The 56,925-nt window shown below is 73.3% G+C and carries 46 protein-coding genes, 2 pseudogenes and 1 riboswitch (1 of these 49 only partly in view); of the genes and pseudogenes, 23 read left to right on the top strand and 25 right to left on the bottom strand.

Annotated features, from left to right (window positions below; all coding sequences use genetic code 11):
* The 4 genes from ACZ7L0_RS25755 to ACZ7L0_RS25740 form a co-directional block, all read right to left on the bottom strand.
* On the bottom strand, window positions 1-657 hold the 5' portion of the coding sequence (locus tag ACZ7L0_RS25755) for a MurR/RpiR family transcriptional regulator (RefSeq protein ID WP_471244913.1). Its footprint begins 267 nt before the window's first position; the window shows 657 of its 924 coding nt (coding positions 1-657); it begins with the start codon at window positions 655-657; its stop codon lies off the left edge, out of view.
* A gap of 92 nt (window positions 658-749) precedes the next feature.
* Window positions 750-2,450, bottom strand: coding sequence for a phospholipid carrier-dependent glycosyltransferase (locus tag ACZ7L0_RS25750; protein ID WP_471244912.1), 1,701 nt, complete (start codon window positions 2,448-2,450; stop codon window positions 750-752).
* 94 nt (window positions 2,451-2,544) lie between these two features.
* Window positions 2,545-4,479 (bottom strand): phosphatase PAP2 family protein, encoded by a 1,935-nt coding sequence (locus tag ACZ7L0_RS25745; protein ID WP_471244911.1) that lies wholly within the window; start codon window positions 4,477-4,479, stop codon window positions 2,545-2,547.
* Between the two features lie 133 nt (window positions 4,480-4,612).
* Window positions 4,613-5,521, bottom strand: a complete 909-nt coding sequence (locus ACZ7L0_RS25740; protein ID WP_471244910.1) for an N-acetylglucosamine kinase — start codon at window positions 5,519-5,521, stop codon at window positions 4,613-4,615.
* 234 nt (window positions 5,522-5,755) lie between these two features.
* On the opposite strand from ACZ7L0_RS25740, the gene ACZ7L0_RS25735 reads away from it, so the two are divergent.
* The 5 genes from ACZ7L0_RS25735 to ACZ7L0_RS25715 all read left to right on the top strand — a co-directional run bounded on the left by ACZ7L0_RS25735 (window position 5,756) and on the right by ACZ7L0_RS25715 (window position 12,131).
* The gene (locus tag ACZ7L0_RS25735; protein WP_471245104.1) at window positions 5,756-6,877 is read left to right on the top strand and encodes an ROK family protein; all 1,122 of its coding nucleotides are present in this window, start codon (window positions 5,756-5,758) and stop codon (window positions 6,875-6,877) included.
* Between the two features lie 272 nt (window positions 6,878-7,149).
* On the top strand, window positions 7,150-8,475 hold the full coding sequence (locus ACZ7L0_RS25730; protein ID WP_471244909.1) for an extracellular solute-binding protein: 1,326 nt from the start codon (window positions 7,150-7,152) through the stop codon (window positions 8,473-8,475).
* A 118-nt stretch (window positions 8,476-8,593) separates the two neighbouring features.
* Window positions 8,594-9,505 (top strand): carbohydrate ABC transporter permease, encoded by a 912-nt coding sequence (locus ACZ7L0_RS25725; RefSeq protein WP_471244908.1) that lies wholly within the window; start codon window positions 8,594-8,596, stop codon window positions 9,503-9,505.
* Complete coding sequence (locus ACZ7L0_RS25720; RefSeq protein WP_471244907.1) at window positions 9,502-10,404, top strand: carbohydrate ABC transporter permease; 903 nt, start codon at window positions 9,502-9,504, stop codon at window positions 10,402-10,404. The genes ACZ7L0_RS25725 and ACZ7L0_RS25720 overlap by 4 nt, the downstream gene beginning before the upstream one ends.
* Window positions 10,405-10,406: 2 nt before the next feature.
* Window positions 10,407-12,131, top strand: a complete 1,725-nt coding sequence (locus ACZ7L0_RS25715) for a hypothetical protein (protein ID WP_471244906.1) — start codon at window positions 10,407-10,409, stop codon at window positions 12,129-12,131.
* 79 nt (window positions 12,132-12,210) lie between these two features.
* Here ACZ7L0_RS25715 and ACZ7L0_RS25710 read toward each other — a convergent pair whose 3' ends face one another.
* Entirely contained in the window at window positions 12,211-12,870 is a 660-nt protein-coding gene (locus ACZ7L0_RS25710; RefSeq protein ID WP_471244905.1) for a nucleoside/nucleotide kinase family protein, read from the bottom strand.
* 85 nt (window positions 12,871-12,955) lie between these two features.
* Here ACZ7L0_RS25710 and ACZ7L0_RS25705 point away from each other — a divergent pair, with 85 nt between their 5' ends.
* The gene (locus tag ACZ7L0_RS25705) at window positions 12,956-13,696 is read left to right on the top strand and encodes an HAD family hydrolase (RefSeq protein WP_471244904.1); all 741 of its coding nucleotides are present in this window, start codon (window positions 12,956-12,958) and stop codon (window positions 13,694-13,696) included.
* A complete protein-coding gene (locus ACZ7L0_RS25700; protein WP_471244903.1) occupies window positions 13,693-16,035 on the top strand; it encodes a glycoside hydrolase family 65 protein in 2,343 nt (780 codons plus the stop codon). Before ACZ7L0_RS25705 ends, ACZ7L0_RS25700 begins: the two co-directional genes overlap by 4 nt.
* 26 nt (window positions 16,036-16,061) lie before the next feature.
* On the opposite strand, the gene ACZ7L0_RS25695 is transcribed toward ACZ7L0_RS25700, so the two are convergent.
* Window positions 16,062-16,955, bottom strand: a complete 894-nt coding sequence (locus ACZ7L0_RS25695; RefSeq protein ID WP_471244902.1) for a M48 family metalloprotease — start codon at window positions 16,953-16,955, stop codon at window positions 16,062-16,064.
* Window positions 16,952-17,335: a BlaI/MecI/CopY family transcriptional regulator gene (locus tag ACZ7L0_RS25690; protein ID WP_471244901.1), complete on the bottom strand. Its 384-nt coding sequence runs from the start codon at window positions 17,333-17,335 to the stop codon at window positions 16,952-16,954. The genes ACZ7L0_RS25695 and ACZ7L0_RS25690 overlap by 4 nt, the downstream gene beginning before the upstream one ends.
* Before the next feature lie 143 nt (window positions 17,336-17,478).
* Here ACZ7L0_RS25690 and ACZ7L0_RS25685 point away from each other — a divergent pair, with 143 nt between their 5' ends.
* The 4 genes and pseudogenes from ACZ7L0_RS25685 (at window position 17,479) to ACZ7L0_RS25670 (ending at window position 21,486) form a co-directional block, all read left to right on the top strand.
* On the top strand, window positions 17,479-18,966 hold the full coding sequence (locus ACZ7L0_RS25685; protein ID WP_471244900.1) for a hypothetical protein: 1,488 nt from the start codon (window positions 17,479-17,481) through the stop codon (window positions 18,964-18,966).
* Window positions 18,963-19,910, top strand: coding sequence for a lysylphosphatidylglycerol synthase domain-containing protein (locus ACZ7L0_RS25680; protein WP_471244899.1), 948 nt, complete (start codon window positions 18,963-18,965; stop codon window positions 19,908-19,910). The genes ACZ7L0_RS25685 and ACZ7L0_RS25680 overlap by 4 nt, the downstream gene beginning before the upstream one ends.
* A 28-nt stretch (window positions 19,911-19,938) precedes the next feature.
* Window positions 19,939-20,598, top strand: a pseudogene (locus ACZ7L0_RS25675) (Dyp-type peroxidase); the annotation flags it as partial.
* A 378-nt stretch (window positions 20,599-20,976) separates the two neighbouring features.
* Window positions 20,977-21,486, top strand: coding sequence for a DUF5709 domain-containing protein (locus ACZ7L0_RS25670; RefSeq protein ID WP_471244898.1), 510 nt, complete (start codon window positions 20,977-20,979; stop codon window positions 21,484-21,486).
* Window positions 21,487-21,647: 161 nt separating this feature from the next.
* On the opposite strand, the gene ACZ7L0_RS25665 is transcribed toward ACZ7L0_RS25670, so the two are convergent.
* Window positions 21,648-21,854 (bottom strand): hypothetical protein, encoded by a 207-nt coding sequence (locus ACZ7L0_RS25665; RefSeq protein ID WP_471244897.1) that lies wholly within the window; start codon window positions 21,852-21,854, stop codon window positions 21,648-21,650.
* Window positions 21,855-22,044: 190 nt separating this feature from the next.
* On the opposite strand from ACZ7L0_RS25665, the gene ACZ7L0_RS25660 reads away from it, so the two are divergent.
* From ACZ7L0_RS25660 to ACZ7L0_RS25650, 3 genes are all read left to right on the top strand, one after another.
* Window positions 22,045-23,889 carry a glycoside hydrolase family 15 protein gene (locus tag ACZ7L0_RS25660; RefSeq protein WP_471244896.1) on the top strand — a complete coding sequence of 615 codons (1,845 nt, stop codon included), beginning with the start codon at window positions 22,045-22,047 and terminating at the stop codon, window positions 23,887-23,889.
* 149 nt (window positions 23,890-24,038) lie between these two features.
* Window positions 24,039-25,553 carry an FG-GAP repeat protein gene (locus tag ACZ7L0_RS25655; RefSeq protein ID WP_471244895.1) on the top strand — a complete coding sequence of 505 codons (1,515 nt, stop codon included), beginning with the start codon at window positions 24,039-24,041 and terminating at the stop codon, window positions 25,551-25,553.
* A gap of 94 nt (window positions 25,554-25,647) precedes the next feature.
* Window positions 25,648-25,884 (top strand): hypothetical protein, encoded by a 237-nt coding sequence (locus ACZ7L0_RS25650; protein WP_471244894.1) that lies wholly within the window; start codon window positions 25,648-25,650, stop codon window positions 25,882-25,884.
* A 15-nt stretch (window positions 25,885-25,899) separates the two neighbouring features.
* Here the strand turns inward: ACZ7L0_RS25650 and ACZ7L0_RS25645 are convergent, their stop codons facing one another.
* The 6 genes from ACZ7L0_RS25645 to ACZ7L0_RS25620 form a co-directional block, all read right to left on the bottom strand.
* Window positions 25,900-27,219 (bottom strand): hypothetical protein, encoded by a 1,320-nt coding sequence (locus tag ACZ7L0_RS25645; protein WP_471244893.1) that lies wholly within the window; start codon window positions 27,217-27,219, stop codon window positions 25,900-25,902.
* Window positions 27,220-27,230: 11 nt separating this feature from the next.
* A complete protein-coding gene (locus ACZ7L0_RS25640) occupies window positions 27,231-30,014 on the bottom strand; it encodes a SpoIIE family protein phosphatase (protein WP_471244892.1) in 2,784 nt (927 codons plus the stop codon).
* A 121-nt stretch (window positions 30,015-30,135) separates the two neighbouring features.
* Complete coding sequence (locus ACZ7L0_RS25635) at window positions 30,136-32,646, bottom strand: SpoIIE family protein phosphatase (RefSeq protein ID WP_471244891.1); 2,511 nt, start codon at window positions 32,644-32,646, stop codon at window positions 30,136-30,138.
* Between the two features lie 147 nt (window positions 32,647-32,793).
* The gene (locus ACZ7L0_RS25630) at window positions 32,794-33,489 is read right to left on the bottom strand and encodes a 2-phosphosulfolactate phosphatase (protein WP_471244890.1); all 696 of its coding nucleotides are present in this window, start codon (window positions 33,487-33,489) and stop codon (window positions 32,794-32,796) included.
* A 45-nt stretch (window positions 33,490-33,534) separates the two neighbouring features.
* Window positions 33,535-33,822: a YkvA family protein gene (locus ACZ7L0_RS25625; protein ID WP_471244889.1), complete on the bottom strand. Its 288-nt coding sequence runs from the start codon at window positions 33,820-33,822 to the stop codon at window positions 33,535-33,537.
* Between the two features lie 63 nt (window positions 33,823-33,885).
* Complete coding sequence (locus ACZ7L0_RS25620; protein WP_471244888.1) at window positions 33,886-35,052, bottom strand: hypothetical protein; 1,167 nt, start codon at window positions 35,050-35,052, stop codon at window positions 33,886-33,888.
* Between the two features lie 283 nt (window positions 35,053-35,335).
* On the opposite strand from ACZ7L0_RS25620, the gene ACZ7L0_RS25615 reads away from it, so the two are divergent.
* Window positions 35,336-36,091, top strand: coding sequence for a DUF4097 family beta strand repeat-containing protein (locus ACZ7L0_RS25615; protein WP_471244887.1), 756 nt, complete (start codon window positions 35,336-35,338; stop codon window positions 36,089-36,091).
* 6 nt (window positions 36,092-36,097) lie between these two features.
* Here ACZ7L0_RS25615 and ACZ7L0_RS25610 read toward each other — a convergent pair whose 3' ends face one another.
* Window positions 36,098-37,063, bottom strand: coding sequence for a DUF1152 domain-containing protein (locus tag ACZ7L0_RS25610; RefSeq protein ID WP_471244886.1), 966 nt, complete (start codon window positions 37,061-37,063; stop codon window positions 36,098-36,100).
* A gap of 198 nt (window positions 37,064-37,261) precedes the next feature.
* The gene (locus ACZ7L0_RS25605; RefSeq protein ID WP_471244885.1) at window positions 37,262-38,626 is read right to left on the bottom strand and encodes an FAD-dependent oxidoreductase; all 1,365 of its coding nucleotides are present in this window, start codon (window positions 38,624-38,626) and stop codon (window positions 37,262-37,264) included.
* A 216-nt stretch (window positions 38,627-38,842) separates the two neighbouring features.
* On the opposite strand from ACZ7L0_RS25605, the gene ACZ7L0_RS25600 reads away from it, so the two are divergent.
* On the top strand, window positions 38,843-39,913 hold the full coding sequence (locus ACZ7L0_RS25600; protein ID WP_471244884.1) for an NAD-dependent epimerase/dehydratase family protein: 1,071 nt from the start codon (window positions 38,843-38,845) through the stop codon (window positions 39,911-39,913).
* On the opposite strand, the gene ACZ7L0_RS25595 is transcribed toward ACZ7L0_RS25600, so the two are convergent.
* The gene (locus ACZ7L0_RS25595; RefSeq protein WP_471244883.1) at window positions 39,889-41,487 is read right to left on the bottom strand and encodes a C40 family peptidase; all 1,599 of its coding nucleotides are present in this window, start codon (window positions 41,485-41,487) and stop codon (window positions 39,889-39,891) included. The two genes, ACZ7L0_RS25600 and ACZ7L0_RS25595, sit on opposite strands and share 25 nt — an antisense overlap.
* Before the next feature lie 8 nt (window positions 41,488-41,495).
* Window positions 41,496-41,670: riboswitch (cyclic di-AMP (ydaO/yuaA leader) on the bottom strand.
* 182 nt (window positions 41,671-41,852) lie between these two features.
* A complete protein-coding gene (locus ACZ7L0_RS25590; protein WP_471244882.1) occupies window positions 41,853-43,082 on the bottom strand; it encodes a PP2C family protein-serine/threonine phosphatase in 1,230 nt (409 codons plus the stop codon).
* 247 nt (window positions 43,083-43,329) lie between these two features.
* Between ACZ7L0_RS25590 and ACZ7L0_RS25585 the strand changes: the two genes are divergently transcribed.
* Window positions 43,330-45,408 carry a DUF1996 domain-containing protein gene (locus ACZ7L0_RS25585; RefSeq protein WP_471244881.1) on the top strand — a complete coding sequence of 693 codons (2,079 nt, stop codon included), beginning with the start codon at window positions 43,330-43,332 and terminating at the stop codon, window positions 45,406-45,408.
* Between the two features lie 43 nt (window positions 45,409-45,451).
* On the opposite strand, the gene ACZ7L0_RS25580 is transcribed toward ACZ7L0_RS25585, so the two are convergent.
* Window positions 45,452-46,120, bottom strand: coding sequence for a lipoprotein (locus ACZ7L0_RS25580; RefSeq protein ID WP_471244880.1), 669 nt, complete (start codon window positions 46,118-46,120; stop codon window positions 45,452-45,454).
* A 128-nt stretch (window positions 46,121-46,248) separates the two neighbouring features.
* On the opposite strand from ACZ7L0_RS25580, the gene ACZ7L0_RS25575 reads away from it, so the two are divergent.
* The gene (locus ACZ7L0_RS25575; RefSeq protein ID WP_471244879.1) at window positions 46,249-46,707 is read left to right on the top strand and encodes a flavodoxin family protein; all 459 of its coding nucleotides are present in this window, start codon (window positions 46,249-46,251) and stop codon (window positions 46,705-46,707) included.
* Between the two features lie 19 nt (window positions 46,708-46,726).
* Here the strand turns inward: ACZ7L0_RS25575 and ACZ7L0_RS25570 are convergent, their stop codons facing one another.
* The 3 genes from ACZ7L0_RS25570 to ACZ7L0_RS25560 all read right to left on the bottom strand — a co-directional run bounded on the left by ACZ7L0_RS25570 (window position 46,727) and on the right by ACZ7L0_RS25560 (window position 50,705).
* Window positions 46,727-49,195 carry a helicase associated domain-containing protein gene (locus ACZ7L0_RS25570; RefSeq protein ID WP_471244878.1) on the bottom strand — a complete coding sequence of 823 codons (2,469 nt, stop codon included), beginning with the start codon at window positions 49,193-49,195 and terminating at the stop codon, window positions 46,727-46,729.
* A gap of 25 nt (window positions 49,196-49,220) precedes the next feature.
* A complete protein-coding gene (locus ACZ7L0_RS25565; RefSeq protein ID WP_471244877.1) occupies window positions 49,221-49,841 on the bottom strand; it encodes a DedA family protein in 621 nt (206 codons plus the stop codon).
* 276 nt (window positions 49,842-50,117) lie between these two features.
* On the bottom strand, window positions 50,118-50,705 hold the full coding sequence (locus ACZ7L0_RS25560; protein WP_471244876.1) for an ATP-binding protein: 588 nt from the start codon (window positions 50,703-50,705) through the stop codon (window positions 50,118-50,120).
* Between the two features lie 323 nt (window positions 50,706-51,028).
* On the opposite strand from ACZ7L0_RS25560, the gene ACZ7L0_RS25555 reads away from it, so the two are divergent.
* From ACZ7L0_RS25555 to ACZ7L0_RS25545, 3 genes are all read left to right on the top strand, one after another.
* Entirely contained in the window at window positions 51,029-51,904 is an 876-nt protein-coding gene (locus ACZ7L0_RS25555) for a helix-turn-helix domain-containing protein (RefSeq protein WP_471244875.1), read from the top strand.
* 25 nt (window positions 51,905-51,929) lie between these two features.
* A complete protein-coding gene (locus tag ACZ7L0_RS25550) occupies window positions 51,930-52,142 on the top strand; it encodes a DUF397 domain-containing protein (RefSeq protein ID WP_471245103.1) in 213 nt (70 codons plus the stop codon).
* A gap of 97 nt (window positions 52,143-52,239) precedes the next feature.
* Window positions 52,240-53,055: an SAM-dependent methyltransferase gene (locus ACZ7L0_RS25545; protein WP_471244874.1), complete on the top strand. Its 816-nt coding sequence runs from the start codon at window positions 52,240-52,242 to the stop codon at window positions 53,053-53,055.
* Window positions 53,056-53,081: 26 nt separating this feature from the next.
* Here ACZ7L0_RS25545 and ACZ7L0_RS25540 read toward each other — a convergent pair whose 3' ends face one another.
* A complete protein-coding gene (locus ACZ7L0_RS25540) occupies window positions 53,082-53,723 on the bottom strand; it encodes a GNAT family N-acetyltransferase (protein ID WP_471244873.1) in 642 nt (213 codons plus the stop codon).
* Window positions 53,720-54,187 (bottom strand): pyridoxamine 5'-phosphate oxidase family protein, encoded by a 468-nt coding sequence (locus tag ACZ7L0_RS25535; protein ID WP_471244872.1) that lies wholly within the window; start codon window positions 54,185-54,187, stop codon window positions 53,720-53,722. The genes ACZ7L0_RS25540 and ACZ7L0_RS25535 overlap by 4 nt, the downstream gene beginning before the upstream one ends.
* A 200-nt stretch (window positions 54,188-54,387) precedes the next feature.
* Between ACZ7L0_RS25535 and ACZ7L0_RS25530 the strand changes: the two genes are divergently transcribed.
* Complete coding sequence (locus ACZ7L0_RS25530; RefSeq protein WP_471244871.1) at window positions 54,388-55,758, top strand: cytochrome P450; 1,371 nt, start codon at window positions 54,388-54,390, stop codon at window positions 55,756-55,758.
* Window positions 55,759-55,800: 42 nt separating this feature from the next.
* Here ACZ7L0_RS25530 and ACZ7L0_RS25525 read toward each other — a convergent pair whose 3' ends face one another.
* Complete coding sequence (locus tag ACZ7L0_RS25525; protein WP_471244870.1) at window positions 55,801-56,118, bottom strand: DUF3040 domain-containing protein; 318 nt, start codon at window positions 56,116-56,118, stop codon at window positions 55,801-55,803.
* A gap of 231 nt (window positions 56,119-56,349) precedes the next feature.
* Here ACZ7L0_RS25525 and ACZ7L0_RS25520 point away from each other — a divergent pair.
* Window positions 56,350-56,925: pseudogene (locus ACZ7L0_RS25520) on the top strand (alpha/beta hydrolase); the annotation flags it as partial.

Here is a 56,925-nt window from a genome sequence, read left to right as displayed (position 1 = left end):
CGTCTCCTGCGCGTGCCGGGGCATGCCGAACGCCAGCACCCAGGTGCCGCCGGCCTCGCGGGACTGCAGCAGCGCGTCGTAGGCCACGCTGCCGCCCCGGGTCACCAGCCTGACATCGGGGTGGATACGGCGGGCGGCGTAGGCGAAGTACTCGGCCAGGGAGACGGAGATGCGCAGGCCCAGCACGGTGAGGGGGGCGGACCGGGACAGCTCGCGGCCGACCCGGATCACGCGGGCGGGGTCGGCGAGGTCCCGCCGCAGGTTCTCCAGGTTCTGGATCTCGGCGTCGACGGCCGCCTGGAGTTCGTTGCTGCGGTTCTCCTCGGCCGCGGCGGGGCCGCCGGCGAAGGTGCTCAGCGCGATCGACTGGAGCTTCTCCCGCAGCGCGGGGTAGCCGCTGAAGCCGACCGCGGCGGCGAACCGCGTCACGGAGGGCTGGCTCACGCCGACCCGCTCGGCGAGGTCGGTGATCGACAGGAACGCGGCTTCGGTGATGTTCTCGATGAGGTACTGGGCCACGCGGCGCTGTCCGGGGGACAGCCGGGGTCCGTCGAAGAGCTCGCGGAGCCGGGAGGTCGGTGACGCTTCGGCCTCCGGGACGGCCTTGCCCGAGGTGATCGCGGATGCCTGTGCGCGTGCCTGCTGCGGCGATGGCACCGGTGCGCCTCCTTTGTCTCCCACGAAGACTCAACATAGCCCACGGAGCGTGCTGGCCAGGGGTGTGCTTACCGCCGGGAACCCCGCCGTGCTCAGCGCCGATAGACGGTGATCGAATGACCGACGTCGTCGACCGGGCGACTGCTGTCGATCAGTTCCGCCAGCTTCCCGCGCGCCTTGGCCGCCGCCGAGTCCGACACGACGAGCACACCGTGCACTTCGCTCAGGGCCGCCCGGCGCGGATCGGCCGCGTGGATGCCGTAGTACGAGGGCACACCGCTCCCCTTGTACACGAGCCAGATCCGCTCGCCCCGGTACCGGTCCCGCAGCCGGTCGGCGAGCCGGCCCAGGTCCTGGCCCCAGTCCACGTTGGAGTCGTGCAGCCGCAGCCGGGTCTTCGCCGGCCCGCCGAACGCCTCGTTGGAGTACGGCAGGTAGTACGGGTACGTCCGCAGCGAACTGACCGCGACGAACAGCACCAGCGCCCCTGTCGCCACCGGCGCCCACCGCCGGCCCGCCGCGAGCACGCAGGCCGACGCGACCGCCAGGAACATCGGCACGAACACGGCGTAGCGGGTGCCGAAGTCGCGCGAGCCGGTCATCGCGGCGGCCAGCAGCACGGCGGGCGGCAGCAGCACGTAGGGCGCGGCGGGCCGCAGCCGCCGTACCGCCACGACCGCGACGGCCCCGGCCGCCCACAGCGCGAGCATGCCGAGCGGGGTCTTCACCAGCAGGGCGGCCGGGAGGTAGTACCAGAGCGAGCCGGTGTAGAGCCGCCCGAAGAGATAGCCCTGCCACGCGTAGTTCTCCAGCCCGAACTGCACCCGTATCCCCGCCCCGTACGCGGACGGGAACGGCAGCAGGCCGGCCAGGCGCCCGCGCAGCCCGTGGACGGCGGGTACGGGCTCGGCGGGCGTGAAGCGCAGCAGCGGGTCGACCGCGAGGTAGGCCGCCCAGACGACGGCGACGGCGGCCAGCGCCACCACGGCCGCTCCCACGAGCCCCCGCCGCAGTGCCTCGCGGCGGGCCGACCCGCGCCGGTACACGGACACGGCGGCGAGCAGCATCAGCACCGGTACGGCGGGCAGGGCGCTCATCCTGGTCGCCAGGGCCGCCCCGAGCGCCGCCCCCGCCAGGGGCAGGTACAGCCGGGGCCGGTGCCGGGCCCGCCACACCAGCCACGCCGAGGTCAGCACGAACCCGGCGGCCGGCACGTCGAGGGTGGCCAGCGAGCCGTGCGCGATCAGGTCGGGGGAGAAGGTGTACAGCGCCAGCGCCGCGAGGCCGCCCGCCGTGCCGACGGCCTCGCGCGCGAAGGCGTACGCGACCAGCCCGAAGAGCAGCGTCAGCACGATCACCGGCAGCCGGGCCCACAGCATCAGCCGCCAGGGGTCGTTGCCGGACTCGTAGAGCAGGTGGCGGCCGACCTCTCCCTGGTTGCCGTGGTACGAGGCGTCGTAGTGCGGGTCGGCGACCGCGATCCCCGCCATGATCACGAGCTTGCCGAGCGGCGGGTGCTCGGGGTTGTAGCGCAGGCGGTGCTCGCGCAGGTAGTCGGTGGCGGTGGCGACGTACACGGGCTCGTCGATCGTGGGCGTCTGCCGCACGGCCGTCGTCACCATGGCGAACGCCATCTGCGCGAGCAGCAGCACCACCAGCGGCGGCACCAGCCACCGGCGGTGGCGGCGCAGCCCGGCGTACAGGCGCTGCCGGGCGGGCAGCGCCGCCCGGGGTGCCGGGCCGCCGCCGGCGGGGGCCTCGGGTGCGAGGACCGAGTGCTGTTCGCGCGTCATCGTCCGCCCTGCGGTGCCCCGCGCCGGGCGGTGGCGGGAGCGATCGGGGACCGGTTCATGGCCCCACTGTCGCATCGCTCCGCCACCGGGCGCGTCACCGCTTCACGAGTCGTACCGACAGGCCGTCTGCCGTATACACCGGTACGGCGCGCAGCCGGTCGGAGTTCACCTCTACCCGGTCGAACCGACCGCTCAGCCGCGAAACGCCGAGGACCGGCACCGTGGTGCCCGCGGCCGGCGGCCGTTCGTCGTCCAGCCGCAGGGAGAGCACGCTGCCCCTGCCGAGCACCGCCTGCCGCTTCACCGCCAGCGGCGCCTTGCGGCCGGCTCGCAGGGTGACCTCCAGCGTGCCCGCGTCCTGCCTGTAGAGCCCGCGCACCCGTACCCGCTCGTCCACCCGCAGCACACCGTCCGCGATCCGCACGTCACCGTGGCCGAGGGCGTCCTCGGAACCGGCGACCAGCGTGCCCTGCGCGAGCACGGTGGTGCCGGTGTACCGGTTGCGGCCGGTCAGCGTGAGGGTGCCGGTGCCCCGCTTGGTCAGGCCGCCGCGCCCGTCGATGTCGTTGCGCCAGCTGTCGGCGGCCGAGAAGCCTCCGGCGCCCGCGTCGAGGCTCACGGTCACATCGGAGTCGAAGGCCCCGTAGCCGTCCGCCGCCGCGAACAGGTTCAGCCGGCCCCACTGCTCGAAGCCGTCGAGCAGGACGTACCCGGCGGGCAGCCCGGTGGTGCGCAGCACCTCCCGCCGCTGCCCGGCGTCGAGGTACGGCAGCCGCGTCTCCAGCAGCACCTCCGCGCCCTTGGGCACGGTCAGCGGCGCGCCGTGGCCCTGCCGGGTCAGCACGTACGTCAGCCGGGGCGTGACCGCGCGGGCGTTGGCGGCCCGGTCGGCGTAGGGGTCGGTGCCGGGGCCGGCCGTGTGCGCGTAGGCGTACAGGGTGTCGGCGTCTGTCCCTGTCCGCTGCTCGAAGTAGGCCAGCGCCTGGGCCCGCGCGGCCTGCTTGAGGGCGGCGTTGGCCGGGTCCGCGAGGGTCGCCGCGGCCAGCGCGGTGGCCATGATCCGGCCGCCGATGACGTCGACGGCGGAGTGCATGCCGGCCACGATCCGGGTGTGGCTGAGCTCGAAGGCCCGCGTCACCAGCTCCTGGAAGCGCTCCGGCACCGCGTAGGCCAGCGCGAGGCCCGCCAGGTGGAAGGCGTTGGTGTGGCCGCTGGGGAAGCCGCCGTCGTCGGTGGGGGAGGTGCCGCGCTGGCGCAGCAGCTGCGGGGCGACGACCACCTGTGAGTCGTAGACGGGGTAGCCGAGTGCGTCGGTCTTCCCGGTGTCGACGACCTCGCTGTCCTCGTTCATGCGCCACGGGCGCGGGTACTGGAACGCGTACTTGGCGGGGTTGCCGGAGGCGTAGGGACCGCGCACGGTGTCGACCAGTTCGGCCACCTTGCCCAGCGCGGAGTCGTGCGAGCCCGCGCCGAGCGCGGAGCCCGCCGGGGCGTTCGCGGGCACGGCGTCGCTGACGGTGGTCGCGGGGGTGCCGTCGGGGGCGGCGGTGATCGAGGTGACCGCCTTGGCGCCCGCCTTGTACAGGTCGGCCAGCGGGCCGAGGCCGGCGATCATCGCGTAGCTCTGGTGCTGCCGGTCGTAGACGAACGCCTCCTTCGCCTCGGCGTCCGTGCGGGCCCCGGTGATCCGGGCGCAGTAGCGCATGTTGGCGCGCAGCACCTCGGGCCGGAGCGCGGTGCCGCCGTTCCAGGCCGAGCCGGTCTTCCAGATCTGGGCGAAGCCGCCGAGGATCCGGACCACCGCGTTGGTGTCGGCGGTGAGATTCCCCAGGACATTGGTCTTGTAGTCGTCGACGAACGCGGCGGGAGCGGTCGCCGCCTTCGCGTCGGCGGCGGCGAGCCAGGTCGCGAAGGTGGGGGCGGCCAGCACGCCCGCCGACGCGCCGAGCGAGGTCTTGAGGAACCCGCGCCGTCCGACGGCGCGTTCACGGACCGAGGTGGGGGAGCGGTGCCCGGCTGGTGACGGCATGCGTGTGCCTCTCTTGAGTTCTTCGGTCGCGTGCGGAAAGTTGAACGAGCGAATATCTATGAGGGGGTCGTGTCCCGCCGGCGAGGGCCCGGCGACCGGGACGTGTCACCCGGGTGAACGGGGGCCGCGCGTTTCACAGGATCGAGCGCGCCAGCGCCACCGCGCCCTCCACCGGCGGTACGCGCAGCGGTCGCGGCCGGGAGCCCGGCAGGGTCTCGGCGAGCGCGGCGGCGAAGGCGTCGTACAGGAGCGGCTGGGAGAGGACGGTGCCGCCCGCGACCACCACGTCGTCGGCGGCGACCCCGCGTTCGGTGAGCCGGACGACGAGCCCGGCCAGCGAGCGGCCACCGGCGGCGATCACGTCCCGGGCGAGGAGCGATCCCGCGTCGGCGGCGGCGAAGAGGGCCGGGGCGTGCCGGCCCCACTCCGCGGAGACGTCGGTGGCGGCCTCCAGCGCCGCGCCGAGCGCCGGTACCTCGGCCACGCCGAACGCGGCGAGCAGCGCCGACGCCAGCGCGTCCGGGGCCGCACCACGGTCGTGGGCGGCCCAGACCGCCCGCGCGGCCTCGCGCACCAGACCTGCCGCGCCGCCCTCGTCGCCGAGCACCGCGCCCCAGCCGCCGACCTGGACGGCCGAGCCGTCCGCGCGCCGGCCCACCGCCACCGAACCGGTGCCGGCGACCAGACCGACGCCCTTGTCCAGCCCGGCGGCGGGCAGGAGGAGCTCGGCATCGCCGACGACCAGCGCCGGCGCGTCGAAGTGGAGTCGCAGCGCGGTGCCTATCGGGGCGCACTGGCGAGGCGTCTCGCAGGCGTGCCCGCCCACGGCCACGGCGGACGGGCGCAGGCCCGCCGGCAGGGCGTCCGCGACCAGCGCGGCCAGCCATCCGGCGGCGGCCACCGGGTCGTGCGGCCGCCAGCCGCGGCTGGCGCGGACGTGGTCGGCGACCAGGTCCTCGCCCGCGACGGCGCGCAGCCGGGTCTTGGTGCCGCCCACGTCGACGCCGACCACGAGCGGGCACGAGAGGGGGGTGTCCTGCACGGAACCTCTTTCGTCGTTGCGCTGTGCTGCGACGGTGGGCGAACCGTGCCTGTAGGAAGGGGAGTTGACGACCGTAGGGAAGCCCCGGGACGGGCTTCTGACGGAGCGCGGCGGACGTGTACCGCGAGTTCGTTAGGAAGTTTACTAACCAAGTAGCATGCGTCAAGAGGCATGAAATCCCGATGCCACCCGACCTTTGTGAGCAGACCGCTGCGGCACGACCTGGGGGAGAGCATGAAGCTGAGCGAGAGTGCCCGCGCCGTGTTCGCCGTACTGGCTGCGACGGGCACCGCCACCCGCCCGCAGCTGGCGGCCGGTGCGGGCCTGTCCAAGCCGACCGTCTCCTCGGCCGTGGCCGAGCTGGAGGCCGCCGCGCTCGCCGCTCACTCCGGGACCGCCTCCAGCGGCACCGGCCGCACCGCCGCCGTCTACCGTCTCGGGCCGGCCGCCGGAGCCGTGCTCGCCGTCGACCTCGGCCCCGCGCTGACCCGGGTCCGCGGCTGCGCCCTGGACGGCACCCTGCTCGCCGAGGGCACCAGTTCCCGAGCGGACGCCGCCGACGCCGTACGCGAAGCCCTCGCCAAGCTGCCCGCGGATGCCCCGTTGCGCACCGTCGTCGTCGCCGTCGGCGACGTCACCACGCAGGACCGGGAGGGCGCGCGTATGCGCCCGGCGACGGCCAAGGCCGGTCCCGTCTTCGACGCCATGGCCGTCGCGCTGCCGCCCGGCGTTCCCGTCCACCTGGAGAACAACGTCAACTGCGCCGCACTCGCGGAGTTGCACGAGGGCGCCGCCCGCGGCCGCGACACCTTCGGGTATCTGCGGATCGGCGTGGGCGTGGGTCTCGGCATCGTCGTCGCGGGCGGGGTCCTGCGCGGGGCGAACGGTGCCGCCGGAGAGGTGGCCCGGCTGCCCTACCCCTGGGACGAGGGCCGCGAACCGCGCCGCGAGGCCCTGGAGGACCACATCGGCGCGCGTTCCCTCCTGCGCCGCTGCAGGCAGGCCTGGCGGGACACCGACGGCCCCTGTCCCCGCACCGCCGAGCGGCTCTTCGTCCTCGCCGGGGAAGGTCACGCCACGGCCCGTGCCGTGGTCGCCCGCCATGCCGCCGACGTGGGCCGGCTGGCCGCCGCCGTGACCGCCGTACTGGACCCGGGACTGATCGTGCTGGGCGGCAGCACCGGTGCGGACCCGCAGCTCCTGCACGGTGTCCGAACCGAGCTCGCCCGGCTGAGCTGGCCCACCGAAGTCGTCAGCAGCACGGTCGGCGAGCTCGGCACCGTCGTGGGCGCCGCCCGGCTCGCGGTCTCCCGAGGAGTCCAAACCGTGACCGAGGCCGCGGGGGCGAAGGATTGACGGCTTCCACTCGATCTGCCAATGTCCGGACAAGCGCTTTCTAAGTCGGCCGGGACGCCGACTCAGGGTAGCCTCCCGCCCGTACGCGAAGTACGGCAGCCGCACGAGGGCGTGCTTGTGCGACGTCGGCCGTCATGGCCGGGGACCCCACCCTTCAAGGCGATGCGGCCGGGCGAGGCCGTGCCCCCGGAAAGCGAAATTTCCTGCAAAAGGCACCCGTGCCGCCTCGGCCGGCGCCGTGCTCCGTCCAGTACGACGAAAAGGGATCGAAAATGACCAGTGTGGGTGTGCGGCGCTCCCGCCGACTCGACGGCGGCATACGCCGTATGGTGCCCCTCGCTGCCGTGGCCACGGCAGGTGCCCTTCTGCTCTCCGCCTGCGGGTCGGGGTCCGACTCGGGCGGGACCTCCAAGTCGCTGACGTTCTGGATCTCCACGGTTCCGGGGCAGGACGCGGGCTGGAAGAAGCTGGTGGCGCAGTACAAGAAGGAAACCGGCGTCAAGGTCAAGCTCGTCAACATCCCCTACGACGGCTACGCGACGAAGCTGCACAACGCCGCGCAGGCGAACTCCCTGCCCGACGTGGCCGCCGTGCCGGCGCTGGACCCGATCTGGTCGAGCAAGCTGATCGACCTCAGCTCCATCGCCAACAAGAAGAGCAACAACATCAACGCCAACTTCCTCGCCAAGGACTCGTCCGGCAAGGTGCTGTCCATCCCCTCGGACGTCACCGCGTCCGGCCTGTTCATCAACAAGACGCTGTTCAAGAAGGCCAAGGTCTCCTTCCCGACCTCGCCCCAGAAGACCTGGACCTGGACCGACTTCATCAAGGCGGCGAACAAGGTCCGGGAGAAGACCGGCGCCAAGTACTCCCTGACCTTCGACCAGTCGCCGTCCCGGCTCCGCGCCATGGTGTACGAGATGGGCGGGAAGTACGTCCACGCGGACTCCTCCGGCAAGTTCTCGGTGGACAGCGCGACCAAGAAGGCCGTGAACACCTTCGTCGGATGGAACGACGACAAGACCATGCCGAAGTCGGTGTGGACGAGCGGCGCCGACCCGTCGGCCATGTTCCAGAGCGGTGACGTGGTCGCCTACTGGTCCGGTGTATGGCAGGTTCCCGCCTTCGCGGAGAGCATCAAGAAGTTCGACTGGGCGAGTGTCCCGACCCCCGCCCAGCCGGTGCAGGCCAGCGACGTCAACAGCGGCGGCATGACGGTGGGCTTCAACAACAACGGCGACGCGGCCACCGCCGCGACGAAGTTCCTGTCCTGGCTGTACGAGCCGGCCCACTACCAGGCGCTGTGTGAGGCGTCCGGGTTCCTGCCGGTCGAGAGCGGTCTGAACCCGAAGTACCCCTTCACCTCCGAGGCGGCGCAGGCGGCGTTCAAGCTGTACAACGAGGAGATCCCGCTCTACGCACCGATCTCCGGTTACTTCAACACCGCGCAGACGAACTGGGTGCTGAAGGGCAAGAGCCTCACCGAGGACCCGACCAAGACGGAGCTCGGCAAGGCGATCAACGGCCAGCAGTCGGCCGACAAGGCCCTGGAGAACATCGTGTCCGGCTACAACCAGCAGGTCGGCGGCGGATCGTAGGCCGACGGGCCCGGGCGGCGGGGTCGACACGCCGCCGCCCGGCCTCGGGCGCCCCCGTGATGCCGGGCTCCTGGCGTGAGCCCACCGCAATCCCTTCCACCAGCACGGAGTCAGGAAGATGACAAAACGCGCCTCGGACGTGTCCGCGAGCCCGCCCAGGAGACGCAGTAAGTACACCCTTGCGCCGCTCGCCCTCATCGCGGCCAACGTCGTGCTCTTCGCGCTGTTCTTCGTCTGGCCTGCGGTGATCGGGCTCCTCTACTCCTTCACGAACTACACGGGCGTCGGGGTGTTCCAGTGGGTCGGACTGGACAACTACCACAACCTGTTCGGGGACTCCACGTTCTACGACGCGCTGACCCGGACGCTGCTGTACACCGTCCTCTTCGTCCCGCTGAACTTCGCGCTCTCGCTGCTCGCCGCCAACCTGGTGGTGAACAAGCACGCCAAGGGATCGTCGGTCGCCCGCGTCATCTTCTTCATACCGTGGCTGCTGTCGCCCATCGTCGTGGGTGTCCTGTGGCGGTGGCTGTTCGGTGAGAACTTCGGACTGGTCAACTACGTCATCGAGAAGCTCGGCGGAGGCGCCGTTCCGTGGCAGTCGAACGCGGACCTGTCGCTGCTGGTGGTGGTGATGGCGGCAGCCTGGGCGTGGACGGGTTTCACGATGCTGCTCTTCATCGCGGCGATCAAGAACGTCCCGGTGTCGTACTACGAGGCGGCCGAGCTCGACGGCGCCGGTTCGTGGCGCAAGTTCATCAGCATCACGCTGCCGAGCATCGCGCCCACCTCGTTCATCGTCATCCTGCTCAACACGATCAACGCGATGAAGGAATACCCGGTGTTCGTCGCCCTCAACAACGGCGGACCCGGAACCTCGAACAACCTGCTCGTCCAGTACATCTATGAGACCGGCTTCAAACGGGGCCAGATCGGCTACGCGAGCGCCGCGTCATTCGTGCTCATGCTCATCCTGATGGCCGTCGCGATCATCCAGCTGATCGTCAACCGGCGGGTGGAGAACCGATGACAACCACAGACATGCCCCGCCCGCTCGACGCCGATGCCAAACAGCCCGTGTCCAAGAGGCGGCCCCGCAAGGCGGCCAGCGGTGGGCTCCGGCGGGCGGTGCCCGCGACGACACTGCTGTGGATCCTGGCGTGCCTGTACGGTCTGCCGGTGCTGTGGTTCATCCTCAGCTCCCTCAAGCCGGCCAGCGACCTGTTCTCCTATCCGCTGACGCTGGTTCCGCACAACCCCACCCTGTCGGGATTCAAGGCAGCGTGGGACAGCGCCAACTTCTCCCAGTACTTCGTCAACACGGCCATCGTGTGCGTGATCACGACGATCCTCACGGTGGGGGTCAGCTGCTGCACCGGCTACGCGCTGGCCAAGTACGACAACAAGTGGCTCAAGGTCTTCTTCATCTGCATCCTGGCCACCACGATGCTGCCGTCCGAGGTCATGCTCGCCCCTGAGTTCCTGGTGGTCCGCAACCTCGGCCTCTACAACTCGTTCGCCGGCATCATCCTCCCGGCCGTGCTCACCGCGACCGGATGCTTCATGTTCCGCCAGTTCTTCCTCACGGTTCCCGACGAACTCGTGGAAGCCGCACGCATCGACGGCGCCCGCGAACTGTCGATCTTCCTGCGGATCATGGTGCCGCTCTCCCGGCCCATCATGCTGACCCTCGCCATCCTGTCCTTCCAGTGGCGGTGGAACGACTACATCTGGCCGCTTCTGATGCTGAACGACCCCGACAAGTTCACCGTGCAGATCGGCATCCAGAGCATCGTCGGCGCGCAGAACATCAACTGGTCGGTACTGCTCGGCGCATCGGTCATCTCCATGATCCCTCTGATCGCCATCTTCCTGGTCTTCCAGCGCTACGTCATGGGCGCCGACATCAATGCCGGACTGAAGGACTGACCGTGCAGATCACGCTCGACCGCGAGTTCGTCCGTGCGGCGGCCTCCGCCGCCGACCGGCCGGCCGTCCCGCTGGCGGACCGCCCGGACGAGGAGCCGACCGGTGTGCCCCACCGCGGTCTGGCGCACCGGGTGAAGACACTGCTCGCCGCGTACCGTTCACAGGACTCGGCGCTGCACGGCAGCGAGCGGGCCATCGCGGCCACGATGACCCACCTCGCCGCTCTCCGGGCCCTGCAGGCCCCCTCCGGCCTCTTCGCCGGCGGCGACAACGTGCAGTCACCCCCGGATTCCGCGTTCACCATCAACGACGTGTGCGACGCGCACGTCATCGCCGCGAACGCGGGGCCGGAACTGCGAGAGGCCGCCGCCGCCCTCGCCGAGATCGCCGGCGCGGCTTCCGAGAGCCTGCGGACAGGCGGGGTGCACACGCCGAACCACCGATGGGAACTGTGCGCGGCGCTGGCCCGGCTGCACCGGTCGTTCCCGGACGGCCGGCTGCTCGACCGTGTCGAGGCGTGGCTCGCCGAGGGAGTCGACATCGATGCGGAGGGCCTGTACTCGGAGCGGAGCGCCAACTACGCGGCCCACGTGTCCAACCCTTCGCTGCTGCTGCTGGCCGACGTCCTCGGCCGCACCGACCTGCTGGATGCCGTCGAACGCAACCTCACCGCGACCCTGGACCTCATCAGACCGGACGGCACGGTGGAAACCGTCCACTCGCGGCGGCAGGACCAGAACCATCCGTTCTCCCTGGCGCCCTACCTGCCGCACTACCGGCTGCTCGCGATCCGTACCGGGCGGGGCGACTTCAGCCGAGCGGCGCGGCTGGCAGCAGCCTGCGGCATCGACGACGCCCGCCTCCTGGCCGAGACCATCCTCACGCCGGACCTGTGCCGCGCGCTGCCGGCGCCGGCGCCGGAAACCCTTCCCCGCGACCGGTACATCACCACGGCGCGCCTTGCCTCACGCGCCTCCGCCACCGCGCACACCGTCGTGTACGGCGGCTCGGACGTGCCCGAGCACCGGCGCATCCGCTCGGGCCTCGCCTGCAATCCGACCTTCCTGCGGCTCTTCGCCGGCGACGCGGTCCTCGACGCCGTGCGGCTGTCCCGGGGCTTCTTCGACCTGGGCCCCTTCCGTGCCACGGACATGGCGCATCTCGGCGCCGGCCGGTACCGGCTCACCGAGACCCTCACGGCCGCCTACTACCAGCCGCTTCCGCCGGCCGAGCGCCGAGCGGGCGGCGCCTATGAGCTGGCGGACGAGGGACGCTTCTCGGCCGCGATGTCGTTCGGGCAGCGGCCGCGGGACGAGGTCGCGCTGACGACCCGCGTCGATGTGGAACTCCGGGACGACGGCGCCGACATCCGGTTCGACATGGCCGGTCCGCGGGTGCCGTGGGCACTCGAACTGACCTTCCGGCCGGGAGGCGTCGTGCACGGCGCCGAACCGCTGGGCGAAGGACGCTGGTGTCCCGGCTCCGGGGCGATGGCGTACCGGGTGGGCGAGGACGAGATTCGCGTCGAGGCCGGCGTCCACTCCGGTGAACCGCTGGCGGGACCGGACCGAGGCGACCTGCTGCGGTACGACCCGGGTCAGGACTACACGTTGCTGGGGGGGACCGACGCGACGACAGGGCCACGGCTCTGCCTCGGTGGATTCGGCCCGCACACGCTGAGCGTCGCTCTGCGCGCTCGCCGGACCCGTGAGCGTGTCGCGGAGTGACGCGGTACGTCACCCACACAGCGCTTTCTGTGGGTGACGCTCGCCGTGGAGCGGCTCGACGGGACCCCGCACGCGTGGCTCACGCCGCGGACGCGCCCGGCGGCAGCGCGGTCACCGGCACGATCAGGTCCGCCCGGTCCTGGGTCGCCGCCACCAGGTCCGCGTTGCGCTGGTCGCTGCCCAGGACCCACGTCACCGCCGTGTCGTGGTCCTTGCCGAACTCCTCGTGGCGGGCGACGAGCCTGCGGATCCGCTCCTCCTCGTCGATCCCGACGAACCACACCTCGTCCAGGCAGGGCCGCACCCGCGCCCACGCGCCCGTGTCCAGCAGCAGGTAGTTGCCCTCCGTCACCACCAGCCGGGCCGATGGCGGCACCGGGATCGCGCCCGCGAGCGGCTGCTCCAGCACGCGCTCGAAGTCCGGCGCGTACACCACCTCGTCCCGCTCCTGGCGCAGCCGCCGGAGCAGCGCCGCGTACCCGGCGGCGTCGAAGGTGTCGGGCGCGCCCTTGCGGGCCCGGCGGCCCAGGCGGTCCAGTTCGATGTCGGCCAGGTGGAAGCCGTCCATCGGGACGTGCGCCACCCAGGGTGAGCTGGTGCCGTTGAGCGCGCGCACCAGGTGCTCGGCCAGCGTCGACTTGCCCGCGCCGGGGCTGCCGGCGATGCCGAGGAGGGCCCGCGGACCACGCTCGGCGAGGGAGCGGGCGCGGGCGAGGAGGTCGTCGAAAGTCAGTGGCACGGGGGAGAGTCTGTCACCCGTGTCCGACGCAGCATGTGGCGTGCGCCACTCACTGGAACCGGCCCTGCGGGGAAGTGTGCTGAGTATGACTGAGCTCGGTCTGCCCGACACCATTCTGGCCTGTCTCTTCGACCTCGACGGGGTCGTCACCAAGACGGCCGTCGTGCACGCGGCCGCCTGGAAGGAGACGTTCGACGAGTTCCTGCGCGGCTACGAGGGCGAGCGCGCCCGGCCGTTCGACGCGGTCGCCGACTACGACGAGTACGTCGACGGGCGCCCGCGCGCGGACGGGGTGCGCACCTTCCTCGCCTCCCGGGACATCGACCTGCCCGAGGGCGATCCGGACGATCCACCGGACGCCCGGACCGTGCACGGCCTCGGCAACCGGAAGAACGAACTGGTCCTGGAGAGGATCCGCACCGACGGCGTGGAGCCGTACGAGGGCACGCTGCGCTACATCGACGCGGTCCGGGCCGCGGGACTGAAGACGGCGATCGTCTCCTCCAGCGCCAACACCCTGGACGTGCTGCGCTCGATCGACGCCGAGCACCTCTTCGACGTCCGCGTCGACGGCGTGGTCGCCGCCGAGCGGGGGCTGCCCGGCAAGCCCCACCCGGACACCTTCCAGGCCGCCGCCCGCGACCTCGGGGTCGAGTACCGGCAGGCCGCCGTGTTCGAGGACGCGCTGGCCGGCATGGACGCGGGCCGCTCGGGCGGCTTCGGGTACGTCGTCGGCGTCGACCGGACCGGACAGACCGACGCGCTGTACACGCACGGCGCCGACATCGTCGTGCAGGACCTCTCCGCACTGGGAGGCAAGGAGTGATCACCCAGCGGTCGTACACCGTCGAGCCGTGGACCGTGCGCGAGACCGACCTCAACCTCGACGTCCTGGCCCAGAGCGAGTCGGTGTTCGCGCTGTCCAACGGCCACGTCGGCTGGCGCGGCAACCTGGACGAGGGCGAACCGCACGGCCTGCCCGGCAGCTACCTCAACGGAGTGCACGAGGTGCATCCGCTGCCGTACGCCGAGGCGGGCTACGGCTATCCGGAGTCGGGCCAGACGGTCATCAACGTCACCAACGGCAAGATCCTGCGGCTGCTGGTCGACGACGAGCCGTTCGACCTGCGCTACGGGCGGCTCGTCTCCCACGAACGCGTCCTGGACCTGCGCCGGGGAGTGCTGGAGCGGACCTGCGAGTGGACCTCGCCCGCCGGGTCGACCATCCGGGTGCGCTCGACCCGGCTGGTCTCCCTCACCCAGCGGGCCGTCGCCGCCGTCTCCTACGAGGTGGAGCCCGTCGACAGCCGGACCCGGGTGGTCATCCAGTCCGAGCTGGTCGCCAACGAGAGCCTGCCCGGACCGAACGGCGACCCGCGCGCGGCCCAGGCGCTGAAGTCGCCGCTGGAGCCCGAGGAGGACGTCGCCGTGGGCCCCCGGCTGCGCCTGGTGCACCGCACGAAGCGCAGCGGCCTGCGGGTGGCGGTGGCCGCCGACCACGTCGTCACCGGCCCGGAGCGGACCACGACCAGCAGCGAGAGCAACGTGGACGTGGCCCGCTTCACCGTCACCTCCGTGCTGGAGCCCGGCGAGCGGCTGCGCGTGGAGAAGCTCGTCGCCCACGGCTGGTCCGGAGCCCGCTCCAGGCCCGCGATGAGCGACCAGGTGGAGGCGGCCCTCGCGGCGGCCGGGCACAGCGGCTGGGAAGGGCTCCTCGACGACCAGCGCGCCTACCTGGACGACTTCTGGGCCCGCGCCGACGTCGAGGTGGAGGGCGACGAGGAGATCCAGCAGGCCGTCCGCTTCGCCCTCTTCCACGTCCTGCAGGCCGGAGCGCGCGCCGAGCAGCGGGCGATCCCGGCGAAGGGGCTGACCGGCTCCGGCTACGACGGGCACGCCTTCTGGGACACCGAGATGTTCGTGCTGCCCGTCCTCACCTACACCGCGCCCCAGGCCGTCGCCGAGGCGCTGCGCTGGCGGTACAACACCCTGGACGCGGCCCGGGAGCGCGCGGCCCAACTGGGCCTGGAGGGCGCCGCGTTCCCCTGGCGGACCATCGAGGGCTCGGAAGGGTCGGCGTACTGGCCGGCCGGTACCGCGGCCTTCCATGTGAACGCCGACATAGCCGACGCCGTGGTGCGCTACGTCGCCGCCACGGGCGACACCGGCTTCGAACGGGACACCGGCGTCGAACTGCTGGTGGAGACCGCCCGGCTGTGGCGTTCGCTCGGCCACCACGACCACCGCGGCGCCTTCCACATCGACGGCGTCACCGGCCCCGACGAGTACAGCGCGGTGGCCGACGACAACACGTACACCAACCTGATGGCGCGGGAGAACCTGCTGGCCGCCGCCGACGCCGTCGAACGCCATCCGGGGGAGGCGGACCGGCTCGGCGTCGACACCGAGGAGAGCGCCGCCTGGCGGGACGCCGCCGAGGCCATGCACATCCCCTACAACGACGAACTCGGCGTGCACGAACAGCACGCCGGCTTCACCCGCTACCAGCGCTGGGACTTCGCGAACACCCGCCCCGACCAGTACCCGCTGCTGCTGAACTTCCCCTACTTCGACCTCTACCGCAAACAGGTCGTCAAGCAGGCCGACCTGGTGCTGGCGATGTACGCCTGCGGCGACTTCTTCGACGACGAGCAGGTCGCCCGCAACTTCGCCTACTACGAACCGCTGACCGTCCGGGACTCCTCCCTCTCGGCCTGCTGCCAGGCCGTCATCGCCGCCCAGGCGGGCCATCCGCAGCTCGCACACGACTACGCGGCGGAGGCCGCGCTGATGGACCTGGCGGACCTGGAGCACAACACCCGCGACGGGCTGCACATCGCGTCGCTGGCCGGCACCTGGATGGCGCTGGTGGCGGGCTTCGGCGGGATGCGCCGCCACGGCGAAGGGCTGCGGTTCGCGCCGCGCCTGCCGGAGAAGATCCGCCGCCTCGCCTTCACCGTACGGTTCCTCGGCCGCCGGCTGCGGGTGGAGGTGCACGCCGACAAGGCCACGTACGCGCTCCTGGACGGGCCGCCGCTGACCATCCGTCACCACGGCGAGCCGCTCACCCTGCACACCGACGAGCCCGCCGTCCGCGCCGTACCGCCGGCCCAGCCGCGGCCGGCCCCCGAACAGCCGCCGCACCGCGGCCCGCACAGCCGCTGACGGCACGCGCCCCGCGCCGGGGGCGCTCAGCCCAGCACGCCCGCCAGCAGCCCCACCAGGTCGCCGGTGGCGTCGGCGGCGCCCAGCGCCGGGAGGGCGCCGAGGGCGAGGACGGCCGCGGCGGCGGTCCGCAGGCGCGGGGGAGGGGCCGTCTGCAGGGCCGCGATCCGGCGGGTGACGGCACGGTCGGTGAAGGCCAGCGCGCACCCGGGACGCGCCCTGCCCGCCGTCAGCGCGGCGCGGGCCAGGGCGCGCGCCGTGGTCTCCCGGTCCCCGACGGCGAGCGCGGCCTGCTCGTCCGCCCAGCGCTCCACGAGGAAGGCCACGGTGGAACGGACCGGCCGGAGCAGCGGGTTGGCCGCGGCGGCCAGCGTCGCCGCGGCCACCAGGCAGCCGTGCCGGTGTGCCAGGTGGGCCCGCTCGTGGGCGAGCAGGACCCGGCGCTCGGCCGGCCGCAGGGCCCCCAGCATGGCCGAGGTGACCAGGATCCGGCCCGGCCGGCCGGGAATGGCGAACGCCCGGGGCAGGTCGGAGGCGGCGACGATCAGCTCGGTGTCCGCCGGATGCCCCTCGCACAGCCGCCGCAGCGCCCGCCGGGTGCCGCGCTCGGCACGCACCACCCGGCGCACGCGGCGGGCGACGGCGACCAGGGCCAGACAGGCGGCGATCCCGATGACACCGGGCACCGGATCGGCCAGCCGGTGCCCTTCCTCCCGGGCCTCGGCGACCACCGGGGGAGCGTCGCCCAGCAGCGCGGCCGCCAGCAGCACCAGGGACCAGGTGGTGGCCGCCGCGGTCAGCACGGCGGCAAAGGTCAGCACGCGGGCGGCGGGCGCCGGGGCCATCCGTCGGCCGATCACCGGGCTGAGCAGCGGCAGCAGGACGGACAGCAGCAGCGGGGTGTAGACGTCGATCCTCATGCGCCGTCTCCGCCGAGCAGGTCGCGCAGCGCCCGTTCCTCCTCGGGGCTCAGGCCGGAGACGAACTGCTGCAGGGCGGCGATCGGATCGGGGCCGCGGCCGAGGGCCTCGTGCATCGCCTCGGCGGTCAGCTCGGCCGCGTTCTTCGCCGGCAGGTAGGCGCCGCGCCGCCCGTCCGCGTCCCGCAGCACCAGTCCCTTGTCGTACAGCCGCTTGAGGATGGTGTGCACGGTGTTGTAGGCGAGCCCGCCGCCGATCTCGCCCTGGATCTCGGCCGGTGTCATGGGCCGCTCGGCGGCCCACAGAGCGGCCAGCACCTCGCTCTCCAACTCCCCGGCGCTGCGCCGCTCGACCCTGCCGCGGGACCCTGTGCCAGCCATGCCCCAACCTTACAGCGCGTAGGGCCGTCAGGCGGATGGCCGTACCGCGCTGCACGTCGGTCCGGTACGGGTTAGTTTGAGCATGATTTTCTTGTTTCTCCGCTTTTATGGTTTTGGCTCCGATGTGCTGTGAGGGGTGGGCGATGTCCGGCGGCGCGCACGCCACACTGGCCGGGACCCGGCGCGGCGGTCCGTGGACCGTGTCCGGCGACACCCGGCGCGCCCGCACCGACGGCCTCCTCGCGGCCGTGGCGGCTGCCTTCACCCTGGCTCAACTCCTCCTCGTCCGGCCGGGTATGGGCCTCGGCTGGGACGAGACGGTGTACGTCAGCCAGGTCAGCGGCCACGCCCCGGCGGCCTTCTTCAGCGCACCCCGGGCGCGCGGCGTCTCCCTGCTCGTCGCGCCCGTCGCGGCGTGGTCGTCGTCCACCCCGCTGCTGCGGATCTACCTGGCCGTCCTGTCCGGCCTGGCCCTGTTCCTGGCGCTGCGCGCCTGGCGGGGCTTGTTCCCGGCCCGCGTCCTGGCCCCGGCGGGCGCCCTGTTCGCCTCGCTGTGGGTGACGCTCTTCTACGGTCCGCAGGTCATGCCCAACTACTGGGTCGCCGTCGGCGCGCTCGCCGCCGTCGCCTGCTTTCTGCGCGCCCGCGCCGACCGCTCGGACCGGGCCGCCTTGTGGGGCCTGGTCGCGAGCGGGGCGCTGATGGCCTGGATGCGGCCGACCGACGCGGTCTGGGCGGTCCTGCCGCTGTTCGTCCTCGCCCTGCTCCGCCACCACTGGCGCCTCCTCGGCGCGCTCCTCGCCGGACTGACGGCCGGGGCCGCGGAGTGGGTGATCGAGGCCTACGTCGGCTACGGGGGCCTCGTCCGGCGGCTGTCCGACGGCTCAGCGATCCAGGGTGGCCTGGGCTGGCACCTCGCCGTGGTCGACCAGCTGCGCAGCCTCGGCGGACGCGGTCTGTGCCGGCCCTGCACGGGCCCGCTGCCCCACCCGGCGCTCACCGTCTGGTGGTTCGTGCTGCCGCTGCTCGCGGTGGCCGGCCTGGCCGTCGCCGTCCGGGACCGGCGCACGGCGGTCACCGGGGTGACGCTGGCCTGCGGGGCGACGGCCGCCTTCCCGTACCTGTTCCTGATCGGCTACGCCGCGCCCCGGTTCCTGCTGCCCGCCTACGCCCTGCTGGCGCTCCCGGTGGCCGACGCGCTCGTCCACCTCGCGACCGCGCCCCGCCGCCCGTGGCGGCCGATGGCCGTGACACTGGTGGCGCTCGGTCTCGCCGCGCATCTCGCCGTCCAGGCCGCCGTCCTGGCGCATACCGTCCAGCGCACCACCGCCTCCCACCGCGCCTGGTCCCGCACCGCCGCCGAACTCCACCGCCTCGGCGTCCGTCCGCCCTGTCTGCTGACCGGACACGAGGCGATCCCGATCGCGTTCTACGCCGGCTGCTCCTCCGCCGCGATCGCCGGGCACAACGCCAACAGCAGGGCGGAGATCATCGCCCGGACCGCGCGCGCCACACCGGTCGCCACCCTGGTCACCACCGGATCCCGGCCACCCGCGTACGCCCGGAACTGGCCGTCCGTGCCCTTCGGCGGGCTGCGCCTGCACTACGCCGTACCGGCGGAACGCCCATGACGTCCCCGCCGGACCTCGCCGCGGGCGCCGGCCGCCTACGGGCCTACGGGCCCACCGCCGTCTGCCTCGCCGTCCTGGTCTGCGCGGCCTACCTGGCCCGGCGGCACTGGCCGACTCTGGAGACGGGCGCCCTGCGGCTCGCCGTCGCCGACCAGGGCTGGCTGCTGGTCGGCGCGACGGCGGCGGCCGGCACCTGGGCGGCCTCCTCGCTCGCCCAGCAGGGCGCGGTCGCCCGACGGCTGCCCGGCGGGCGCCTGGTGGCCGCGCAGTTCGCCGCGTCCGCCGCCAACCACATCCTGCCCGCGGGGCTCGGGGCCGGCGCGGTCAACCTGCGGTTCCTGATGCGCTGCGGGCTGCCCGCGGGCCGCTCGGCGAGCGCGCTCGCGGTCAAGGCCACCGCGGGCGTCCTGGTCCGCGGCGCGCTGATCACGGCGCTCGCCCCCGCCTGTTCCGGCCTGCCGCACGCCCCGGGCATCCCGCCGACCGCCCTGGCCGCCGTCCTCGCCGCCCTCGTACTGTCGGCCGTCCTGCTCGCCGGCCCGCTGCGGCCCCGCTGCCGGGCCGTCCTGACGACCGTCCTGGCCGACATCCGCGCCGTGCACGCCAGCCCACCCCGCGCGGTGGCCCTGTGGGGCGGCTCGCTGGCCTTCGCCGCGCTGCACTCCCTGGTGCTGATCGCCATCACCCGGGCCGTGGAACTCCCCCTGGCCCCGGCCCGCGTGGCCCTGCTCTACCTCGCCGCCAGCAGCGCCGCCGCCCTGCTGCCCACCCCGGGCGGCCTGGGCTCCCTCGACGCGGCCCTCGGCCTCGCCCTGACCGCCTCCGGGGCCCCGGCCGCCGCCGCGGCCTCCGTCGTCCTCGGCTACCGGCTGCTCACCGTGTGGCTGCCGCTGGTGCCGGGCCTGCTGGTGCTCGGGGTGCTGGTCCGGCGCAAGGCGCTGTGAGCGGGACGGCGTTTCCGGCGCTCCCGCGGCGCGGGACGTACGGGGGCTCAAATGGCGCGTCGACGGCTTCCAGAACGCCCCGCGCCCCACCGGCGCCCAGCGCAACCTGCTCGGGTTCAAGGACGGCATCGCCAACCCGGACGTCACTTCGGCCCGGGAGACCGGCCGGCTGATCTGGGTGGGCGACGGACAGGGCGAGCCGGCCTGGACGAAGGGCGGCAACCAGGTGATCCGGATCGTCCGGATGCTGGTGGAGTTCTGGGACCGGGTCTCGCTGACCGAGCAGGAGAAGATGTTCGGCCGCCGCAAGGACACCGGCGCTCCCCTGGACGGCGCCAAGGAGACCGACGCCCCCCAGTACGCCAAGGACCCGCACGGCACGGCCATCCCCCTCGACGCGCACATCCGCCTCGCCAACCCGCGCACCGCCGCCACCGACGCCTCCCGCATCCTGCGCCGCGGCTACAACTACGACCGGGGCGTGGACAGCGTCGGCAACCTCGACATGGGACTGGTCTTCTGCTGCTACCAGCAGGACGTCCGGCGGCAGTTCGAGGCCACCCAGACCCGGCTGATCGACGAACCCCTCGTCGACTACATCTCCCCGACGGGCGGCGGCTACTTCTTCGCGCTGCCGGGTGTCCGGGACGCCGGGGACTGGCTGGGCCGGGGTCTGCTGGCCGCCTGACTTTCCGTTGCCATGGCCAAGGCCTGTCCCCGGCTTTACCGCACACGGCTTGCCGCTGAGGGGCGTTGACACAAGGCTGTGCGGTGTCGCTCCCGATGACGGCCGTCCCTGGTTCCGTTCAGTTCCTCCCCGCGCGGAATCGGGGCCGGCGGGACGGCCGCCTCGGCGTGCGGGCCGTGCGCCCCCCCCGCAGCCGTAGAAGCTCCCTCGTTTGAGCATTCAAGATCGACCAGCCGGTGATCTCCCGCGGCGGTCGCCGAGCCGCAACTCCCGTGCTGGTCAGGACGGTTGCCACCGATGTGATTAGGGACCGGGCTGCGGGAAACGCGGAGCGGGAACGGGACACCACAGGCGTCGAGCGACGAGAGGGAGGCGGCCATGAGCGCGCAGGAGCCGGAGCAGACCCCGATGGCGGATGACGCGTACCAGCCCACCGGGACCAACGAGGAACAGGAGGACGCCGCGCCCCTGGACCTCCAGGACGCGGTGGACGAACGGACCTACGACGACACCCTCGACGAGGGCTACTCGCCCCCGGAGAAGCCGCTGGGCGTCACCCGCTACGGCACGACCGCGGCCGAGCAGCACGAGGGCGAGAGCCTCGACCAGCGACTCGCCCAGGAGCGGCCCGACGTCTCCCCGCCCACCGGCGACTCCCTCGGCGACCTCCCCGGCGGCGAGGGCGAACCCGTCGACCCCGAGGCAGGCACCGAGCGCGCCGGCCGCCTCGTCGCCCCCGACGAGGGCGCCCACCCCGACACCACCAAGGAAACCGTCGCCAACGACGTGGGCATCGACGGCGGCGCCGCCGGCGCGGAGGAGGCGGCGATGCATGTCATCGACGAGGACACGGCCCTCCCGGACGAGCCCCCGAACCGGCCCACCTGACCGGCCGACCCGGCCCGGTTCCTGAAGTCACCGGGCCGGGGCAAGTCGGCCGGGGCAAGTCGACGGGGCGGTCCGGCACCTCCCCGGGGCAGTGGCCCGGTACATGACGACCACCGGTCCGGGAGCCCGTGCCCGGGCCGGTGGTCAGTGGGTCGTGGGGGTTACGGCAGTAGTTTCTCCATGGCCGCCGGCCCCTCCGCCGCCAGCTTGCGCTGGGCCCACTCGAGGTTTGCCGGGGTGAGGTCCCGGCCCGCCGCCAGTACCAGGTCCTCCGGCGAGACCTGGCCGCCGGCGCCGGTGTGGAGCAGCGAGTCCGGGGTGCGCAGGTCGTCGGACGACCGGGACGTTTCGGGTTCAGACGTCGACATGATGCCTCCTCCTCGGGTCCGGATGGCCCGTGCCGCGAGACCGGGACCCACTCTCACGATTCACCGCCCGGCCGCGCCCTGCATCCGGAAGGGCGGGGCGCCCCGATGACGAGGTACCTGGAGGCGGCGGAAGGAAACCCCGGCCCCTAAGCTGAAGACAGCCCGCACACCCCCACCGGGGAGGCCGCCGATGGCCGAGACGCACCCGTACCAGGACGTACCCGGGAGCCGGCCCTTCCTGCCGATCGCCGAGCACGGGCTGATCGGCGACCTGCGCAGCGTCGCCCTGGTCGGCAGCGACGGCACGATCGACTGGTACTGCTGCCGGTCCTTCGACTCCCCCAGCGTCTTCGCGGCGATCCTGGACGCCGAGCGCGGCGGATGCTTCGAGCTCGCGGCGACCGTACCGGCCCGGACCAAGCAGTTCTACTTCCCCGACACCAACGTACTGATCACCCGGTTCTTCACCGAGGACGGCGTCGGCGAGGTCCAGGACTTCATGCCGGTGACGGGAGAGTCCGCCGAGCCCGCCGAGGCCGGCCGGCACCGCCTGATCCGCCGCGTCCTGTGCGTCCGCGGCACCGTCCCCTTCCGGGCCCGTGTCGCCCCGCGCTTCGACTACGGCGCCGCCCCGCACAGCGTGAGCATGCTCGGTGACACCGCCGTCTTCGAGTCCCGGGACATCTCCCTGGCGCTGACCGCGACCGTGACGCTGGAGAGCGACGGCGTGGACGCGCTGGCCGACTTCAAGCTCGCGGAGGGCGAGACCGCGGTGTTCGCCCTCGACCAGGTCGGCGACGAGGTGGCCCCGCGCGGCTGCGCCCGCACCGAGGCCGAGCGCGAGTTCGCCGCCACGGTCGCCTACTGGCGGCGCTGGCTGTCGCAGTCCCGCTACCGCGGCCGCTGGCGCGAGATGGTCCACCGCTCCGCCCTCACCCTGAAGCTGCTCACCTACGCCCCGACCGGCGCCATCGTCGCCGCGCCCACCACCAGCCTCCCCGAACAGCTCGGCGGCGAACGCAACTGGGACTACCGCTACGTGTGGATCCGCGACGCGGCCTTCGCCGTGTACGCCCTGCTGCGGCTGGGCTTCTCCGGCGAGGCCGCGGCGTTCATGCGGTTCCTGACCACCCACATCAGCCCCGGCGACGGCGGGGGCTCCGGCCCCCTGCAGATCATGTACGGCATCGACGGCCGCACCGACCTGTCCGAACGCGAACTGAGCCACCTCTCGGGCCACCGTGGCTCCGCCCCGGTCCGGGTCGGCAACGCCGCCGCCGACCAGCTCCAGCTCGACATCTACGGCGCCCTCATCGACTCCATCTACCTCTACGACAAGTGGGCCCAGCCCATCTCCAGCGACCAGTGGGACGATGTCTGCCAGCTGGTCGACTGGGTCTGCGACCACTGGGACCAGCCCGACGAGGGCGTGTGGGAGACCCGCGGCGGCCGCAAGAACTTCCTCTACTCCCGGCTGATGTGCTGGGTGGCCATCGAGCGGGCCATCCGCCTCGCCAACCGGCGCGGCCTGCCCGCCGACCACCGCCGCTGGCGGCAGTGCCGGGACACCATCTATCGGCGGATCATGGACCGCGGCTGGTCACCGCGGCGCCGCGCCTTCGTCCAGTACGAGGACAGCGACGTCCTGGACGCCTCCGTGCTGATGATGCCGCTGGCGAAGTTCATCGCCCCCACCGACCCCAAGTGGCTGTCCACCCTGGACGCCCTCACCGAGGAACTGGTCTCCGACTCCCTCGTCTACCGCTACGACCCGCAGGCCAGCCCCGACGGACTGCGCGGCGACGAGGGCACGTTCTCCATCTGCTCCTTCTGGTACGTGGAGGCGCTGGTGCGCGCCGGACGGCTGGAGGAGGCGCGGCTGGCGTTCGAGAAGATGCTCACCTACGCCAACCATCTCGGCCTGTACGCCGAGGAGATCGGCCGCACCGGCGAGCAACAGGGCAACTTCCCGCAGGCGTTCACCCATCTGTCCCTGATCAGCGCCGCGTTCAACCTGGACCGCGCTCTCGGCTGACCCGCCGCGTACGTCCCGGCCCCGCACCGACTGTCACCGGTGTGTCACAGCCGCGCGCGGCGCCACAACTCATCCCGGACCTCCCGTGTCCAACCGGGCGTCGGCGAAAAAACATGACCGCCCGTCAACAAGCCCTGGGGGAACGGGACATGACCCACACCGCACGTACCATCCGCCGCACCTCGGCCTCCGCCGCAGCCACGGCCACCGCCTTCCTGCTGCTGGCCGGCGCCGGCATCCTGGCCGCACCGTCCGCGTTCGCGGGCGTCCCCGGCGGCACCACCGCCGCCGACCGCAACAGCGACTTCAACGGCGACGGCTACGCGGACATCGTCATCGGCGTCCCGGAGGGCACCGTCGACGGCAAGGAGGGCGCCGGATACGTCACCGTGCAGTACGGCGCCCCGAACGGCATCGGCACCAACACCACGGTCCCCAAGGGCCGTACGGCGGTCATCAGCCAGTCCACCAAGGGCGTGCCCGGCACCTCGGAGGCCTGGGACGACTTCGGGCAGGCGGTCGCCACCGGCGACCTGGACGGCGACGGCTACGACGACGCGGTGATCGGCGCGCCCGGCGAGGACGAGGGCAGCGTCGCGGACGCGGGCCGGGTGACCGTCCTGTACGGCTCCAAGGCGGGCCTGGGCGCCGAGCAGACCGCCTCCGTCACCGCCGCCAGGCCCGCGGCCGGGGCCCGGTTCGGGCTCGGGGTGGCCGCCGCGCGGTTCACCGGGGACACCGACGCCGACCAGCTCGTCGTCCTCGACCAGAAGGTGGGCCTGCACGTCTTCACGTACCACGCTGGCGTCCTGCGGCAGGTCGGCGCCCCGCACTCCACCGGCCACAAGCTGCAGCCCGGCTATGTGACCACCGGCGACTACGACCGCGACGGTTTCGCCGACCTGGTCGTCTCCGGCTACAGCCCGGACGACGACTACACCCGGGGCTGGTCGGCGTACTACGCGGGCGGCACCGACGGCCTGGCCTACCGGCGGGACCTGCACGGCGGTCTGGGCACCGCCTCCGGCGACATCGACCGGGACGGCTACGACGACCTCGTCGTCGGCCAGCTCAGCGCCGCCGACGAGTCCACCGGGGACGCGGACGCGCCCGGCGGCCTGGTCGGCGTCTACTACGGCGGCGAGGACGGCCCGGCCGGCACCCAGGGGCCCGGGACCTCCGCGCAGTGGTGGTCGCAGAACTCCCCGGGCGTCCCCGGCACCGCCGAGGAGGGCGACGCCTGGGGCGAGGACCTGTCCGTGGCCGACGTGAACGGCGACGGCTACGCGGACGTGGCCGTCGGCGCGCCCGGCGAGGACGTGGGCACGGTCGCCGACGCGGGCGCGGTGTGGCTGCTGCGCGGTACCCGCGGGGGCCTGACCGGGACCGGCGCGCGGTCCTTCGACCAGAACAGCTCCGGCGTCCCCGGCACCGCCGAGGCGGACGACGTCTGGGGCGGCCAGGTGCGGCTGGCGGACACCGACGGCGACGGCCGCGCCGAGCTGCTCGCGGCGGCGCCCGGCGAGAACGCCGGGAACGGCGCGGTGTGGCTGCTGCCCGCGAGCGGCGGCGGGCTCTCGGCGAGCGGCTCGTGGTCGTACGGTGCCGCCGCCCTGGGCGGGAACGGCCACGCGGCCCGTTTCGGCGCCGTGATCGACGAATAGTCCCAGATCGGGGCGGTATGTCCGCGGGTCGCATGGGTACTCGGTGGTCTCCGAAAGCACAGCGACGCTGGGTCATGACATGGAGGAGACCCTTATGACCAGCAGCACCGAGACCGGCGACCTCACCGGCACACGGGACAAGGACTTCGACCTGATCTGGTACGTCGAGGCGTGCCTGAGCAACGCCCTCCGCCTGGAGACCTACATCCAGGACGCGGAACGCCAAAAGGACCGGGAGGTCGTCGACCTGTTCCGCAAGGCGCAGGCCGACAGCCGCAAGGGCGCGGAGTTGGGCAAGCAGCTGCTGCGCTCGCGGCTGGACGGCAGCTGACGCCACCCCGGCGCCTCATACGAAGCGGGAACTGGCCACCGGTCCGGAAGAGGGAAGGCGGACCCGGTCCCCGCGCAGCCAGGTGCCGCGCACCGACGTGACGAAGGCGGCGAAGGCCTCGTCATCGTCCACCGGACCCGAGCCGTCGTCCTCGTCGGCGGCCGGGTCCGCGTCTGTGATCCCGGCGGCGATCTCCGCCTCGGGCCGGTCGTCGGCCGGCCCCTGCTCCACGTTCCCGTCGTCCCCCAGACGCATCTGCTCGCTCCACGGCGCCAGCACCGTCTGATGCAGCAGGGCCACGCTGTCGGCCGTGATGGCGGGGGCGTCGGTCCAGGAACTCGCGTGCTCGTGGAGCACCTGCCCCGGGGCGCGCTCGAAGAGCTCCCCGATGATCTCGGGCCCGCCGTCCTCCCGGGCGAGCTCGTTCAGGTCGTACGCCACGACCACGGTGTCCTCCCGCCCGGCCGCGAACGGCTTGGCCGGCAGACCCAGCACCTCGGCGGCGGCCAGGCCGAGGATCCGCGAACCCCGGCCGGGCAGCAGGGACACCGACCGCGGCCGCACCTCGGCGGCCTCCAGCAGTGTCCGCAGCCGCAGCAGGCCCCGCAGACACTGGCCGGGGGTGTCCTGCAGCAGGGCGTAGCGGCCCGCCATGCCCTCGTCGAAGCCGTACGGGGAAAGCGTGCCCAGCACGGTCCCGCCCATCACGTACTGCCAGCCGCGCAGGTCGGTCAGGTCCAGCGAGCCGGCCCCCTCCGCCGCGGCGGCCCGCTCCAGCATGCGGTCCTGCCGCTCCCGGGCCGACTGCCACATGGAGTCCTCCGGGTCCGGCAGCAGCGCGCGCTGACGCCGGGCCAGGGCCAGGTCGCCCGAGAGGAGCGCGTTGAACACCAGGAGGTAGCGGTCCGGCCAGTCGGCGAAGTCCGCCTCGTGCCGGGCCAGTTCCGCGGCCGCCTCGCGGTGGCGGCCCTCGCGCTCGTACGCCGACACCAGCTCCCGTACGACGGCGAGCGCGCCCGGGTTGGTGCGCAGTACCTCGCGCAGGGCGGGGATCGCCAGGTAGGACAGGTCGCGTTCGACGCACGCGTACCCGAAGTCGAAGAGGGCCTGGGCGTGGCCGGGACGGGCCGCCAGCGCGGTCGACGCCTCTTCCAGGTCGCCGAAGCCCACCGTCTTCGCCACCCGCCCGACCACCAGGGCCACATCACCCGGCGGCAGGTCCGCCGCACCGGCCCGGAGCACCCGCAGGGCACCGGGCACGTCTGCGGAGTCCAGGCACTCCCAGGCCTTGCGGAGCTCGGGGGACTTCGGACGGCGGCTCTTGCGCGAGAACATGCCGGAGATCATCACCGATCGTCCGACGCGTCATCAAACGCATTTTCGCCCGCCCCCTCCCGGGGCAGCGCCTGCTCCGCCCAGATGATCTTGCCATGGGGGGTGTACCGGGTGCCCCAGCGCTCCGCGAGCTGGGCGACCAGGAACAGACCCCGTCCGCCCTCGTCGGTGGTGGCCGCGTACCTCAGGTGCGGTGAGGTCGTGCTGGTGTCGGACACCTCGCAGATCAGGGCCCGGTCGCGCAGCAGTCGCACGCCGATGGGCCCTCGGCCGTACCGGATGGCGTTGGTGACCAGCTCGCTCAGGATCAGCTCCGTGGTGAACGCCAGGTCGTCCAGGCCCCACTGAGCCAACTGCCGGGTCACCGAGGCCCGAACCTCGGAGACGGCCGCGGGTTCGGAGGGTACGTGCCACTCGGCGACCCGGTCGGGGCGCAGGACACGGGTGCGGGCGACGATCAGGGCGACGTCGTCGCTGGGCTGGGCCGGCAGCCGGTCGAGCACGGCCCGGCAGGTGTCCTCGGGCGAGTCCCCGGCCCGCTTCAGCGCGGTGCGCAGCAGCTCCAGGCCCTCGTCGATGTCCCGGTCCCGGTCCTCGACCAGTCCGTCCGTGTACAGGACGAGGCGGGTGCCCTCCGCCAGCTCCAGCTCGGCCGTCTCGAAGGGCAGTCCGCCCAGGCCCAGCGGGGGACCGGCGGGTACGTCCGGGAACTCGACGTCGCCGTCCGGGCCGACCACGGCGGGCGGGGGGTGGCCGGCCCGGGCGACGGTGCAGCGCCGGGTGACCGGGTCGTAGACCGCGTACAGACAGGTCGCGCCGGTGACCACCGCGGTACCGTCGGCCGGTGTCTCGTCCTGGTCGATGCGGGCCACCAGTTCGTCCAGCAGCACGAGGAGTTCGTCGGGCGGCAGATCGAGCGCGGAGAAGTTGTGCACCGCCGTGCGCAGCCGCCCCATGGTGGCCGCCGCGTGCAGCCCGTGGCCCACCACGTCCCCGACCACCAGCGCCACCCGGGCCCCGGACAGCGGCAGCACGTCGAACCAGTCCCCGCCGACCCCGGCCTGCGCGGGCAGATAGCGGTAGGCGATCTCCAGGGCGCTCTGCGCGGGCAGGGAGCGGGGCAGCAGACTGCGCTGCAGGGCGACCGCCATGCTGTGCTCGCGGGTGTAGCGGCGCGCGTTGTCGATGGACACCGCCGCGCGGGCGACGAGCTCCTCGGCGAGGGCCAGCTCCTCGGCGTCGAACGGCTCGGGCTTCTCGGACCGCCAGAAGTTGGCCACGCCCAGCATCAGGCTGCCCGCGCGCAGCGGCACCGTGACCAGCGAGTGGATGCCGTACTCCACGACCTGCTCGGTGCGTTCCAGGTCCTGCGCCAGCCAGCCCGGGGCGTCGCGCAGCCGGGGCTCCACGACCGACTGGCCGGTGGCCAGGCTGCGGGCCTGCGGCGAGGTCGCGACGAACCGGATGCGCCGGCCCACCGGATACAGCGGGGCGTCCTCGCGGATGCCGTCGCGCGCGGCCCGGCGCAGGGCGGTCCCCGGCTTCGGGTCGCCGCCCTCGATCACGGCGTCGAACAGGTCCACGGTGGCGAAGTCCGCGAACCTCGGCACGGCCAGCTCCGCCAGTTCCTGGGCGGTGCGGGTCACGTCCAGGCTGGTGCCGATGCCGACCCCGGCGTCGTACAGCATGTTCAGGCGTTCGCGGGCCACCTCCGCCCGGCCGGACACCGCGCGCAGCTCGGTGGAGTCGCGCAGCGTGGTCACGCTGCCCGGCGGGCCGCCCCTGAGGTCCGTCGGCCGCTGGTTGATCGCCAGCAGCCGGTCCTTGACCAGGTGCACCTCGTCGGTGGCGACCCGGCCCGAGGCCAGCAGCCCGGCGGTCTCGGTGTCGAGGCCCAGTTCGAGCACATGGCGGCGTTCGGCGTCCTCGGGCAGGTCGAGCAGGCGGTGCGCCTCGTCGTTGGCGAGCAGCAGCCGGCCCTCGCCGCTGACGATGAGCACACCTTCCCGGACCGCGTGCAGCACCGCGTCGTGGTGCTCGTACATGCGGGTCATCTCGTACGGGCCCAGGCCGCGCGTCTGCCGCAGCAGCCGTCGGCTCACCAGGGCCGTGCCCGCGGTGGCCAGGGCGAGCGCCGCCGCGGCGGCGGCCAGCAGGAGCGGCAGCTGCTGGTCTGCGGCGCCGCCGACGTGCGCGGTGGTGATACCGGACGACACCAGGCCCACCACGGAGCCGTCCGGCGCCTTCACCGGGACCACGACCTGCACCAGCGGGCCGATGGTGCCGTCGATGTGCTCGGTCACGGTCCGGCCGGCCAGCGCGGGCGCGATGTCGCCGACGAACTTCTTGCCGATGCGGTCCGGTCTGGGGTGGGTGTAGCGGACCCCGTCGGTGTTCATCACGACGATGAAGTCGACCCCGCTCGCCTTGCGGGCGGCCTCGGCCTTCGGCTGGAGGAGGGCGGTCGGGTGCCTGCTGCGCAGCGCCGCCACCGTGCCCGGCGCGTTGGCGAACGTCTCGGCGACGGCGAGGGAGCGGTTCTGGGCCTCCAGGTCGCTGTCGTGCCGGACCTGCAGCACCTGCGCCACCACGGCCGACACCACCAGCAGCAGCACGATGACCACTTGCAGCACGAAGACCTGTCCGGCGACGCTGCGTCCGCTCAGCGCCGACCACAGCCTCCCGGCCCGTGCGCGGAGCGGCCCGGTTCCGTCCTGCCGCGGTGCGAGCGGTCCCTGCGGATCCCCGGACCGACGGACCGGCCGCGTCACGGTCCGGCCCAACTGTCGGACCATGAGCCCATGTCTACACTGCCCGGCCTCCGGTGGCGAGGGGCGTCACACGAGGTGACTGACCGTGATCCGGTGGGCGGGGGACGCCGGACGAGGGCCGCTGCCCGCCGATGGAGCGCCGGGGTCACCGCGGGCGCCCGGGTGTCGTGCGGCGGGTGGCCAGCAGGAGGGCCACGTCGTCGGGGCGGTCGGTGGCGTGCCGGGCGGTGGCGGTGAGGCGGTCGGCGACGCCGGACAGGGACCGGCCGCCCCGGCGTCCGGCGGCGGCCCCGGCCCGGCCGAGGGCCACGCGCAGCGCGCCTATCCCGTCGTCGATGTCGCTGCCGGGCCGCTCGACGAGCCCGTCCGTGTACAGGGCCAGGATCGCGTCGGGTTCCAGGGCCAGCTCCGCCACCGGGTACTGGGCGCGCGGGTCCACGCCCAGGACGACCCCGCCGGGCAGGTCCAGGACGTGGGTCCGGCCGTCCGGGGAGCGCAGCAGGGGCGGCGGATGCCCGGCCCGGGCGACCCGGGCCACCCCGGTGGCGGGGTCGAGGCGCAGGTAGCAGCAGCTGGCGAACTGTCCGGGGTCGAGATCGATGAGCAGGCGGTTGGTGCCGCTCATGACCTCGTCGGGCGGATGGTCCCCGAGCGCGAAGGCCCGCACCGCGCTGCGCAGCTGCCCCATGGTCGCCGCCGCCTGCACACCGTGCCCCTGGACGTCCCCGATGACCAGCGCCAGACCGTCACCGGCCTCGACCACGTCGTACCAGTCCCCGCCGACGTCCATGCCCTGCGTGCCGGGCAGATAGCGCCCGGCGGTCTCCACCTGCGGATGCGCCGACAGCCGGCGCGGCAGCAGCGCCTGCTGCAGGCCCCGGGCGAGCGCCGCCTCGGTGTCGTAGCGCTGCGCCTTCTCCATGGCGTGCGCGATCAGCCCGGCGAGCGCGGTGAGGACCGTACGTTCCTCCGTACTGAACCGGCGGGGGCGCTCGAAGCCCAGGATGCAGGAGCCGACCGGCCGCCCCGAGGCGATCAGCGGCAGGAAGGCGCGGGCGCCCTCCGTGGCGTCCAGCGGGATACCCGGGTAGGAGGCGTTCAGCTGCTGCATGGACTCGAAGAAGATCGGCCTGCCGCTGGTGAGCGTCTCGACCCCGGGCAGGCGGGCGTCGAGGCCGACCCCCTCGAACGGGGTCAGGAACCCTTGTGGGAAACCGGTCTCCCAGGCCAGGTACAGGTGCCGCTCCTGCAACAGGTAGATCGCCAGGCGCCGGCCGCCGAACGCGGGCAGCAGCTCCCGCATGACGACCTCCGACACCTGGCGGGCGGTGACCGCGTCGGTCAGCGCGATGGCGAGGGCGATGGGCCGGTACAGCGAGGCCAGCGGGGAAGCGTCGGGCTGGTCCCCCGGCGCGGTCCGGGCGGGTGGCAGGTCGACATGGGTGTCCATCGGCGCGTCCATCCGGCTCGCCGGGACGACGGTGCAGGTGAGCGTGTCCGGGCCGGAGTGCAGGGACAGCGCCAGCCAGTCGCCCTCGCCCTCGCCGTCGTCCGACGGCCGCCGGACCTGGAAGTGCACCGGCTCGGGGGAGAGCAGGGCACCCCGCAGATGGTCCTCGTACGGGGGACGGTTCAGCCACGGCAGGACGTCCGCGAAGGGATGCCCGAGCAGCCGGGCGTGCTCCTGGCCCAGCAGCCGGGCCGCGGCCGGGTTGGCGTACACGATCACACCCAGCCGGTCCAGGCAGAACACGCCCTGCGGGAGCGGGTCGGCCGCGGCGTTGGCGGTGGCGGCGGGGCCCGGATCGAGGACGAGACCCCGTACCAGGGACGGGCCGGCCGGGTGCGCCGGGGGCCACAGGTCCAGCAGCCTCGCGGTCCCGTCGGCCGCCCGGACGTACAGCGGCATGGGCGGCGGCTTCCCGGCGGCCGTGTCGTCGAGCGCCCCCATGATCTGGTGGGCGTCCGCCGGGGCCAGGGCCTCCGCGAGCGCCTCCCCCGTCCCGCTGAACTCCCCGGGCAGCACGCCCAGCAGATCGTGCAGCCGGCCGTCCGCGGTCACCGTGGAGCTCGCCGGGTCCCAGGTGAACCGCCCGATGGGCCAGGGGACGGGACGCGCCGCGGGCGGGCGCGCGCATAGCGGATCCCCGTCCCAGACGACCGCGCTCTCGTCACCGTCCACGAGGGCGCGCAGCTCGGCGCCGAGATCCTCGGCCAACGGGGCCAGCCGCTCGGCGTCGGGCAGCCGGTCCACCGCCTCCGTGACCGCCGGCCGCAGCACGGTCAGCACGCCGAGGGCCGACGTCCGGCCCGGCACGGGCACACAGACCGACCCGAACTGGAACGGCAGACCGGCCGCGAACTGCGGATACCGGCGCACCATCTCGGTGGCGTTGGGCAGCACCACCTGGATGCCGAGCCGGTAGGCGTCAGCGACCGGGAAGGGCCGGTCCACATGCAGCCGCCACCAGGGCCGGAACAACGGACCCGGCAGCCCGACCAGTACCGCGAGACGCAGCAGGCCGGGTGTACTGGAGCGCAGGTACACGCCGCCCACGCGTCCGCCGGCCCGGTCCAGCGCTCGGGTCGAGGCGTCGACGAGCAGCCGGGCCAGCCGTCCGCGGGCCCGGCCCGCGTGCTCCCCGCTCCCAGTCATCGGCCCTACCTCGTCCGTGCGCCGCCGGGTGGGTGACACAGCAAGAATGCGCCACGACGGCCCGGAAACGCACCTGGGCGGACGGAACGCGCCGCGCGGGCGGCGCGGCGGAGGGCGCCCGCGCCCCACCGCGGAGACCGCCGCCCGTCAGGCCGCGGGCTCCTCCCGTACCGCCCGGAGGACCAGCCGCCCGTCCTCCCGCCCGGCCACCATGGCGAACGCGCACGTGTCCACCTCGAGGCACAGCCCCATGTCCTCGGGGTGGACGCCCGCCCAGCCCCGCCGGACCCCGTCTGCGAGGCGGGCGGCGCCGTGGGAGTGCCGGGCGCGGGTGACGTACGGGGCCGGGTCGGCCGTGCCGGAGGTGACGCCGGCCGCGATGTACTGGGCGCACGCCAAGTCCTCCTCGGCCCCGCCGTCGTCGCCGGTGACGACGAAGGTGACCGCCTCGGGCCGCTCCCGCCGCAGGAGCCGCGTCGTCGCACCGGCCACGGCGAAACTCGCGCACAGCAGGAGCCGGGCGTCGGCGACCGCCAGGGCGCCCACGGTCCCGGCGGTGGTCTTCTGCACCACGGTACGGCCCGCCAGGTCGAGCGAACGGAGCCGGGCGGGCGAGTTGGCCAGGTCGAACCCGGGTGTCGGAGCGCCGTCCTGGAAGGCCAGCCAACCGGGATGACGGGCCTTCAACTCCAGGGCCTCCTCGGCCGTTTCGGTGAACACTATGCGTTCCGCGCCGAGCCGGAACGCCCCGGCGGCCACGGTGAACGCGCGCATCACGTCGATGACGACGGCGACGTCGGGCGTCGCGGACAGACCGGATACTCCGGTGAACGTCGGTCGCATCGCACCATGATGAGGCCGGGCGGGGCTCCGGGTGCGGCCCGCGCGTCAGGATCCGGCCTCGTCCGGCGGCAGCGTCCGGGCGGCGCGCATGCTGCGCAGGGCGAGGAGCAGGACGCCGATGTCGTCGAGGTACACCGGGTCCGGCAGCAGGTCGGTCGGCAGCACCAGGTAGAGGACGGCGCCCCAGAACACCCAGCGCGACCCGGTGGGCAGCCCGGCCCGGCGCAGGGTGCGCCGGGTGCGCACCAGACGTACGAGGAGGACGACGGCCACCGAGAGCAGGGCCGCCGCGAGGACCGCGGCGACCACGAGCCAGGTTGTGGGCTCCTCCATGGGGCCTCCTCCGCTCGGCCTCGGGCAGGTCGGTCCCTCTTCGGCTTCCCCGTCCCGGCCGCGCTATCGCCTTTCGGACGGGGTAGCGGAATCGCTCTCCGCCGCGGCTTCCGGTGCGGCGCCGGGGCCGGGCGCCGGGCGGAGCCCCTTGCCGGTGAACCTGAGACGCTCGAAGGTCCGGGTCAGCTGCTGCAACGGGGACGCCGTCGGAGCGGCGGGCCGCTCGGCGGGCGGGGCGGGGGCGTCGCGGTAGGCGGCCAGTGCCTCGTGGGCCCGCTCCGCGGCCTCCCGGTAGAGGTCGCGCGACTTCGTCATCGCGTCGAGCGCCCCGGCGTACATGGCGACGAGTTCGCGCTGCCGGGCCAGTTCCTCCTCCAGCGTCAGCAGGGTCCACTTCTCCCGCAGACCGGTCAGCGCCTCCTCGGCGCCCTCCGGGAGCGGCAGGGGCAGGGTGGTGAAGCGGCGCAGTACGTCGATGAGTTCGGCCGGTTCCGAGCCGTCCAGGAAGACGTTGCGCACGCAGTGGTCCTGCGCGGTGTATCCGGGCGGGGCCGGCTGCGGCGGGAGGACCACCGCTCCGCCGCGCGGCACCTCGACGCCGAGGTCCTTCAGGGCGTAGTTGACGGCGCGCAGCTGCTGCGGTGCGGCCCGGTGCTCCACGACCCGGTGCCGCAGCCCCGGCGGCAGGAGCCGCGTCAGCGGCAGCTTCCCGCGCTCGTCCGGGGTCATCGCCTCGTGCACGACGACGTCGACGCACCAGGACTCGCGCGCCGCGCTCCGCAGGACGCGCCGCATGTCCTTGTCGTCGGCGGGGAGCGGGTTGACCTGCCCGAGGCGCAGTTCCGGCACGGCGTGGTGGTGGTCCCAGGCGGTCTCCTCGTCGTCCGGCCAGAACATCGTGGCGGGCGACGCCCACTCCTCCTCCCACGGGCGTTCCGCCTCCGCGACGAGGTTCCACTCCCGTCCTTCCTCCCGCTCCCGCGGGGGCAGGAGCGTCAGGCGGGCGCGAACGGTCACCCCACCGGAGGCCCGCCAGCGTGCCTCGAAGACCCGCCCGTGCGTGTCCTCGGGGTCCGGCGGTTCGCCGAAGTCGTCGAGGATCTCGTCCACCTTGAGCCGGCGCAGGTTGCGGCGGAGGACGTCCTCGGCGGACGGGGTGCCGTGGTGGCGGCCGCGGGCCAGCCACACGGTGCGGGGGGTCGTGGCGCGGTCGGGGGCGGAGTTCGACATGAGCCAATCTGCGGAGGGGGACGGCGTGCGACCCCCAGTATTGCGGTCGGTGATCGCGGCACGCAGGGCGGGGGGCCGTCCGGCGTGGCGCACGGGGCGCACGCGGTGTGCCCGGGGTGTGCGGGCCGCGCTCCAGCACGGCGGTGTTCACCCATGCCCGTGATCTGTCCGGACCACGACAATGGTTGACGGACGGGGCCCGCTCTCCATCCGCTTAGGGGCGGGCCCCGTCCGCTCGTGCGTCCCGCGCCATGGATCCCGGGTGGCGGGGAAGGCGTTCGGCATGGACGCGACGACGACGGTGTCCCTGCGGCGCCCGGCCGTTCTCCTCGCGCTGGCCCTCGCCGCCACGGCCTGCGGCGGCGGGGACGGCGGCGACGCGCGACCGCTCGCGGCCCTGCCGGAGGGACCCGCGGCCTTGCGCCTGGTGATCACCACCGGCGACGGGCTGCGACTGCGCCCCGCCGACGGCGACCGCCTCGGCGTCGACCGGCGCGTCGGCCACCACTGGTCCCACCACGGCGGCACCTGGGTCCTGGACCTGTCCTGCCCGGCCCACGGCGACCGCGCGGGACGGTGCCCCCGGCAGCCCGAGGTCGCCGTCCCGGAAGGCGCGGCCGTCACCGTCTCCGCCCGCGACGCGGGCATCGACGCGGCGGGGGTGACCGGCGCGCTGGACCTGACGACCGTCAACGGCGATGTGACGGTCACCCGTTCGGGCCGTAAGGGGGCGGCCGTACGGCTCGCCACCCGCAACGGCTCGGTGCGCGCGGCGGCCCTCGGCGCGGCACGGCTGCGCGCCGGGACGGTCAACGGAGACATCGACCTCGACTGCGCCACCGCACCGGCCGAGGTCACCGCGACCACCACCAACGGCTCGGTCCGGGTCTCGGTGCCGCACGACGCCCCCGGCTACCGGGTCAGCGCGACCACCGCCAACGGCCGCCCGTCCGTCACGGTTCCCACGGCGCGCGCGGCCGACGGCCACCGCATGACGCTGACCACCGTCAACGGTGACGTCACCGTCCGCCCCGGGTGACCGGACTCAGTGCGGGAAGGCCCGCGGCGGGCGCTGGCGGGGCAGTTCCTCGCGGAACCGCTCGATGACCGAGCTGATCTGCCGCATCAGCGCCGTGCCCTCCAGCCGGTCGAGGTAGAGGTTGCGGCGGGCGAGACCGGGCGCGTCCACGCAGAAGTACAGCGCCATCAGAGGGTTGACGAACAACTCGCTGTCCCTGGTCCGTTCGGTGAACCGCACATCCCCGAAGCCGCCGCTCACGGCCGCCGCGACGGACCCGTTGACGATGCTGGGATGGCTCGCGGTGCGCCGCTGGGCGTGTGCCACCGCGTCGAGGTAGAGGGTCCCCTCGCGACTCTCGCGCGGCAGCGAGAACGCCCCCAGATACGCGCCCTCGCGCTCCAGGGCGGCCAGGTTCTCCAGGACCAGCGAGTGGTTCACGCCGTGGTACGCGTCCACCCCGAAGCCGAGGCAGGCCACCAGCCGGTGCGGGACCTCGTCCAGGCCGTTGACGGCGGCCAGGCTGGCCATGTCCTCCTCCGGGGTGCCCAGCCCGTGCTCGTCGCCGCGCATCAGGATGTCGGTCCCGCCGTCCACCAGCACCACGGCGTCCACCCCGCCCAGGTGGGCGAGCAGGCTCCGGTAGGCGGCCCGCAGCGGCTCGACACCGGTGCGCGCGAAGGCGTACACGGTCGCGGGCAGGCCCTGCTCCGCGAGCCACTCGGCGAGGGTGCGCTCGGGGAAGTAGTCGCCGCGCAGCGGGGTGTCCGGGCGTACGGCGGCGACGTCCTGCTCGACCCACACGTCCAGGTCCAGGCCGTACAGGTCGGCGAAGGACAGACTGGCCAGATGCACCTCCGCCCCGGCCGCCCGCAGCGCGAGCGCCAGGGGGAGACCGGCATAGACGTCGAAGCCGCCGCCCGCACCGGCGACGAGCACCCGCCGCGCGTCGCGCAGGCGGGTGAAGAAGGCGGGTTCACGGAGGGAGAGCACCGCAGGACGCTAACAGACCCCGTGCCCGGGCCTGTTGGGGTGCGCGGCGACGATGTTCCCCCCCCGCGAGCGCATTCGAGCTTGGGGGAGTGGCAACCGACGACAACGCCGCAGACGGGCGTGCCAAGCCCCGCGTCTGCGGCATGATCCGCCGGGCAGGCCCTAAGACCTACCGGGCGGGGAGAGGCTCCCCGCCGCTCACGCGCCGCTCTCCCGCAGCATGTCCTCGCGCTCGACGATCTTCACGCGCTCGCGGCCCTGCGGCTCGCCCAGTGCCTTCTCGGCGGCGTCCAGGCGGTACCAGCCCTCCCAGGTGGTGAAGCGGACGTTCCGCTCGGCGAGGAAGGCGTCCACGGCCTCCGGCGCGGGGGCGGCGGGGGTGTGCAGACGACCGGCGGCGAAGTCGTCCAGGAGGTTGGCCACCGTCTCGTTGGCGTCGCCCTTGGTGTGGCCGATCAGGCCCACGGGGCCGCGCCGGATCCAGCCGGTGACGTACGTGGACTGCAGGTGGGCGCCGCTCTCCTCGATGACCCGACCGCCCTCGTCCGGGACGGTGCCCGACTCCAGGTCCCACGGCAGCTTGGGCAGCTTCTCGGACAGGTAGCCGACGGCGCGGTAGACCGCGGAGACGTCCCAGTCCTTGAACTCACCGGTGCCCTTGACATTGCCGGTGCCGTCGAGGGCGGTGCGCTCGGTGCGCAGGCCGACGACCTTGCCGTCCTCGCCGAGGACCTCCGACGGGGACTCGAAGAAGTGCAGGAACAGCTTGTGCGGCCGGTCGCCGGCGTCCCGGATCGCCCAGTTCTCCAGCGTCTTGGCGACCATGTCGGCCTGCTTGTTGCCGCGCCGGGTCTCGATCGAGCCCTCGTCGTAGTCGATGTCCTCGGGGTCGACGATGACCTCGATGTTGGGGGAGTGGTCCAGCTCCCTGAGCTCCATCGGGCTGAACTTGGCCTGGGCCGGGCCGCGGCGGCCGAAGACGTGGATCTCCAGGGCCTTGTTGGCCTTCAGGCCCTCGTAGACGTTCGCCGGGATCTCGGTCGGCAGCAGCTCGTCCGCCGTCTTGGCCAGGATCCGGGCCACGTCGAGCGCGACGTTGCCGACGCCGAGGACGGCGACCTTCTCGGCCTCGAGCGGCCAGGTGCGCGGCACGTCCGGGTGGCCGTCGTACCAGGACACGAAATCGGCGGCGCCGTAGGAGCCGTCGAGGTCGATGCCGGGTATCGGCAGCGCCCGGTCGGCCGTCGCCCCGGTGGAGAAGATCACGGCGTCGTAGAAGGCGCGCAGGTCGTCGAGGCTGATGTCGGTCGGGTAGTCGACGTTCCCGAAGAGCCGGATCTGCGGCTTGTCGAGCACCTGGTGCAGGGCCGTGATGATGCCCTTGATGCGCGGGTGGTCGGGGGCGACGCCGTAGCGGATCAGGCCGAACGGGGCGGGCATCCGCTCGAAGAGGTCGATGGACACGCCGGGCTCGGCCGCCACCTCGGACTTGAGCAGGGCGTCGGCGGCGTAGATTCCGGCCGGGCCGGCTCCGACGATGGCTACCCGCAGCGGGCGCGGCATGATCAGGTTCCCTTCGAGCGATGACAGGCGACTCGATCGGGAAGCCTAAACTAAGGCAGTCCTAACTTAGTACGCGGGTCCGCTCTATGAGCTCATAAGCCGATCTTATGCCCACCCGTGTCATGGACACCGGTCATGGGCATGTCCGACCCTTGCCTCGGGGCGCGGCCCGGCCCGCCCCGGACGAGCCACCGACCGGGACCGAGGGGTGACAGGGTGGGGGAGCACGGGGCGACGACCGTCGGGGTGACCGGCGGCAGCGGATTCGTCGGCAGCCATCTGGTGCGGCGGCTGCTGAAGCGCGGCTACCGGGTGCACACCACCGTGCGCGGGATCGCGCGTCCCGAGAAGGTGCGGCCCCTGCGGGAGCTGCAGGAGGCGTTCCCCGGGCGACTGACCCTGTTCGAGGCGGACCTGCTGCGCGAGGGCTCCTTCGACGAGGCCCTGCGCGGCTGCGCGGTCGTCTTCCATGTGGCGTCGCCGTTCCTCATGCCGGAGAAGATCAAGGACGGCCGCCGGGACGTGGTGGAACCGGCCGTGCTCGGCACCCGCAACGTGCTGGCGGCGGTGGAGCGCGCGCCCAGCGTGCACACCCTGGTGTTCACCTCCACGGTGGGCGCGGTCTTCGGCGACTACGCCGACGTGCTCGCCATGGACGGCCAGGTGCTGTCGGAGAGGTACTTCAACACCACCAGCACGGTGGAGAACAACCCCTACCACTACGCGAAGACCGCGGCGGAGCGCACCGCCTGGGAGGCCGAGAAGGCGCAGGACCGCTGGCGGATGGTGTCCGTCAACCCCGGCCTGGTCCTGGGCCCCTCGTTCACTCCCGCGTCCGAGTCCGGCAGCCTGTTCCTGCTCGACGAGCTGTTCAAGGGCTACTTCTGCTACGGCGCACCGGACTTCAGCTTCACTACGGCGGACGTACGGGACGTGGCCGACGCGCACATCCTGGCGGCGGAGAACCCGGCGGCCAGGGGCCGCTACATCGTCGCGGCCGAGACGATGACGTCCTTCCACGAGATGTCCCGCATCATCCGCGCCCGCCATCCGCGCGACCTGCGACTGCCCCGCACCGCGCTCCCGCACTGGCCGGTGCGCGTCCTGGGTCCGGCCTTCGGCCTCACCCAGGACTACATCCGCAAACACCTCGGCATCCGATTCCGCGTGGACAACAGCCGGAGCGTGCGCGAACTGGGCCTCACCTACCGCCCGGTCGAGGAGACCCTGCTGGACCACTACGAGAGCCGGCGCGGCCGGCCTCACGCCGGCCGTACGACCCGGTGAATCGCCGACTCCCCGGCGCCGTACACCGACTCCTCGCGGATGTACGCGCCCGGGCCCGGTGCGTGGATCATCATGCCGTTGCCGACGTAGAGGCCGACGTGCCTGTCGTCGTCGAAGAAGAACACGAGATCTCCGGCCTGCGCGTCGCTCAGCGCGAGCGGCATGCCCGCGTCCGCCTGCTGCTGCGCGGACCGGGGCAGCGTCACGCCCGCGACGCGCCAGGCGGCCTGGATCAGACTGGAGCAGTCGTACGACTCCGGTCCGGTCGCACCCCAGACACAGGGCCGCCCGATCTGCGCCCGGGCGAAGGCGATCGCCTTCGCTGCCTTGCCGTCGTACGGGGACTGGGGGGCGGGGGCGATGACAGGGGCGGGAGCGGCCAATGATCCGGTGTCGGTCAGGGGGGCGGCGGGGAAGGTCCCGGTGTTCGTGAGCGGGTTGGGGGCGGCGAAGGATCCGGTCTCGGTCAAGGGGGCCGCGGCGGCGAAGGACCCGGTGTCCGTGAGCGGGTTGGGGACCGCGAAGGATCCGGAGCTCGTGAGCGGCTCGGGGACGGCGAAGGTCCCGGTACCGGTCAGGGGGGCCGCGGCGGGGAAGGAGCCCGTGTCGGTCAGGGGGGCCGCGGCGGCGAACGACCCGGTGTCCGTCAGGGGGTTGGGGACGGCGAAGGTCCCAGTGTTGGTCAGCGGGTTGGGGACCGCGAAGGTCCCGGTGTTGGCGACGGGGTTGGGGACTGCGAAGGATCCGGTGTCGGTGACCGGGTTGGGGACTGCGAAGGATCCGGTGTCGGTGACCGGGTCGGGGACTGCGAAGGTCCCGGTGTTGGCGACGGGGTTGGGGACCGCGAAGGTCCCGGTGTTCGTCAGCGGGTTGGGAACGGCGAACGTGCCGGTGTCGGTCAGGGGGGCCGTGGCGGTGGGGAAGGAGCCGGTGCCCGTCAGGGGGCCGGAGGTGAGGGCTCCCGCGGCGCGCCAGGCGGTCTCGGCCGGTCGCGGTGGTTCGAGGGCCAGGGGCTGCGAGGCCGGCTGGGCGGTGCGCCGGGACAGCAGCTCGCGGGCCTCGGCCAGCTTCCGCTGGTTGCGGCTCTTGGCGGTCGCCGGGCTGGAAGGCTCCCGCTCGGTGGCGGGGCCCGGGAGGGCCTTGGGCGGCTCCAGCTCGCGCCGTGCCTCCGACGCGGCGGGCAGCGCGGCGACGGGCCGGGCGGTGAGCTCCGCGACGGCCCGGCCGGCCGCCGGCCCGGCGGTCAGCTCCGGAAGCGGCTCACGGCCGAGCAGACCGGCCGCCGGCCGCTCCGCGGAGCGGCCCGGCGCCGGGCGTTTCGGCGCCCGGTCGGCCGGCAGCGCGGCGGGCACGGTCGGCCCCAGCTTGGCGCGCGCGCCGTCGAACCACTGCCGGGGGACACCGTCGAGGCCGGAACCGGAGCGCCCTCCCGTCCCGTTGAGCGCGGAGAAGGGGCGGGTGCGATTCCCCGAGGTCATCGCACGGGTCGCGTTGTAGTTCCCGGTGGCGTTCTCGGCCTGGTCGTAGAGGGTGTCGATTCGCTGCCGAACCTCGTCGCGGCTTTCGCGCGCCATGGGGGACGTACTCCTTCCGTGCTCCGCCTACCGGGTTAGCTGTCGGGTTCGGGCGGTCGATGGTGGAAGGCATGCCCTACGGCCCTTGCCCTGTCGGGCGGTTGGGCCGATTCACCCCAAGTTTCGGTGGGTCCCCGGCTCCGGCTGCCACGCTGGAAGGACCGGACTCGGCGGAGGCCACGCGGCCCGGCGGGGTTCGCCGGGGGGAGCCGTGCGGCCTGGGCGTAAACCTAACGAACATGTGTGGCTGGTGTGAAGGTTGAAGCGCGGAATGTCCGATACGTAATTGTGATATTCATCTTGATGGTCATGATCATCTGGTGAAGAGGGTGCACGAGGGGGTAAAGACGGCACGAACTCCCGCCTCACAGCCGCATGATGACCAGCGCGGTGTCGTCGGTCGCACCCTCCCGCGGCAGCAACTCCCGCAGGACGGCGTCGGCGAGATCCTCCGGGTCGGCGTCCCGGTGCCGTACGAGGACGTCGGCGAGGTGGGCCAGCCCGGCGTCGATGTCCTCGTGCCGCCGCTCGATCAGGCCGTCGGTGTACAGGACGAGGGTGGCCCCGTGGTCGAAGGCGGTGTGCGCCTCGGGCCGGGGCCGGGGGTCCGGCCGCGCGTCCAGCGGGGGATCGGTGGCGCGGTCGAGGAACTCCACGCTCCCGTCGGCATGGAGCAGCACGGGCGGCGGATGCCCCGCGCTGCTGTACGACAGGTTGCGCCGGTCGAAGTCGATGAAGGCCGCCACGGCCGTGGCCGACTCCGCCCCGTCGACCACATGGGCGTACTCCCCCAGGGCGTTCAGGGCCTGCGCGGGCCCCTCGGCGACCCGGCAGGCGGCGCTGAGCGCGCTGCGCAGCTGACCCATCACACAGGCGGCCCGCAGACCGTGCCCGACCACGTCGCCGACCGACAGGCCGATGCAGTCACCGCCGACCCGGTCGACCAGGTCGTACCAGTCGCCGCACACGTTCAGCGCGCTCACCGCGGGCTGGTACCGCACGGCGGCCCGGCGGCGCCCCACCTGCCGGCGGTCGGGGAGCATCGCCTCCTGGAGGGCGAGCGCCACCTCCCGGTCCCGGGCCTGGGCCCGGCGCAGCCGTTCGTTCAGCTCCTGCAGTTCCCGGGCCCGCCGGTACAGCTCGGCCTCGAGCACCCGGGTCCGGTCGCTGTCGCCGCGGTTGCGAGCCCGGATGAGTTCGGTGACCTCCTCGACCCGGTGCACCAGCAGCACCACCGTCCCGTCCGGGCCGAACACCGGCGCGTTGACGGGGCTCCAGTAGCGCTCCTCCCAGTGTCCGGGCCGGTCGGTGAGCTCGACGTCGTACCGCTGGAGGGCCATCGTGTCCCGCTCGCCGGTGGCCAGTACCCGGCGCAGGGAGGCCGCCAGGTTCCGCATACCGGTCGCGGCGGGCTCGTTGGGGTTGTCCGGGAACACGTCGAACAGGTAACGGCCCACGACCTCCGCGCGCCTGCGCCCGGCCATCCGGAGGAATTCCTCGTTGGCGTCCGCGTACACCAGGTCCGGCGTCAGCAGGGCGACCATACCCGGCAGCGCCTCGAACGCCGCCGCGTAGTCGATCTCCGTGTCCGCCATGCCTGCCGCCCAGTCCGACCGCCGGTATGGGCTCAGTTTCCCATGAAACCGGCACGTGAGCGGGGGGAGAGGCGGTGATGGTGGACGCGGGCAACGAATTCCATGACCTCCGGGGACCGGCGTGCACCGTCCCCCGAACCTGTGAATTCACGATGAATCCCCGGGGCGCTTGAACACACCCGCGTCCGGCTCCGTATGGGACGGGGGCTTGCCATGCCGGCCGGCCATGAGGTGCGGGAGTACTACCTTGGGACGCAACAAGCGCAGACGCCCGACAGGCGCACGACGCGCGACCTTCGCCGCGGTCGCGCTGATGCTGGGCGGAGGTGGACTGGTCGCGGCGAACGTCTACGCGTCGGCGACCGAGGGCGGCACGGGCGACGACGCCCAGGTGCGGCGGGACGGAAGCGGCTGGGGCCAGGGTTCGGCCACCATCGACTGCCCGGACGTCGGCAGCCGCCTGACCTCCGTGCCGGACCCGGCGAGGGCGGACGTCGACCGCGAACTCGCGCTGCTGGACCAGCAGGTCGCGGCCGCCTACCAGCAACTCCAGGCGTCGGCGCGGGAGATCCAGCAGGACCCGGGGTCGGCCGACGGCACGATCATGGATCCGCTGAAGGAGAAGCGGACCGCGACCATCGAGCGCATCGCCGCCGCCATCGACCGCGCCGGCGACCGCCCGCAGGGCCTGGAGGACCAGGCCGCGTGCACCCTGCGCCCGCCCGCCGACCAGGGCGACGGCGAGCAGGGCGGCCAGGCCGAGGGCGACCAGAACCAGGGCGGCGGCGACCAGGACCAGGGCGGCAACGGCAACGCCGGCCAGGGCGGCAACGGCCCCGTGGCCGCCGACTACGCGGACATCACCGGCGTCCAGCCCAACGCCCAGACGCCGCCCGCGCAGGACGACGCCTCGCGCGGCAGCTTCATTTCGAGCTGCGGGGTCAACGCGAACGGCCTGTTCAACTCGGACAACGTGATCGTCGCGCCCGGCGTCACCAACGGCGCCCACCACTTCCACGACTACGTCGGCAACCAGGCCAACAGCGCCTTCGCCAGCGACGAGGACCTGGCGAACGGCGACACGAGCTGCGTGGACCAGGGTGACAAGTCCTCGTACTACTGGCCGGTGCTGCGTCTGCAGAACGGCACCGAGGAACGCGACGCCGACGCTCCCGGCGGCGGCACCGAGGGCAACGCCGGTCAGATCGTCACGCCCAAGGAGGTCACGCTGACCTTCGAGGGCAGCCCGCGCGGCAAGGTCACGGCCATGCCCCGGCTGCTGCGCATCATCACCGGGGACGCCAAGGCCTTCGTCAACGGCCCCGCGAACGCCAACGCCTCCTGGAGCTGCACCGGTTTCGAGGACCGGCAGCTGAAGGACAAGTACCCGCTGTGCCCCTCGGGCAGCGACGTCGTGCGCACCTTCAGGTTCCAGAGCTGCTGGGACGGCCGGAACATCGACAGCGCCAACCACCGCACCCACGTGGCCTTCGCCGACCCCGAGGGCAAGTGCCCGGAGGGCTTCCAGGCCATTCCGCAGCTGGTGCAGCGCATCGTGTACGACGTCGCCGCGCCCAGCCTCCAGGACGGCGGCCGGACCACTCCGCTGTTCGCCGTGGACTCCTTCCCGGAGCAGCTGCACAAGCCGGTCACGGACCACGGCGACTTCATCAACGTCTTCGACGAGGGCTTGATGCGGGACATGGTCGACTGCATCAACTCGGGCCGCACCTGCGGCGCCGACGAGGAGCCGAACCCCGGGAACGGTGGGGGAGAGCAGCCCTCCGAGGAGCCCTCGCAGGAACCGTCGCGACAGCCCTCGCAGGAGCCGACGGCCGAGGAGCCGACGGCCGAGGAGCCGACGGCTGAGGAGCCGACGTCCGAGGCCCCGTCCTCGCAGGCGCCGAGCACGGAACCGGCGAACGACCCCGAGACCCCCGCCGCCCCCGCCCCGTCCACCAAGGCGCCCCGGGTCTACACGACGACGTCCTCCACCCGCAACGCCACGGCCGCACCGACCCGGCACGGCTCGCACGGCGACAAGGGCAACACGACCGCCGACAAGGGCGACAAGGCCGACCGGTCCACCGCGCCCGAGGAAACCCCGGCCACCGCGGCGGCGGAGTCGTCCGGCGCCGCCGCACCGACGGCCGCGCCTGCGCAACCGCCGAACGACGCGGCACAAGCGGCATCGCAGACCGAACCCCAGGAGGTCCAGGGGGGCCTCGCCGAGACGGGGGCGCACCTGTGGCCCGGAGCGCTCGGGGCACTGCTCCTGATCGCGGGCTTCGTCGTGCTGCGCCGCGGCGGTCGCGCTTCGAGGTGACGCCGGACCGGCGCCCGGTGCACACCGGGCGCCGGCGGCGGTCTCAGGCGATGCGCAGGGTCCGCTTCGCCAGCTCGTACGCCGGGAGCATCTCCTCGTGCTCCTCGGTGTCGAACCCGCCGAGGTGCACGACGACGGGGCCGTCCGGGGTGGTGACGGCGAAGGCGCACTCCTGCTTGGACTCGTCGAGGAGCTTGCTGGTGTAGACGTACTCGACCTCGACGCCGGAGACACCGCCCGTCTTGAAGGCGCGGTACGTCTCCTTGCTCGTGTTGTCCTCCGCCGCCACGAAGGCCCGCAGGACGGCCCGGGCGTCCGCGTCGCCCGGTTCGCCCTTCCAGACCCGCAGGAAGCCGATGTTCCCGGCGGGCTTGGCGTCGATCTCGCAGGCGGCGGTGACGGGGCCCTGATGGAGCAGCGCGTCGGCGATGTCGGCGGCCAGGTCGTCGTCGGAGCCGCTCGTGGACTTTCCGGCGTCGACGGCCTTCGCCTTCCAGCTCTTCGCGACGTCGAAGCTGACGGGCAGTTCGCAGGCCGAACCGGCCGCACCGACACTGCCGCCCTTCTCGGCGGTCGCGCTCGTCGCCGACGCGCCGGCGGACGCCTTCGCGTCCCCCTCCCCGTCCGTCGACTCCGCACAGCCCCCCAACACCGCCGCCAGCAACAGCACCTGCGCCACTCTGCCGCGCACAGCCCCCACCTCGACCCGCACTTCCGTACCCCCTTCTGTCCAGGTCGGACACTGTAACCGAGGGCATCGACACGGTCGTAAGCGATATACGGGGCCCGGACGGAGGACCGGCCTTGCGGCCGGACGGCGCGCCGGGCAGGGTGCGGGGTGTGCCCACCCTGCTGATCGTCCACCACACCCCCTCGCCCAACTGCCAGGCCCTGCTGGAGGCCGTGGTCTCCGGGGCGACGGCCCCCGAGATCGAGGGGGTCCGCGTGGTGCGCCGCGCGGCCCTGTCCGCCACCGCGTCCGATGTGCTCGCCGCCGACGGATACCTGCTCGGCACACCCGCGAACCTCGGCTACATCTCCGGCGCGCTCAAGCACTTCTTCGACCAGGTCTACTACCCCTGCCTGGACGAGACGCGCGGCCGGCCCTTCGGCTCGTACGTGCACGGCGGCAGCGACGTCACCGGCGCGCTCCGCGCGATCGAGACGATCACCACGGGCCTCGGCTGGCGGCGGGCGGCCGACCCCGTCACCGTGACCGGCGAGCCCGGCAAGGCCGACGTCGAGGCGTGCTGGGAGCTGGGCGCGACGCTCGCCGCGGGTCTGATGGACATGCCCTGAACGGGAAGCGAGGTCCGCGCTACGTCCACCGCATGCCGATGCCGGACAGCTGCTCGACCCGTTCCGGCGTCAGCGTGGCGGCGCGGGAACGCTGGTTGCTGATCCAGGCGCCCAGCCTGACCTGCCGCTCCTGTGCGCCGTCGGCCGGGGCGACGGTCTCCACGTGCTTGCGCGGCACGATCAGATGGCCCTCACGCCGGTAGAACTGGGTGGCGGCGGCGAGGTTCACCGCCCACTTGTCGGCGTGGGACGTACGCGGTCCGGGCCGTTCCTCCTCGGCGGCCGGCTCGATGCCCAGCACGTGCTCGCACAGCCACCGCTGCCCCGCCGTCAGCCCGTCCCAGCCGAGGCGCTGCGCGCGGACCCACCGGCCGAGGTCCTCGCCCTGGCGCACGGTCCCGCCCGGCGCGAGGGGCAGCCGCCCGCCCTCGGCCAGGTGCAGCCGGGTGAGGTGGAAGCGGCGCTGCCACTCCACCGGCCAGGCGGGACACCAGGCGGGGTCGATCTCCTCCAGCCGCTCCCGGCGTTCCTCGGACAGCGCGCCGGGGGCCGCCTCCGCCGTCGGGTCCTCGGCGGCCCTGCGGGCGGCGGCCCGCTGGTTCTTCAGCCAGATGCCCACCTTGAAGCCCTGGTGGGTCGCGTCGTGCGGGGCGAGGAGGTGACCGTGCTCGGCGGCCCAGGCGCGGGCCGCGGCGAGCCCCTCCTCCCAGGCGACGTCGAAGTGCGACCAGACCATGCCCAGCCGCTCCAACTGGCGGACCCGGTCGGCGTCGAGGCTGCCGCGCGCGTGGAAGCGGCGGGCGTCGGCGATCCACTGCCCGAGGGGGAAGCCCGCGAGAGAGGCCGGCCACCCGTCGGCCTCGGCCCGTTCGCCCCCGGGCACCCGCAAGGTGAACGGCACCCGCAGGTCGCCGTGGGCGCGGGCGTACAGGGTGGCCGCCTCGACGCCGCGCCGCCAGTGGGCGTGCTCGGGGTTGATCACGCGCAGCTCGACGAAGGCGGCCAGCTGCGCCGGGTCGCGCGGGGTGGAGAACTTCAGCAGCGCCCTGGCGGGGGCGCTCACGCCCGACGGACCGGGCTCGGCGTCCTCCTCCTCGGCGAGGGTGCGGCCCTTCGGGGCCCGGCTCGGCGCCTGCGGTTCGGCGAGCCGCTCCACGATCCGCGCGTCATGGGCGCGCAGCGCCTCCAGCAGCCTGGCCAGCCCCGCGTACGCCCTGCTGCTGAGCATGTTGTCGGGTGTCTCGCCCGGCCCGAGCAGCACCGGCACCACCAGCGACGCCGTCTTGCCCTCACCGGGCCGGATGCGCAGGGCGCGCCCCACCGCCTGGACGAGGTCCGGCATGGAGCCGCGTACGTCGGCGAAGTACACCGAGTCGCAGTGCCGGGTGTCGACGCCCTCCCCGAGGACCCGTACCGAACTCAGGAAGGCCCGGCGCGCCCGGGCCCCGTCGGCGGTCTTCAGCCGGGCGAACGCGTCCAGGACCCGGCGCCGGTGCGGGGGCGGATGGTCGCCGCACAGCCAGTCGGCCCACACCGTGCGCGGGTACCGCCGGGGCTCGGCGGCGTGCAACCGGGCCGCGGCCTCGCCGAGCCCGGCCGCGAAGGCCTCCGCCTCCCGGACCAGGTGGTGGAAGACGAGCGTGCGCCGCAGCCCCTCCTCGCGCGCCGCCTTCAGCAGCGCGGCCTGCAGCGCGGCGAGCCGCGCGCCCCGCATCTCGTCCGTGCGGCCCTCGATGCCGAGCAGCCGCGCGGCCTGCAGCTGGGTGTCGGTGACGTCGACGCACACCACCTGGTAGGGCGCGCAGATCCCGCGGTCGATCGCCTCCGACAGGGTGAGGGTGTGGCAGCGGGCGCCGAACGGGCCTTCGGGGTCGTCGTCCATGGAGGCGACGAGCTCGCCGGGCGCCCCCTGCCCGGTCTCCTCGTCGGGCTGCCACAGCCGGGGGGTGGCGGTCATGTACAGCCGCCGCAGCGACGGGATCCGGGCGTTGTCGTGGACGACCGCCCACGGCTTGCCGATCCGTCCCGAGGTCCGGTGCGCCTCGTCCACGACGATCAGGTCCCAGCTCGGCAGCCCGGCCGCGTGCGCCCGCTCCAGGGTGCCGAGACCGAGCGAGGCGTACGTGGCGAAGACGGTGACCCGGTCGAAGGGCCGCGCCCAGGCGGCCAGCTCGCCCGCGTCGGTGGTGTTGGGGAAGGGGGCCTGGTCCCCGCGCAGCGAGGACACGCCGATCACCGGCCCCGTACGTCCGCCCGCCCGCCAGGCGGCCTCGGTCTGGGTGAGCAGGTCCAGCGACGGCACCAGCACCAGCACCCGGCCCGCGCGCAGCTCCTCGGCGCCGCGGACCGCCACGAGGGTCTTGCCGGAGCCGGTGGCCATGACGACCTGGGTCCGCAGCCCCCGCGGGGGCAGGGACGCGCCGGCCAGCGGTTCGAGCGCGCGGACCACGGCGTCCACGGCCTCGCGCTGGTGGGGACGGAGTCTCACGGGGACGACGATAGCGCCGCCCGCGTCAGCGTTGGTGCCGGCGGCGCAGCAGGTGGCGGGCGAGGAACGCGGCGGCCAGGACCCCGAGGGCGAGGAGCACGTAGAGCTGGTAGCGGCTGATCTCGTCGTAGATCGTGTCGATGTGGGTGCCCGCGACGTAGGCCAGGGTCGTCCACAGGCCGACCCACAGGGCCGCGCCGAGCGCGTTGAACGCCGAGAAGCGCCGCCAGGGCATGCCGGTGGTCCCCGCGATGACGCCGCCAGTCTGCCGCAGCCCCTCGACGAACCGGGCCACGGTGACGACCTTGCCGCCGTGCCGGGTGAAGAACTCCTCGGCCGCGTGGAAGCGTTCCGGGGTGAGGAACACATACCGGCCCCACCGGTGGACGAGGGCCCGGCCGCCGGACCTGCCGATCAGATAGCCGACGTTGTCCCCGAGCACGGCCGCGGCGAACGCGATGACCGCCACGGCCACGATGTTCAGCCGGCCCGCCCCGGCGTACACGCCCGCCGCGATCAGGATCGTCTCGCCCGGAGCGGGGACCCCGAAGTCCTCCACGAGGACCACGGCACCGACGGCCCAGTAACCGTAGTGGCTGAGCAGCGGCGCCAGGTGGGCCAGGGGACCCGGAATCGGAGGGGCCATGCCCTCCACCGTACGACCCCGCCCGGCCGTGCTGACGCGCTGTCACCGTCCGGCTGTCAGGACGCGGGCCCGGAACGCTGCTGGGGGTGGTCGGGGCCGGGCTTGGGGCGGGTCCGGGTCCAGGACGGGTCGGCCATGCGGACGCCGGGGTGCGCCGGGGGCGGTGGGGGGACGGGGAGGAGAGCGGAACAGGGGGTGTACGGGGCGGTGCTTGGCGGTCGGATCATCAGCGGGGTGTCCTTCGGCCGAGTGGGGGTGGGCCGGGCGAGCGTGGGGCTACGGCGCCGGAGGGGAGGCCGGCGCGGGGCGGGTGTTACCGGGGGCGTCAGGGTCCGTGGCGAGCTCGGCCCAGACGACGCGCCCGGACCGGTGGGGGAGGCCCGTCACTCCCCAGTCGGTGCTCAGTGCCTCGACCAGCAGCAGCCCGCGGCCGCTCTGGTCGTCGGGGCCCGGTCGCCGGGGCGCCGGACGTGAGGAGCCGCGGTCCTGGTCCTCGACCTCGACCCGCAGCCGCCCGGCGGTGGCGTGCAGCCGGCACACGATCCGGTCGCTGGCCGAGTGCGTGAGCGCGTTGGTGACGAGCTCCGAGGTGACGAGGACGGCGCCGTCGGCCGCGTCGCCGTCGATGCCCCAGCCGGTCAGCGCCTCGCGCACGCTGCGGCGGGCCGGTGCGACCGACGCGGGGACGGCTGGCAGGACGAACGCGTGCGTCCGGTGGGGCGGTTCGGCCCCGGAGGCGAGCCGGTCGGGGCCGTCGGGCCCAGGGAGTCGACCGGTGTGCTCGCCTCCGGGTGGTCGGGTGGAGCGCGCCGCCTGCGACGAGCGCGGTCGGTGCAGGGGGTGGGGGAGGGAGGGCGGGGGCATCGCCGTACGCCTTTCGTCCGGCTCGCGTCGTGGGGGGTGCTGGTCTCGCGTCCACCGGCCGCGCGGGGACGCAGACGGCGACCCGGGCGCGGCGGCGCCGGACCCCAGCCCGGTCTCCCCCGACTGGGCTGTTCCGCCTGCTCCTTCGTCGGCCGGAGCAGTGAGTCCACTGTGGCACCTGCCAACAACGGCTCGCAACCGGCAAGTTGAAATTTGCAAGTAGCCACGTGCATGCTGCTCCCGGCGATAAAAGATCGAGTGAGCCTGTGAAAGCGATCACGTGAGACGGTGACCCTGCAGCCGACGGTGTGAGGGGGTAAGGCGTGACCGCGGAGACCGACTGGGGCGGCGCCCCTTCCGTCCTGCGCATGATCCTCGGCAGACAGTTGGAGGAGCTGCGGACCCGGGCCGGTCTGACGTACGAGCAGGCGGGCGCGGCGATCGGGGTCAGCCACTCCACCATCCGCCGGATGGAGGCCGCCAAGGTGGCCCGGCTCCGGCTGGCGGACGCCGAGAAGCTGCTGCAGACCTACGGTGTGCGGGACCAGCAGGAGATCGACACCTTCCTGCAGTCGGTCCGCGAGGCCAACAAGCGCGGCTGGTGGCACACCTACCGGGACGTCATGCCCGACTGGTTCGCCGCCTATCTCAGCCTGGAGCAGGCGGCGTTGCAGATCCGCGCCTACGAGAACCAGTTCGTGCACGGGCTGCTGCAGACCAAGGAGTACGCGCACGCCCTGCTGGGCGCGGGCAATCCGCACGCCTCCGGCCAGGCCACCGAACGCCGGGTCGCGCTGCGCATGCGTCGCCAGGAACTGCTGTCGCGGGACGCGCCGCCGCGGTTGTGGGTGGTGATGGACGAGACGGTGCTGCGCTGGCCGGTCGGCGGCGCCGGCGTGATGCGCGCCCAGATCGACCACCTGATCGACCTCAACCGGCTGCCCCATGTGACCCTGCAGATCATGCCCTTCGCCAACGGCCCGCATCCGGCGATGCGGGCCGGCGCGTACCACGTCTTCCGGTTCCGGGCCCCCGAACTGCCCGACATCGTCTACCTCAGCGGCCTGGTCGGCGCCGTCTACCTGGACAAGGGCGACGACGTCGTGGTGTACCGCGAGGCCCTGGACCGGCTGGGCGCCCAGGCGGCGCCCGCCAAGAAGACCGAGGCATTGCTCGGTTCGATTCGCAAGGAGCTCTGACGTGCACCACCACATACGCAACGGCATGCCGTCCCGGGACCTGGGCGCGCGCGGCTGGACCAAGCCGTGGAGCGACGACGCCGGGGGCGCCTGCGTGGAAGTGAAGAAGCTCGCCGACGGCCGTGTCGCCGTCCGCCAGTCCACCGACCCCGACGGGCCGGCGCTGGTCTTCACCCCGCGCGAGATGACGCGCTTCCTGACGGGCGTGAAGGCGGGTGACGCGGACTTCCTCCTGTGAACTCCCCTTGTTCTGCCGAGCGTTGCCCCGTTTTCCCCGCATCCTGGATCCGCTCCGGACCCTTATGACTTCCCCGACTCGAATGGGAGACACGGCGTTGCCCGACAACGGATGGCCGGCCGACCGCATCGACACCGAGAACGCCCACTCCGCCCGGATCTACGACTACATCCTGGGCGGCAAGGACTACTACCCCGCCGACAAGGAGGCGGGCGACGCCATGTCCCGGGAGTGGCCCGCCCTCCCCGTCCATATGCGCGCCAACCGCGACTGGATGAACCGCGCGGTGCGCTGGCTCGCCGAGGAGGCGGGCATGCGCCAGTTCCTGGACATCGGCACCGGCATCCCCACCTCCCCGAACCTCCACGAGATCGCCCAGTCGGTGGCCCCCGAGTCCCGGGTGGTCTATGTGGACAACGACCCCATCGTCCTCACCCTCTCCCAGGGTCTGCTGGCCAGCGCGCCGGAGGGGAAGACCTCGTACATCGAGGCCGACTTCCGCGACCCGGCGGCCATCCTGGACGCCCCCGAACTGCGTGAGACCCTCGACCTCGGAAAGCCGGTCGCGCTCACGGTGATCGCCATCGTGCACTTCATGCTCGACGAGGACGACGCGGTCGGCGTCGTGCGCCGCCTGCTGGAGCCGCTGCCCTCGGGCAGCTACCTGGCCATGTCCATCGGTACCGCCGATTTCGCGCCCGAGGAGGTGGGCCGCGTCGCCCGCGAGTACGCGGCCCGCAACATGCCGATGCGGCTGCGCACCCTCGACGAGGCCCACGAGTTCTTCGACGGCCTGGAACTGGTCGAGCCGGGCATCGTCCAGGTGCACAAGTGGCACCCGGACGGCACGGGGGACAAGGACATCCGCGACGAGGACATCGCGATGTACGGGGCGGTCGCCCGCAAGCCGTGACCCGGGCGGGGCCGGCCGGCCGGTGTCTACGGCGCGATCAGCAGCGCCTCGGCACCCACCGGCCGGTACCCGGCCGCCTGGAAGGCGCGCACGCTGCGCGCGTTGCCCGCGGCCTGCTGCGACCACACCGGCCGGCCGTCCGGTACGAGATGCCGCGCGGCCGTGGCCAGGGCCCGGCCGAGTCCCCGGTGGCGCGCGTCCTCGTCGACCTCGACCGCGGTCTCCCAGCGACCGGCCACGCCCCGGCCGAGGACGACCGTCCCGCCGTCGGCCGTCCAGACCCGCACGTCGTCCCGGCGTTCGCGCGCCAGGGCCACCCGCGGATGGCCGGGGTCGGCCAACTCCCTTAGCACCAGCGGTGGTTCACCGGGCAGCGCGCTCGCCACGGTGAGCAGGTCGATGGTGTCCGTGGACCGTCCGGTGCGCTCCAGGAACGCCGCGAGGAACCGCGGGTTCATCGTGGCCGCCAGCGCGTCGCAGTCGACGGCGGCCAGGGTGTCGTACACCCACTCGGGGTCCTCGTCCGTGAACACGACCGAGTGCGCGGTGAGGGCGAGTACTCCGGCATCGCGGTGGCTGGGCTGCGGCACCACGGTCGTACCGCCGTCGGGCGGCGGGAAGTGGCCCCGCGCGGCGGCGTCCAGGATGTCGGCCAAGGCCGGGCTCATGCTCGTTCTCCGGTCCACTCCCCGGCGCGCATCACGTGCCGCCCCTTGAGCTCGTGCTCCCCGTGCCAGGCCTGGATCGCCTGCGGAAGCACCCTGAAGTACGCGTAGGAGGGGTGGTCCTCGCGCGGATCCCAGCCCCACCGCCGGGCGAAGGCGTCCGCGGTGGCGGCCGGCACCTGCTGGGCGGTGAAGGTCTCCACGGAGGCGTCGATCAACACCACGTCCTGGGTGTCACCGAGCGCGAGGCGGGCCCGGCCGGTGTCGCGCAGGTTGCGTCCCGTCGGATTGGTGATCCTGGTCGACAGCCACACCGCCGCTCCGTCCCACAGGAACCACAGCGGCACCAGGCACGGCAGCCCGTCCGCTCCGGCCGTGGCCACCCAGGTGTCCGTCCCCGTCCCCAGCTTCTCCAGCACGTCACGCCGCCGCTGCCCGGCGTCGCGCGGCTCCCCGGTGATCTTCATACGGTGACGCTACCGACCCCTGGGCCGCGCCGCCTCGGGCGCTGGTCCTACGGCTGCGGACCGAGGGGGACGGGCCGAGTGCCCTCAGGGCCGCCCGCCGAGCGGCGTGGCGCAGGACACAGATCGCCCCGGATTGCCGGTGAGGCGGGGGAGGGAAGGCATAGTCGTGCCATGATCTTCTTGAAGGGAGCATGACACCCGTGACGCTCGTTGCGCCTCCCCCCATCCCCAGGGCGGCGGGCTCGCTCCCGCTGCTGGGTCACGCCGTACAGCTCTGGCGGGACAACCTCGCTTTCATCGCGTCGCTGCGCGAGAAGTACGGTCCCCTGGTCGAGATCACCCTCCAGCCGGGCACCCGCACGATCGTGGTGCAGGACCCGGCACTGATCCGCACGATGCTCACGGACCTCGGCCCGAGCCTGGACAAGGGCCGGTTCTTCGAGAAGATGGGCCAGTTGCTCGGCGAGTCGGTGGTCACCGTGGCCGGACAGGACCATGTGCGCAAGCGGCGCCAGCTCCAGCCCGCCTTCGGACGTCCCGAGATCGCCCGCTACGTCGAGGTCATGCGCGGCGAGGTTGAGGCCACCATCGGGGCATGGACGCCCGGTCGGCCCCTGGACGTCCGCGAGTCGATGATCAAGCTGTCCCTCGACATGCTCGTCAAGACCGTCTTCTCCGGCAGCCTGGACGCGGCCACGTTCCGCCGGCTGCGCGAGGATCTGTCCGTGGTGCTGGACAGTGTCGGGGTACGGGTGATGCTGCCGGACTGGGTGGAGCGCCTGCCGCTCGCCTTCAACCGCCGCTTCCGCCGTGCCCGCGACGGTGTGCGGGCCACGATCGGCAGTGCCATCGCCGCCCTGCAGACCTCCGGGCACGACACCGGCGACATGCTGTCCATGCTGTTGCGCGCAGAGGACGAGACGACCGGCCGCCCGCTCACCGAGGAGCAGGTCTGCTCCGAGATCCTCACCCTGGCGCTGGCCGGCACCGAGAACACGGCCACGGTGCTGTCCTGGGTGCTGTACGAACTCGCCCGCCACCCCGACGTCGAAGCCCGGGTCCTCGCCGAACTCGACGAGGTGCTCGGCGGCCGTCCGGTCACCTTCGACGACATCACGCGCCTGCCCGTTCTGGAGCGGGTCATCACGGAGGCCCTGCGGCTGCACCACACCGGATGGCTCGTCACCCGCCGCACGATGACGGAGACCCGTCTGGGCGCCTGGACCCTGCCCGCGGGAACCGAACTCGCCTACTGCCAGCACGCGTTGCACCGCGACCCGGCGTTCTACCCGGCGCCCCTGACCTTCGACCCCGACCGCTGGCTGGACGGCGACCAGACGCTGCCGCCGGGCGCGTTCGTCCCCTTCGGCGCGGGCAAGCACAAGTGCATCGGCGACCGGTTCGCGATGACCGAGCTGATCACGGCCCTCGCCACGATGCTGCGCCGCTGGAAGCTGGAACTCGCCCCGGGTCAGACGGTTCGGCCCGTGGCCCGGGCCACCGTACGGCCCCGGACCCTGGTGATGACCCCGCGCCCGCGAGACGCCTTCGGGCAGGACGTGGCCGCGTGAGCGGTACCTCTTGAGTGCCCCTCGGCCCCGGCCGGTCCGGCGTCACGCCCAGGGGGTGTCGCGATCGCTCTTCCCGCTTCCCCGGGAGACCAGCCGGAAGGCCGTCAGCAGGGCGAGCGGCCAGAGCGCCGCGAAGCCCCACACCATGGCCGGGTCCGAAGTGCGGATGCCCAGGACGCCGAGGACGACCGACCCGCACATCAGGACGGCGGCCGCCAGGGGCAACCACACCCGGGGGCGCGAGGCGGTCATCCGGCGGGCGAGACGCCGGTCGCGCCGCAGCTCCGCTTCCATACGGAGCAGGGCGATCCGTTCGTGGGCCGTGAGTTCGACATCATCCGAGTGACTCCGGTCGTTCATGACGAGCGGGTGCCCCGAGTACGGCGTCCGATGCCCCACTGCCCGGAGTCCGTCGGGAACGGAGGTCGGCGTGGCTCCGGCGGCCCGCGTGCCGATGTCCCGCGATGCGGCGCCCGCCCCACGCGTTTCTCATGGAGAGGGAGGGCTCTGTCGTCCCGAGCCCCGAGCCCCATCAATCATTCGCCACGACTTAATTGCGCACAATACAGCTGCGCGGCCGAGGAGATCGCCATGACGGACACCGCTCCCACCCCCACCCGCCCCGTCCTGGAGCCCGCCGCCCAGGCCTTCGCCGACGCCTCCGCGAACCCGCCGTATCTCTTCGACCTCGGTCCGGCCGAGGGGCGCAGGCGGTCGACGAGGTGCAGTCCGGGGAGATCGCCAAGCCCGCGGTCGACGAGGAGTGGGTGACCGTGCCCGGCGGCCCGACCGGCGAGGTCCGCGCCCGCATCGTCCGCCCGGCGGGGGCCACCGGGCGACTGCCGGTGATCCTCTACATCCACGGCGCGGGCTGGGTCTTCGGCGACGCCCACACCCATGACCGCCTGGTGCGCGAGCTCGCCGTCGGTGCGAACGCCGCGGTCGTCTTCCCCGAGTACGGCCTCTCGCCCGAGGCCCGCTACCCGGTCGCGATCGAGCAGAACTACGCGGTCGCCCGCTGGGTCGCCACCGACGGCGCCGGGCACACCTCGACGCCACCCGCATCGCGGTCGCCGGTGACTCCGTGGGCGGCAACATGACGGCCGCCCTGACTCTCATGGCCAAGGAGCGCGGCGACGTCCCGCTGGTCCAGCAGGTCCTCTTCTA

Source organism: Streptomyces sp. NPDC039424 (assembly GCF_055639495.1).
The sequence above is the reverse complement of the archived record's forward strand: the minus strand, read 5'-3'. Positions and strand labels throughout refer to the sequence as shown.

Excerpts from the sequence above, each read along its gene's own strand:
- ACZ7L0_RS25750 (WP_471244912.1), bottom strand. The coding sequence starts at position 2,450 with ATGACGCGCGAACAGCACTCGGTCCTCGCACCCGAGGCCCCCGCCGGC.
- ACZ7L0_RS25745 (WP_471244911.1), bottom strand. The coding sequence starts at position 4,479 with ATGCCGTCACCAGCCGGGCACCGCTCCCCCACCTCGGTCCGTGAACGC.
- ACZ7L0_RS25735 (WP_471245104.1), top strand. The coding sequence starts at position 5,756 with ATGAAGCTGAGCGAGAGTGCCCGCGCCGTGTTCGCCGTACTGGCTGCG.
- ACZ7L0_RS25730 (WP_471244909.1), top strand. The coding sequence starts at position 7,150 with ATGACCAGTGTGGGTGTGCGGCGCTCCCGCCGACTCGACGGCGGCATA.
- ACZ7L0_RS25725 (WP_471244908.1), top strand. The coding sequence starts at position 8,594 with ATGACAAAACGCGCCTCGGACGTGTCCGCGAGCCCGCCCAGGAGACGC.
- ACZ7L0_RS25720 (WP_471244907.1), top strand. The coding sequence starts at position 9,502 with ATGACAACCACAGACATGCCCCGCCCGCTCGACGCCGATGCCAAACAG.
- ACZ7L0_RS25705 (WP_471244904.1), top strand. The coding sequence starts at position 12,956 with ATGACTGAGCTCGGTCTGCCCGACACCATTCTGGCCTGTCTCTTCGAC.
- ACZ7L0_RS25695 (WP_471244902.1), bottom strand. The coding sequence starts at position 16,955 with ATGAGGATCGACGTCTACACCCCGCTGCTGCTGTCCGTCCTGCTGCCG.
- ACZ7L0_RS25690 (WP_471244901.1), bottom strand. The coding sequence starts at position 17,335 with ATGGCTGGCACAGGGTCCCGCGGCAGGGTCGAGCGGCGCAGCGCCGGG.
- ACZ7L0_RS25685 (WP_471244900.1), top strand. The coding sequence starts at position 17,479 with ATGTCCGGCGGCGCGCACGCCACACTGGCCGGGACCCGGCGCGGCGGT.
- ACZ7L0_RS25680 (WP_471244899.1), top strand. The coding sequence starts at position 18,963 with ATGACGTCCCCGCCGGACCTCGCCGCGGGCGCCGGCCGCCTACGGGCC.
- ACZ7L0_RS25670 (WP_471244898.1), top strand. The coding sequence starts at position 20,977 with ATGAGCGCGCAGGAGCCGGAGCAGACCCCGATGGCGGATGACGCGTAC.
- ACZ7L0_RS25665 (WP_471244897.1), bottom strand. The coding sequence starts at position 21,854 with ATGTCGACGTCTGAACCCGAAACGTCCCGGTCGTCCGACGACCTGCGC.
- ACZ7L0_RS25660 (WP_471244896.1), top strand. The coding sequence starts at position 22,045 with ATGGCCGAGACGCACCCGTACCAGGACGTACCCGGGAGCCGGCCCTTC.
- ACZ7L0_RS25655 (WP_471244895.1), top strand. The coding sequence starts at position 24,039 with ATGACCCACACCGCACGTACCATCCGCCGCACCTCGGCCTCCGCCGCA.
- ACZ7L0_RS25650 (WP_471244894.1), top strand. The coding sequence starts at position 25,648 with ATGACCAGCAGCACCGAGACCGGCGACCTCACCGGCACACGGGACAAG.
- ACZ7L0_RS25645 (WP_471244893.1), bottom strand. The coding sequence starts at position 27,219 with ATGTTCTCGCGCAAGAGCCGCCGTCCGAAGTCCCCCGAGCTCCGCAAG.
- ACZ7L0_RS25640 (WP_471244892.1), bottom strand. The coding sequence starts at position 30,014 with ATGGTCCGACAGTTGGGCCGGACCGTGACGCGGCCGGTCCGTCGGTCC.
- ACZ7L0_RS25635 (WP_471244891.1), bottom strand. The coding sequence starts at position 32,646 with ATGACTGGGAGCGGGGAGCACGCGGGCCGGGCCCGCGGACGGCTGGCC.
- ACZ7L0_RS25630 (WP_471244890.1), bottom strand. The coding sequence starts at position 33,489 with ATGCGACCGACGTTCACCGGAGTATCCGGTCTGTCCGCGACGCCCGAC.
- ACZ7L0_RS25625 (WP_471244889.1), bottom strand. The coding sequence starts at position 33,822 with ATGGAGGAGCCCACAACCTGGCTCGTGGTCGCCGCGGTCCTCGCGGCG.
- ACZ7L0_RS25620 (WP_471244888.1), bottom strand. The coding sequence starts at position 35,052 with ATGTCGAACTCCGCCCCCGACCGCGCCACGACCCCCCGCACCGTGTGG.
- ACZ7L0_RS25615 (WP_471244887.1), top strand. The coding sequence starts at position 35,336 with ATGGACGCGACGACGACGGTGTCCCTGCGGCGCCCGGCCGTTCTCCTC.
- ACZ7L0_RS25605 (WP_471244885.1), bottom strand. The coding sequence starts at position 38,626 with ATGCCGCGCCCGCTGCGGGTAGCCATCGTCGGAGCCGGCCCGGCCGGA.
- ACZ7L0_RS25595 (WP_471244883.1), bottom strand. The coding sequence starts at position 41,487 with ATGGCGCGCGAAAGCCGCGACGAGGTTCGGCAGCGAATCGACACCCTC.
- ACZ7L0_RS25590 (WP_471244882.1), bottom strand. The coding sequence starts at position 43,082 with ATGGCGGACACGGAGATCGACTACGCGGCGGCGTTCGAGGCGCTGCCG.
- ACZ7L0_RS25565 (WP_471244877.1), bottom strand. The coding sequence starts at position 49,841 with ATGGCCCCTCCGATTCCGGGTCCCCTGGCCCACCTGGCGCCGCTGCTC.
- ACZ7L0_RS25560 (WP_471244876.1), bottom strand. The coding sequence starts at position 50,705 with ATGCCCCCGCCCTCCCTCCCCCACCCCCTGCACCGACCGCGCTCGTCG.
- ACZ7L0_RS25550 (WP_471245103.1), top strand. The coding sequence starts at position 51,930 with ATGCCGTCCCGGGACCTGGGCGCGCGCGGCTGGACCAAGCCGTGGAGC.
- ACZ7L0_RS25540 (WP_471244873.1), bottom strand. The coding sequence starts at position 53,723 with ATGAGCCCGGCCTTGGCCGACATCCTGGACGCCGCCGCGCGGGGCCAC.
- ACZ7L0_RS25535 (WP_471244872.1), bottom strand. The coding sequence starts at position 54,187 with ATGAAGATCACCGGGGAGCCGCGCGACGCCGGGCAGCGGCGGCGTGAC.
- ACZ7L0_RS25525 (WP_471244870.1), bottom strand. The coding sequence starts at position 56,118 with ATGAACGACCGGAGTCACTCGGATGATGTCGAACTCACGGCCCACGAA.